The following is a 56,414-nucleotide window of genomic DNA, read 5'->3' as shown; positions in this document are numbered from 1 at the left end:
GTTACGGAGCCGCATCCGGAGATCGTCGCGCGCCAGAAGGCCGGGCTGCCGGAAATGGGCGTCCTGCGCGAGTCGGACTCCTCCTGGTACATGCGCGAGGAGAATGGCGGCCTGCTGCTCGGTCCCTACGAGGTCGGCGCGCCCTGCTGCTATGTGGACGGTCCGGCCAAGGACTGCGAATACGAGCTCTTCCAGGAAGACCTCGACCGCCTCGCCCCGCATATCGAGACGGCGATGGAGCGGGTGCCGGCCTTCGGCGAGGTCGGCGTCAAGGAGGTCTATAACGGCGCCATCTGCTATACGCCGGACGGCTCGCCGATGGTCGGGCCGGCCTGGGATTTGAAGAATTTCTGGATCAACGAGGGCCATTCCTTCGGCATCACGGCGGCCGGCGGCGCCGGCTGGCAGCTTGCCGAGTGGATCGCCGAGGGCGAGCCCTCCATCGACATGATGGGCGTCGACCCGCGCCGCTTCGGGCCCTATGCCTCGCGCGGCTACCTCCGGGCCAAGAACGAGGAGGCCTACGCCAACGTCTTCACCGTCCACTATCCGGACGAGGAGCGCCAGGCGGCGCGGCCCCTGAAGCGGGCGCCCTGCTATGACCGGATGAAGGCGCTCGGCGCCGTCTTCGGCTCCGTCTATGGCTGGGAGCGGCCGAACTGGTTCGCGCCTGCCGATCTCGAAGTGCCGGCGGGCGAGCTGGAGGTCGACGACGTCCTCACCAACCACAACCACGCGCCGGCCGACGAGACCGGCAAGGTCCGGGAGAAGTGGTCTTTCCGGCGCTCCAATTATTTCGAGCATGTGGGCAACGAGTGCCGGCACGTTTCGACAAAGGTCGGCCTCCTCGACATGTCGGCCTTCGCCAAGTTCGAGGTCTCCGGCCCGGGCGCGGAAGACTGGCTGGAAGGGCTCGTCGCCAACCGGGTGCCGAAAAAGGTCGGCCGGGTCAATCTCTGCCACATGCTGACGAAGAACGGTGGCGTGCGGTCCGAGTTCACCATCTACCGCCGGAGCCCGCGGGACTTCTATCTGGTCTCGGCCGGCGCCTTCGAGCGCCACGACTACGACTATCTGGAAAAAGCCCTTCCATCTGACGGAAGCGTCAGGCTGCAGAAGGTGACGACGCAGTATGGCGTTCTCGTGCTTGCCGGGCCGAAGTCGCGCGACGTGCTGCAAAAACTCACCGATCAGGACCTTTCCAACGCGGCCTTCCCCTGGCTGTCCGGCCGCTTCATCAATGTGGGTCCTGCCCAGGCCCATGCGCTCCGGGTCAACTTCGTCGGCGAGCTCGGTTGGGAGCTGCACCATCCGATCGAGATGCAGACCACCATCTTCGACCTCCTGATGGAGGCCGGCGCGGAATTCGGCATCAAGCCGTTCGGCATAAGGGCGATGGATTCCATGCGGCTGGAGAAATCCTACCGCCTCATCCCGCGGGAGCTCTCCATCGAATATGCGGCGCTGGAATCGGGCCTCGACCGGTTCGTGCGGCTCGACAAGAACGTCGACTTCATCGGCCGCGACGCGCTCGCCGCCTGGAAGGAGAAGGGCTTCAAGTGGCAGTTCGTGACGATGGAGGTCGACGGCATCACGGACGCGGACGCGCGCGGCTCCGAGCCGATTTATCAGAACGGCGAACTCGTCGGTCGGGCGACCTCCGGCGGCTACGGCTGGCGGGTCGGCAAGAGCCTGGCGCTCGCCATGGTGCCGCCGGCGCTGTCGGACGTCGGCACGGAGCTTGAGATCAAGATCCTCGGCGAGATGCACAAGGCGACGGTGATCCCGGAAAGCCCGTTCGATCCCGACAATGAGAGGCTGAGGGCGTGACGACGGAAGCGGCTGCGGGCGAAGACAAGATGACGCTTCAGGACCTTCTCGCCGACAAAGGCGTGCTCCTTGCCGACGGGGCGACGGGCACGAACTTCTTCGACATGGGGCTCGCATCCGGCGAAGCGCCGGAGGTCTGGAACCTGGAGCAGCCGGACAAGGTCCGCGCGCTGCACAGGGCCTTTGTCGAGGCCGGCGCCGACATCATCCTCACCAACACGTTTGGGGCCAACCGGCACCGGCTGAAGCTGCACGGGCTGGAAGGCCGGGTCGTGGAGCTGAACCGGGTCGCGGCACAGCTCGCCCGGGCCGAGGCGGACGCTGCTGGGCGTGCCGTGCTCGTCGGCGGCTCGATCGGCCCGACGGGCGAACTGCTGGTCCCGCTCGGTGCGCTCACCTATGAGGGCGCGGTCGAGGCGTTTTCCGAACAGATCGCCGGACTTGTGGACGGCGGTGTGGATATCCTGTGGATCGAGACCATGTCGGCGCCGGAGGAAATGAAGGCGGCTGCCGAGGCCGCGAGCCGCAGCGATCTGCCCTTCACGGTCACGGCGAGCTTCGATACCGCCGGCAAGACCATGATGGGCCTGTCGCCTTCCGGCCTTGCCGATCTCGCCGCCCACCTGCCGAAGGCGCCGGCCGGCTTCGGCGCCAATTGCGGCGTCGGCGCCTCGGACCTCCTCGTCGCCGTCCTCGGCATGACGCCGGAGGGGGCTGTGGACAACGCCGTCCCGGTGGTCATCGCCAAGGCCAATTGCGGCATCCCGAAGATCCAGGGTGATGCCGTCGTCTATACCGGCACGCCGGACCTGATGGCCGACTATGCGCGGCTCGCGATCGACTCCGGCGCGCGGATCATCGGCGGCTGCTGCGGCACCTCGCCGGAGCACCTGGCGGCAATGCGCTCGGCAATCGACGACCATGTGCGCGACAGACGCCCGAGCCAGGACGACATCGTCGCCCGCATCGGGCCGCTGGTGGCGCCGCCGACTGAGCCCGGCGCGGAGCGCGAGCGGGGCCGTCGGCGTCGCCGCTGAGGGCGTCACTGGGAACAGTTTTTGGGGCCGCCGCGGGCGTGCGGTCGTTCATTTAAGTTGCTCAAACGTGAATACCCGGCGCTGCCGCGACGGCACGGCGCAAAAATTTTTGCCCGCGGAGAAGGCAATGCCTCACAATGTCGCAAAAGCGTCGCAACGAGAATATGTCGGGCCGGAAAATGCCCGTACCGTTCGGGGATCGCGCACCTTGTCGCGGTGACGGGCAAACGCCAACCCTTAAGGGGAGACCGGCCATGAACGCGCATTTCACGCCCACCGGAACCGTCGTCGACGAGACGGTTGCTGCCGCCCCCGCCGTTCGGCCGGCCACCGAGACCTCCCGCGACGTCATCCGCCGCCTGGCTGAGAATTTCTCGCTGGAAATCGCGCCGGTCGCCGCCGCCAAGATCGCCTTCTTCAACGAGGTGCTGCCGGAAAAGAGCCCGGTCTTCGTGCCGGTGCTGCCGGGCACCGCGCTTGCCGACAATGTCGCCCTCGTCGCCCGGCTCGCCCAGGACGGCATGCGGCCGGTGCCGCATATCGCGGCGCGGCGGCTCTCCAGCTATGGCGAGCTCGACGATGCGCTCTCCCGCTTCCGCGAGACCGCGGGCGTTGAGGACGTGCTGGTGATCGCCGGCGATCCGGCCAAGGCCTCCGGGCCGTTCCGCTCCAGTCTCGACGTGCTTGAGAGCGGCCTTCTGGAGCGCCACGACATCTCCCGCGTCTTCGTTGCCGGCCATCCGGAGCCGAACCCGGACATTCCGGTCGCGACCGCCCGCGACTTCCTTCTGGAAAAGAACGTCTGGGCGCGCGAGACCGGCACCGTGGTCGAGGTCGTCACGCAGTTTTCCTTCTCGGCCAAGGCGATCGTTGCCTGGGAGCGCGAGATGCGCGCGGCCGGCAACGAACTGCCGATCCGGGTCGGCCTTGCCGGGCCGACGAAGCCCGCAACCCTCCTGAAGTTTGCCGCCCTTTGCGGCGTCAAGGCGTCTGCCGGGTTCGCCGCCAAGGCCGGCCTGAAGCTGACCAAGCTCGCCGGCGAGCGGGCCCCGGACGACGTCATCTCCGGCCTCGTTGCGGCGATGCTCAGCGACGCCGACAGCCGCATTGCCGGCATCCACCTCTTCACCTTCGGCGGCTTCGCCAAGGCGGCCCGCTGGATCACCGCCGTCGCCGACGACCGCTTCACGCCGAACGCGAAACTGACGGGCTTCTCGGTAGATAGTTAGTTTTGTCTCACGGCAGACCCACTTCGCTCACGAGGGATTTCTTTTCGCTCACGGCCGCGCGTTCGCATTCGCTCACTGGCCTCCGCGGGGGCGGCGCATGGGCACCGGCGGCCGTTCGGCCTTGCGAAGCCTGACGGCTTCGATTGCCTTCGCGTCACCCTCAGTCGTCATCCCGGGCGAAGCGAAGCGCAGACCCGGGACCCATTGCCCCTCTCAACGCCGTAGCCCGTGACGGGTCCTTTCCCGGCATCGATGCGCGTTCATGCCCGATCTCCTCGGCAATCGGCATACCGTGTTGACGGGGGCAATAGGCCCCGGGTCACGCCCGGGTGACGGGAGAGAGTTGCATTGGCGAAGCGGATAGAGCCGCTTGGTCGGTCGGGGCGTCGAAACCAAACCCGCAGGCGTCGTCGCGAGGAGGCCGGCAGGCCGACGCGGCGATTCAGGGCAGCCTGCTCGGAGCGTACGGCCCTGGATTGCCGCGCTCGCTTCGCTCGCTCGCAATGACGATCTTGGCTGATTTGAACGGCGATCAACCCCCAATCGACGGCAGGCGGAAGAGCGGGATGAGGCCCAGCGATGCCTGGCCGTTGCGGATCCGGATCGGCAGCACGTGGACGGTCTTTCCGTCCACCTCGGTCTTGCGGCCGAAGCCGGTGATGGCGCCCTCGATGCTTTCCAGCTTTGCCGGGTCGGCGGGAACGAGGCGCCGGAGGATCGCGGTCACGCGGCTGGCGTCGGTCACTTCCAGATCGAGCGTGCCCTCCGGCGCGCCGGCGGCGTTCAGGGTGAGATGCCCGTCGAGCGCCAGCCGGGCGGTCTCCGCCTCAAGATGGGCGCGGGTGATGTCGAGGGCCGGGCCGTCCGGCGAGGGCGCGGCAAGGGTGACGGGCCGGGAGGCATTTGCCATGACGTTTGCCGGCAGGCGCGCCTCAAGGCCGGCGCCGATGGGCGCGCCGAGCGGCACAGGGGATTCCACGAGGTCGGAGACCGAGAGCGCGACGTCGAGGGTGCCTGGCCGGTCCGGCGCCTCGCGCATATGGAACTGGGCGTTTGTCGCGGCGACGTCTTTCAGGCCGAGCGGACCGAAGCCGCTGACCCGCGGGTCCTCCAGCGCGACGGACAATTCCCGCGGGCCGTTGTCGCCGATGACCACGCTGGCATGGCCGAGGCTCCAGGCGATCGCGCCCGGCGCCCGCCCGCCCGCATCGATCTCGGCCGGCGCGTCGGTCTCCACGATGATGTGGCGGGGATTGTAGACAAGGGCGACGGCACGGGCGGCGGCGACCTTGAGAGCGAACCCGTCCGGCGTCTTCAGCCGCAGCGGCGCGCAGCGCACCTCGAGGCGGAACGGCCAGCCGCCGATCTCGCGCCCGCCGCAGGCAACGACCGTGCCGCCGCGCCGCAGATCGGCGAGCGTCCGGTCGATGACGGTTTCCGCGGTATCGGCGATGTACCACCACGCCGCGCTCCAGGCGGCGATGACGGCGATCACGCCGGCAACGGCAAGGACGAAGATCCTGGTGGAACGGCTGCGGCGGGGCGCTTCGGTCAAGGACTGCTCCGGGAAAGGGCGCCGGGGGGCGACGCCGGGTCGGTTCGGCGATTCGGATCGGTAAACCGCCATGCCGGCCCTTTTTTGGCATATCGCGGCACGCCTGTCCCGCCCGCCCTTTCCTTCGGCCGCACCCGCCTCTATGTCTTGCCGTCTGCGGCGCGGCGCAAGCGGGCGAACAGAATCGGGACGGATGCATGCAGGATTTCTGGGTTTTCGGCTATGGATCGCTGATGTGGCGGCCGGGGTTCGACCATGTCGAGGCGGCGCCGGCGCGGATCGCCGGCGTGCATCGCGCGCTCTGCGTCTATTCCCACGTCCACCGCGGCACGCCGGAACGCCCCGGCCTCGTGCTCGGCCTCGACCGCGGGGGCTCGTGCATCGGCATGGCGTTCCGCGTTGCGGCGGGCAAGCGCGACGAGACCCTCGCCTATCTGCGCGCCCGCGAACAGGTCACCATGGTCTACAAGGAAAGCATCCGGCGTGTGGTGCTGGAAGACGGCAGCGGCCGCGCGACCCGGGCGATCGCCTATGTGGTCGACCGCGACCACGAGCAATATGCCGGCGTCCTGCCGGAGGACGAGGTCATCGAGATCGTCCGCCACGGCAAGGGCCAGTCGGGGCCGAACGTGGAATATGTGGTCAACACGGCACGGCACCTGGAGGAGCTGTCCATCCGCGATCACCGCCTGACGGCGATCGCCGATGCGCTCGCCGGCTGAGCGCCGGAGGGGTGCAGAGCGTATCCTTCAATTCGGCAGCGCGGCGTGCAGGTCGTCGATGACGGCCTGGCGTGCGGCCCGCGTCGGCGACAGAAGATGGACATAGGCGCGCTTCGGCTGGCCGAGGCTTGCCGACTCGGCGAGGAATTCGGCGGCCGTGCCGATCCAGCTCGTCTCGCGGCTGTCGTCCGGATGGGTCGTCAGCACGACGGCCGTTTGAAAATCGCTTATGATCGCGACCGGCATGGTGGTGAACAGATAGCGTTTTCCGGACGCGCCGACCCAGTACTGATAGCGGTCGCTGTGGCCGAGAACGTCTGCGATGTGCGACGCCTCTGAACGCAGGCATTTGACAGGTGCTTCGGTCTCCATGGCATCATCTCCGTTGGCTGCATGCCGGACGGGAAACTTGCACTCATTGTCACGAAGAATCTCTATTGGATAACTGAATTACTTTCTTACTGCAAGTATTTTATTTATCTGTCGGATAGAGTCGGAATTGGATCTATTACTCCTATGTTTATTTTCGCGTCTTTAGAAAGACTGTATCCGGCGAGCCTTGAGAAGACCTGAATTTTCGCTCGCCTAACCTTTTTGGAGAAAACGATACTCTTCGGTCTCGTAAAGACGGGCCGCCATTCCCTCAATCGTCGGTGGGCGCACCGGTCATTTCTTGGAATTTTCGGCGATTTGCGCCAGCGGCGGCGGCGTTTCGCTCGCGGCGGCTTCCTCGATCAGTCGCGTGCTCGCCGCCTCGATCCCGGCCTTCAGCGTCCTGTGAAACTGCGATGCCGACAGGCCGGGCGGGATCGGCGGCAGGATCTCCACGATGATCGTCCCCGGATAGCGCAGGAACGTGCGCCGCGGCCAGTAAAGGCCGGAATTCAGGGCGATCGGCAGGCATTCGCAGCCGACATTTGCGTAGAGATGGGCGACGCCGAACTTGTAGGCGGGCGCGGCGCCGGCCGGCCGGCGGGTGCCTTCGGGAAAGATGATGACCTGCCGGCCTTCGTCGACGGCCTTCTTCGTGCGCTCCGTCAGCGCCGGCAGGACGGCCGAGCCGCGGCCGCGGTCGATCGGCAGCATCCGGAAGCGGGCCGCGTACCAGCCGAAGAACGGGATGTGCATGAGCTCGCGCTTCAGGATGAAGGTCGGGTCGTCGAACAGCGGGACGAGCGCGAAGGTCTCCCAGGCCGACTGGTGCTTCGAAGCGACGAGATAACCGCCCGTCTTGATGTGCTCGCGGCCGCGGATTTCGACGGTCACGCCGGCGATGTGGCGAAGCATCCAGAGATTGGCGATGCCCCAGAACCGGACCGCGTTCCAGCCCCAGCGCCGCGGCAGCACGAACACCGGCAGGATCAGGACCAGCGCCACGGAAACGAAGGCGTAGAACGCGATGTTGAAGAGCAGGGACCTGAGAACGAGCATGGCGACTTCCGGCCGGCCGGCAGCAAGGGGATCGGCGGCAAGACCCGCTGGTCGCTGACGCCGCCCCGGTTTCGGTCCGATGCTCTAGCGCATCTGCGCGCCGCGGGGAACCTTCGCGGCACCGCAGTTGTGTCCGTGCGTCAGGATCAGATGTCGCGCCGGTCGGCGCAGGTGTTGCAGCCGGCGATGCGGGCCGGGACGACCTCGTCGAGGTCCATGCTGAGGCGCAGCCGTGCGGCCACGTACTTGACGTATTCGTTGAGCAGCAGCTTGGCGGTGCCCCAGCGGGCATACCACTGCTCCAGCGGCAGGTTCTCGTGCACCACCGGATAGGGCTTCAGCTCCACATCGGCCGGCAGCGCGTTGCGCAGCTCGGCCATGGAGCGCGGCATGTGGTAGGCGCTGGTGACGACGATCAGCGAATGGAAGCCGTACTGGCGCACCCAGCGGCCGGTCTGTTCGGCGTTGCCGATGGTGTTCTCCGCCTTCTTGTCGAGGTCGACGCAGCAGGCAAAGAGGGCGGCCCGGCGCTTTGACTGGCGGGCGAGGCTGGCATGGGTGTTGTTCGGGTGGACGCCGGAGATGAGGAGGCGCTGCGCGCGTCCGTCTTCCAAGAGGGCAAGGGCGCCGTCGATGCGGTGGGCGCCGCCGGTGAGCACCACGATGGCATCGGCCTTGCCGACGACGACGGGGGCGGTGCGGGAGACGGAGGTGGCGAAATGCAGGAAGCCGCCGACGAAGAAAACCGCGCAGAAGACGGCAACGACCAGCGACAGGCGAATCGCCAGTGTCGTGAGCGACCGTCGGGAGGGGTCGCGCCGGTCCGCCGCAGCCGCGCCGCCGGCGTCGTCGAAGGAGTTTGTCCGGCGGTCGGGCGTCGCGCTCATAACGTCAACGTCCATGTGTTCAGCATTGCCTTAAATTGCGGCGATCGAACGGCGTCCACAAGACCAATTCGGGGTTTCTCCACTGCGACATCGGCGAGGCCCCTGCATTCTTGCGGCTTTTCGATCACTCCATGGCGCCAAGCGTGCGCCGCACCGCCAGCCGCGAGGTGAGCGCTGTGAGGATGGCGACGACGAAGACGACGCCGAGCGCTGCGACATAGCCGAGGGCGCCGATGCCGGTCTGGCCGAGCAGCGCCTCGAGCTGGTCGAAGGCGGCCGTGCCGGGTGCCTGGCGGCGGGCGAGGGTCACGGCGGCGAAGGTGACGATGGCCGCGGCGCCGCCGGCCGCCCCGCCCTTCAGGCCGAGGAGGAGGAAATGGCGCTGGAACTCGCCGGCGATGAAGCCGTCCTCGGCGCCGACGAGGTGGAGCACCTCGATGACGTCGCGGTTGCCGGCCATGGCGGCGCGGGTGGCGAAGACGACGCTGAGGACCATCGCCGTCAGCACGAGGCCGAGAATGACGAAGCCGCCGATGACCATGGTCTGGGCCATTGCCGTCAGTTGCCGCGTCCAGGCGGAATGGTCGTCGAGGCTGCCGCCGGGGACGCTGTCGGCGATTGCCTTCTTGAGGCCGGGGATGTCGGCGCCGACGGGATCGCCGAGTTCGACGCGCACGAGGCGCGGCACCGGCAGGGCGTCGAGGTCGAGCCCGGCGCCGAGCCAGGGCTCCAGGAGCGCCTTGGTCTCCTTGTCGGAGAGCGCGTGGGCCGTGGCGATGCCGGGGGTGCCTTCCGCGATCGCGATCGCCTTTTCGATCTGCGAGGTCATGTCGACGCCGTCGACCGGGCGGATCTGGACCGTGACCTCGCGGGCGATATCGCCCTGCCAGTCGCGTGAGGCGTCGTGCACGACGGTCACGGCGCCGATGGTGAGGCAGGCCAGGAAGCTCATGATGGCGATGACGATGGCGAGCGCGTTGCCGGCAACGGTCGCCGGCGGCACGATCGGGGCCGCATCGCGGAATTCCGGCGCCCGCTTCTTTTTCTTCACGCGCTCGCGCATGCCGCGCCGCCTGGGCGCGGGGCCGGTGCTCTTTTTCTCCGGCTCTGGCGTGGCCGCCTCTTCGCGGGCGCTGTCCTCGGCGTCAGTCATAGATATCCAGCCGTCCGTCATGGAGGACGATGCGGCGGGCATCGACCTGGTTCATCAGGTTGATGTCGTGGGTGGCGATGACCACCGACGTGCCGAGCTTGTTGAGCTCGGTGAAAAGGCGCAGCAGCCGGCGGGCGAGCGGCGGGTCGACATTGCCGGTCGGCTCGTCGGCAAGCAGGATCTCCGGCTGGGCGATGAGGGCGCGGGCAATCGCCGCGCGCTGCTTCTCGCCGCCCGAGAGCACCGGCGGCAGCACGTGCATGCGGTCGCCGAGCCCGACCCATTTCAAGAGTTCGACCACGTCGGAGCGGTATTTCGCCTCGTCGACGCCGGTGACCCGGAGCGGCAGGGCGACGTTCTCGTAGGTGGTCAGGTGCTCCAGGAGCCGGAAGTCCTGGAAGACGACGCCGATGCGGCGGCGCAGCGCCGGCAGGTCGCTCTTGGGGATGCGCGCGGTGTCGCGGCCGAACATGGTGATCAGGCCGCGGGTCGGGCGCAGCGCCAGGAACATCAGCCGGATCAGGCTGGTCTTGCCGGCGCCCGACGGCCCGGTCAGGAACTGCAGGGATTTCGGCGCGATATGGAAGGTGACGTCGCGCAGCACCTCCGCGCCCATCCCGTATCTGAGGCCGACATTTTCAAACCGGATCACGCAAATTGCTCCTCAACGCCCTGTCCCCGTCCGTCCCCGTCGTTTTTCAGCGATTTGGCCCAACTTGGTCGAGCCATGTTAACGCTTCATTAACGTTAACGTTTTCCTTTGTTTACTTGAGGAGCCGGAACGCGCCCGCGATTTCCGGGCGCGGTGTCCTGCGCCGACACCGGGTGCCGTGAGGCATGTTAAGATTCGTCTGATAGGCTGCGGTTTCAGGCCGGCGACGGCAAGGTGGTCCGCATATGAAAATTTCCTGTCCGACCTGTGCGACGTCATATTCGCTGCCCGACGAGGCCGTCGGCCCGGACGGACGCGACGTGCGCTGCAATCGCTGCGGCATGATCTGGCGCGTCGACCGGGAAGAGGCGGAGGCCATCGAGGTGGCCGTGCCGGAGGCCAAGGTCGCTGCGGCCGGAGGCCGCGCGATTCCGGCCGCCCGCACAGCGCCGCCGGTTCCCGCCCCCACCCAAGACGACGTTCCGGCAGGGGACGCGGAAGAACCGATGAACCAGGCGGATCTGGACGCCCTGTTCGACGGGCCGGGAGATGACGCTGACTCCGAGCCGATGGACCAGGCGGCGCTGGACGCGCTGTTCGACGAACCCGTGGCGCCCGACGCAGCGGGCGATGATTCGGCGGAGATGAACCAGGACGACCTCGATGCGCTGTTCGACGCACCGGCGCAGGCGGACGGTTCGGCGGAGATGGACCAGGCGGGTCTCGACGCCTTGTTCGACGGGCCGGGCGGGGCCGACGACGCAGCAGGCGAGGACGAGGAGGACGGCGAACTCGACATGGCCGCCCTGATGGCGACCATCGACGAGGCGTCCAAGGCCTCCGACGACGATCCGGGTGCCGGCGAGGATGCGGCGGACGGGGCGGACGGTGCGCCGTTTGCCGGCGTCTCGGTGCCGGCCGAGGCAAAGGGCGCCGGGGAAGAGCCGCCGCACGACATCGAATCGCTCGCCAAGCCGCGGCGCCGGCCGCGGCTGAAGCGGAGCCGGGAGATGGGGCGCCGGGCGAGCGCGGCGATGGCTGCCAAGGCGCTCACATTCGGCAAGTTCGGCGGCATCATTTCCTTCGTCATCGTCGTCTCGGTCATCGTCGCCCTCATCGTCAAGCGCGAGGACATCGTGCGCAAGGTGCCGGATCTCGGCGGGCTCTATGCCGCGATCGGGTTCGAGGTGAACCTGCGCGGCCTGGAATTCCGCGACATCCGCGTCTCGCGCGAGTTCGACAAGGGCACCACGATCCTCATCGTCGAGGGCGCGATCGAAAACGTCTCCTATGGCGAGCGCACGGTGCCGAAGATTCGCTTCGGCCTGCGCGGTCAGCGCGGCGAGGAAATCTACGCCTGGGCCATCGATCCGGACAAGACGGTCATCCAGGCCGGCGAGACGATCCCCTTCACCAGCCGGCTTACGGAGCCGCCATTGCAGACACAGAGCATGCAGGTCCGGTTCACCGACGTGCAGATCGGAAGGACCGCGCAGAGATGACGGAGCCGCAGATCGACGTCCTCTACAGCGAAGAGCAGCTCGCGGCGCGGATCGACGATCTCGCCCGCGAGATCGCCGGTACGGGGTTTGAGAACCTCCTCGTCGTGGCGGTGCTGAAGGGCTCGTTCATGTTCGCGGCCGATCTGTTGCGGGCCATGCACCGCATGGGCATGGCACCCGAGATCGAGTTCATGCAGCTCAGGAGCTACGGCGCCGGGACGACGTCGAGCGGCCGCATCGAGGTGCTTCGCGACATCGACACGGACGTTGCCGGCCGGGACATCCTGATCGTCGACGATATCCTGGAATCGGGGCGCACCCTTGCCTTCGCCCGCGACCGGCTCAAGGAGCGCGGGGCGCGGCGGGTGGCGGTCGTTGCCCTTCTGGACAAGCCCGGCAAGCGGGCGGTCGACATCGCCGCCGACTTCGTCGGCTTCGACTGCCCGGACCGGTTCATTTTCGGATTCGGCATCGACATGGGTCATGCCTATCGGCAACTGCCCTATATCGGGGCGCTTCGGGAGCCGCCTAATGCAGAGACGGCCGCTCCCGGAAAGGCCGGAGAAGGAGAACGGTGATGGCGCGTATTCTGTTGACGGAAGACGACGATGCGGTACGCGCCTTCGTGGCGCGTGCCCTTGAGATGGACGGACATACGGTGACCGTGACCTCCGACGGTGGCGAGGCGAGCGAGGTGCTCCTGGCCGAGGACGGCCGCTTCGACCTCCTCCTCTCCGACATCAAGATGCCGGTGATGGACGGCATCGCGCTGGCGCTCAACGTGGCGCGGGACTGGCCGAAGATGCCGATCCTCCTGATGACCGGCTTTGCCGACCAGCGCGAGCGGGCGCACGGGCTCGACCAACTGGTCGAGGACGTCATCTCCAAGCCGTTCTCGCTGGCCGAGATCCGCGCCGCCGTCGGCCGGGTGCTGGCCGGGTCGGCGCCGCAGATGGCCTCAGTTGCCGGGAATTAACCGCTCCAGATAGTCGAGCTCCAGGCGCGGCCGGTTCGGGTCCGACAGGCGCCGGCGCAGCTCTTCGAGAATCCTGCGCGCCTCCTGGACGTCGATCTCGCCGGGGATCTTGGTGCGGTCGTCGAAGCTCGGACCATCGGTCTGGCGCGGCCGGCCGAGCGGATCGTTGTTGGGATTGCGGCCCATGCGCGGCCCCTGGCCGCGGCCCTGGGACATCATCTGCTCGATCATCTGGTCGGCGCCTTCGCGCAGCGCGTTCAGCGCATTGCCCTGGCTGCCGACGGCATCGCCGGACTGGCCTTCGCCGAGCTGGCGCCCGGCATCGCCCATGAAGCCTTCCGCCTCGCCGAGCTGCTGGCCAGGCTGCATGCCGAGTTCCTGCAGCCGCTTCATCATTTCCTGAAGCTGGCGCTGCAGGTCGCCCTGGCCCTGCTGCAATTGTCCCTGCTGCTGCTGGCGCTCGCCGTTCTGGCCCTGCTGGCCGTCCTGCTGCTCGCCCTCACCCTGCTGCTCCTGGTTGAAGCGGTGGGTCTGTTCCATCAGCTCGCGCTGGCGGCGGATCATCTCGCCGAGCTGTTCCAGCATCTCGGCCATTTCGCGGCCGGCCTCGGTCTGCGGCGACTGCATCCGGCCGGTCTGCAGGTTTTCCATCATCTGCTGCATCTGGGACAGCAGTTGCCGGGCGCTGTCCCTTGAGCCGGACTTCGCCAGTTCCTCGATGCGGTCGAGCATGCGCTGCATGTCTTCCTGGCTGAGGGTGCGCGCGTTCGGGTCCATCGGCGCCATGGCCTGGGGGTTGCGCCTTGCCTGTTCGGCGAGCGCCTGGAAGAACTCGTTCATGGCCTGGCGCAGCTCTTCGGTGAGCTTGGCGATCTCCTCGTCCGAGGCGCCGTTCTCCAGCGCCTGCTCCAGCCGCTCCTTGGCCTCGCGCAGCTTGCGCATGGCGAGCGAGACCTCGCCGTCCTCGATGGAGAGCGCCAGCGTCCACATCAGGTCGACGACGTCGCGCAACGCGTCGTCGGTCTTTGCCGACACCAGCCGGCGGTAGGCGAGGCGCATGCCGAGGAACACCGAGGCGCTGTCGATGAAGCGCTCCGGGGCGATCATCAGCGCGTCGAGGGCGTCGACCACCTCGTCCTGCCTGTCGCGGTCGAGCGCCAGGATGCGGCGCTGCTCGACGATGGCGCGGGCGAGCGGCTTGCCGAAGGGACGCTCAGGCAGGGTGATACGGACCGGTTCGCTGGTGCCTGTCTGGCCGGCGACGTCGCGGGCGGTCAGCGTCATCAGGACTTCGCTGCCGGCCCAGGGATGGGCGGTGAGGTCGCGGATGGTCTCGCCGCCGACCTTGCGGCCGCCGCGCTGGGAGAGGACGAGCGGGAATTTCGGCGCCGGAATCAGCGGCTCGCGGGCGGCAGTATCCTCGGCCTTGTCGCCCACCGCCTGTGCGCCCTTTGCATCGACGTCAGGGGCGGGCGCGAAGGTCGCCTCGGCGCCGACCACGCCATAGTCGTCGGTGGCCTCGTAGGTCAGCTTCATCGCCCGCGAGACGGTCGTTTCCATGTCCTTGGTGAGCTTGATCTCGGGCCTGGCGTCGGGTTCGACGGCGAAGGTCCATGCGGCGCGCTCGGTCTCGCCGTCGCGCACGGTGATGGTGCCGTTTCTGGTCAGTTCGAACTGGAATTCGGCCGGCCTTGCCGGGGCATCGGACGCTGACGGTGCGGCCTCGTCGCCGGCAGGCGCAAGGTCGGTGGTCTCGCCGTCGGCGGTGAAGGAGACGGCGAAGTCGCCCTCGCCCTGGATGCGGGCGACGAAGCGGCTGGTGGCCGGCACGGCGATGGGCTTGTCGGGGTCGCGGGCCGGCGTCTCCTCGCGGGTGAGAAAAATCGGCACCCGGGAGGTGTAGGTCGGCGGATCGATCCAGGCGTCGAGCCGGTAGCCCGCGCCGGGCTCTTCGGCAGGCGGGGTGAAGGCGCCGGAAAGCCGGGCCGTGCGGTCGGTTCCGGCAACGCTGAAGCCGATGACGAAGAGGGCGGCGACGAGGACCCGGAGTGCATAGGGGTCGGTGCGGTAGAGCTTCGGCGCGGGCAGGCCGGCGGCGATCTTCTTCAGGCGCTCTGCGGCGCGCTTCTGGTGCAGCTCCCAGAGCGCGCGGCTCGCCGCGTCGCGCTTGCCGGAAGCGAGGTCGTCGGTGACGGCCGTGACCGGGCGGTGGAGGAGGCCGGAATGGCGTTCGACGCGGGACAGGCCGGCGGCCCGGTCCGGCCAACGCAATTGCGCAAGGCGCCAGAGCGTGAAGACGGCGGCGCCGGCAAAGACGCCGAGAAGGGCAAAGCGCAGCCAGTCGGGCACGACCAGCCAGAGCCCGAGCCAGGAAAGGGAGAGGAAGAGGGCAACGACGGCAAGGAGATGGGCAAGGCGCGGCCAGGCCTCTTCCCAGAACAGCGCCGCCCGGGCGCGCCAGACGGCGCCGGCGATGCGGTCCTCAAGGCCGGTGCCGAGGACCGTCCGCCAGAAGCCTTTGGAGGAGCCCTTGGCGTTGCGGTCCGCTGCGTCCCCGCGGTCCTGCCGGTCGTTTCGCACCTGTCGAGATCCTCCGTTGCGGCCGGTCAGCCGATCCCAGGAGAATCTAGCACAGATGATCGATCTGTCCCTTTTGTGGCGGGATTTTCGGAAAGACCCCGATCAAACAGACGTGATCCGCCCCGGGCGCCAGCGGCGGTTGTCTATTCGGCGAGCCAGTCCGGCACGCTGTCGAGCCCGATCAGCTCCTCATAGGTCTGGCGCGGGCGCACGACATGGAACCGGCCGCCCCTGACCAGCACTTCCGGCACCAGCAGGCGCGAATTGTAGGTCGTCGCCTGGACCGCGCCATAGGCGCCGGCCGACATGATCGCGACGAGATCGCCGGCGGCAAGCTCCGGCATCTCGCGGTCTCTGGCGAGGAAGTCGCCGGTCTCGCAGACCGGGCCGACGACGTCGACGGTCCGCTTCGGGCCGCCGGCGCTGGCCTCATCGACCGGGCGGATGCTGTGATAGGCCTCGTAGAGCGTCGGCCGGACGAGGTCGTTCATGGCCGCATCGACGATGTAGAAGGCCTTTGTGTCGCCGGGCTTCACATAGACGATGCGGGAGACGAGGATGCCGGCATTGCCGGCGATCAGCCGTCCCGGCTCGAAGACGATCTTGCAGGCGAGCCGCTCGACATGGGCGCGCACCACCTCGGCGTAGCGCTCCGGATGGGGCGGCGGCTCCATGCCGTCGTGATAGGGAATGCCGAGGCCGCCGCCGAGGTCGATGTGTTCAATGGTGTGGCCGTCGGCGCGCAGCGTCTCGATGAGGTCGCCGAGCCGCGAAAAGGCGGCCGCGAACGGCTCCAGCTCGGTGATCTGGGAGCCGATATGCATGTCGATGCCGATGGCGCGGATGCCGGGAAGGGTTGCCGCGCGGGCATAGATCTCGCGGGCGTGGGTCCAGGGAATGCCGAACTTGGTCTCGGCCTTGCCGGTGGCGATCTTGGCGTGGGTGCGGGCGTCCACATCCGGGTTGATGCGGAAGGAGACCGGCGCCTCGACGCCGCGGCTGGAGGCAATCTCAGACAGGAGCTCTAGCTCCGGCTCCGATTCCACGTTGAAGCAGTGGATGCCGGCATCGAGGGCAAAGGCGAGTTCGCCCGCGGTCTTGCCGACGCCGGAGAACATGATCTTCTCGGCCGGAATGCCGGCGGCGAGCGCGCGGCGCAATTCGCCCTCGGAGACGACGTCGGCGCCGGCGCCCTTGGCGGCAAGCGTTGCCAGCACGGCCTGGTTGGAATTGGCCTTCATGGCGTAGCACAGAAGGCACGACATGCCGGCAAAGGCATTCATGAAGACGTCGTAGTGGTGTTCCAGCGTTGCCGAGGAATAGCAGTAGAACGGCGTGCCGATCGCCTCGGCGATGGTGCCGATGGCGACGTCCTCGGCATGCAAGGTGCCGTTCTTATAGGCGAAATGGTGCACGGCGGCGGCTTTCTGGCGGGCTCTCCGGAGGTTCTTGGAGACCCGGCCCTAGAGAAGGGGGTCGAGGAAGAAGGGCCGGTCCGGGACTTCGCGGCCCTTTTCGTTCTTGACCATGGGCACGGCGGGATCGCGGCGCGAGGCGGCGTCGGCCGGCGGCTCCAGCGAGCCGCGGCGCCCGCAGCCGGCAAGCGACAGGGCGGCCGCCAGGGCAATGACGGCGGTCACGGCGGCGCGGCGGCGATGTCGGTTCACGTTGCGGTCATGGCGCGAGCGGGTCACGGGGTGGAGCTCCGGTTCTGTCGCGGCCGATCTTAGCGGATCGGCCCGGCGGCTCAATCGTCTTCCAGGTCTTCCTGGGAGAATTTCATGGCCTTCCTGTTGAGGAGGGCGAGCCACTCCTTGGCGGCCACACGCACGTTCTGCGGCGACGTGCCGCCGTAGCTGGTCTTGCTCTTGACCGAGTTCGCCGCCGACAGGACGTTGAAGATGTCGTCGGTGAAGCGGGCGTCGATGGCCTGCAGGTCCTCCAGCGTCATCTTGTCGAGCGACACCTTCTTTTCCGCCGCCGCGGCGACGACGCGGCCGGTGATGTGGTGCGCCTCGCGGAACGGCATGCCGGCCTCGCGGACCAGCCAGTCGGCAAGGTCGGTCGCGGTCGAATAGCCGGCATTGGCCGAGCGGCGCATGAACCGGTTTTCCGGCTCGAGATCGCGGATCATGCCGGCCATGGCGGCAAGGCTGAGGGACAGCGTCTCCATGGCGTCGAAGACCTGCTCCTTGTCCTCCTGCATGTCCTTGGAATAGGCGAGCGGCAGGCCCTTCATCACCGTCAGCAGCGAGACCAGGGCGCCGTTGATCCGGCCGGTCTTGGCGCGCACCAGCTCCGCGGCATCCGGATTGCGCTTCTGCGGCATGATCGACGAGCCGGTGGTGAACTTGTCGGAGAGCTTGATGAAGTTGAACTCCGAGGAGCACCAGATGACGATCTCCTCGGCCAGCCGCGACAGGTGGGTCGCCGCAACGGCGGCGGCGGCGAGCGATTCCAGCGCGAAATCGCGGTCCGAGACGGCATCCAGTGAGTTCGACATGGGCTTGTCGAAGCCGAGCGCCTTGGCGGTCATGTAGCGGTCGATGGGAAACGAGGTGCCGGCCAGCGCCGCGGCGCCGAGCGGGCACTGGTTGAGCCGCTTGCGCGCGTCGGCGAAGCGGCCGCGGTCGCGCGCCAGCATCTCCACATAGGCGAGCAGATGGTGGCCGAGGGTGATCGGCTGGGCCGTCTGCAGGTGGGTGTAGCCGGGCATTACCTGGTTGGCATGCTCCTGGGCCTTCTCCGTCAGCGCCAGCATCAGCTCGGCGATCTGGCCGTCGATGACGTCGATGGTGTCGCGCACCCAGAGCCGGAAGTCGGTGGCGACTTGATCGTTGCGGGAGCGTGCCGTATGCAGTCTGCCAGCGGCCGGGCCGATCAGCTCGGCGAGCCGCGCCTCGATGTTCATGTGGATGTCTTCGAGGCCCCGGGAGAACTGGAACTTCCCGTCCTCGATTTCTCGCAGGATCGTGTCTAGACCGTGAAGGATCTTCTGCGCATCTTCCGACCCGACGATTTCCTTGGCCTCGAGCATCAGGATATGGGCCATGGAGCCGGCGATATCCTGCATGTAGAGCTTCTTGTCAAAATCGATGGAGGCGTTGATCTCTTCCATGATCTCGTCGGGGCCCTCGGAAAACCGGCCTCCCCACATGCGATTGCTCATATCGATCCTTTCCGGAGATCTTTTGCGAGATGACGACCCATAAAGCAGGAGTTTCACGCCTTGTGAAGGTGGCGCTAGCGGCCGGTATGGTCGGCATCGTCGCGGGGCTGGCGGCGGTATACGGGATCGGGGGCATGTCTGGCAATGGCAACGCCAATCCGCAGTGCCAGGCGGCCGAGGCCATCGCCGGGCGGATAACCCCTTACCGCACGGGCGACGTCGCCGGTTTCATCCCGACGTCTCAGTCCCGCTTCCTTGCCGACCTCGCCTTTACCGACGCCGACGGCAAGGCGATGACCGTCGCCGATTTTGCCGGCAAGACGGTGCTGCTCAATCTCTGGGCGACCTGGTGTGCGCCCTGCCGCAAGGAGATGCCGACGCTCGATGCCCTGCAAGAGGCGATGGGCGGCGGCGATTTCGACGTGGTCGCGGTCAATATCGACCGGCGCAACCCGGAGCGGGCGCGGCAGTTCTACGAGCAGATCGGGGTCGAAAACCTCGCCTTCTACGCTGACCCGTCATCCCAGATCTTCGAGGAGCTGAAGAAGCGCGGCCGGGCCATCGGCATGCCGACGACGCTGCTGGTCGACAAGAAGGGCTGCGAGATCGGCGTCCTCCACGGCATCGCCGAATGGGATTCGCCCGACGCCAAGGCGCTGATCACCGCGGCGATGGACGAAACGAAGTAGGCGCTACGGCCGCGCTGCGGCTTTGCCGATGACCAACGATCCCGACATCCGCTTCGGACGCCTCAGCGAAGTGGCGCCCGAGGAGATCGCGGCGCATATGTCCGATCCCCGCGTCACCGCACATATGCCCCTCGATCCGGGCCGCTGGGACCGGGCTGCCGCAGAAGCCTTCGTTGCCATGAAGGAGGCCGCCTGGCGCCGCGACGGCCTCGGCCATTGGGCGATCTTTGCCGGCGAGCGCTACGCCGGCTGGGGCGGCTTCCAGAAGGAAGGCGCGGAGTGGGATTTCGGGCTCGTCCTGAGGCCGGAGCATTTCGGTCTCGGCATGCGGATCACCCGCCTCGCCCTCGCCTTTGCCCGGTCGGACCCGCGCATTCCGTTCGTCACCTTCCTGCTGTCGCCGTCGCGGAAAAACCTCGCGGGCCTTCGCCGTCTCGGCGCCTGGCGGGTCGGCGAAACGGCCTATGGGGATGCCCGGTTTCACAAGTATAAATTGGATACATGCGGGTCCTGAAAAGGCGGTGGCGTGGGGCCGTTCCGTCGGCAGGTCACCGTCTCCTTCAAGACCGACAATCCTAACGTATTGAAATAAATCGTCTTAAAACCGAGTGAATACACTGCATGCAAATTATTAAATGCATGCAATTGCCGGCGAAATCCAACCGCTGGCCCCATCCTCGGCGATTCGGAGCATCGGCGCACGGAATCTTAAGCCTTGCCTGCGACACTTTCGCATCTGGCCGGATTGCCGCCTCGGCGCCGTGCCTGACGATGGGGAGCGCTCCTTGCGGGCACTGCGGATCAAGACCGGCCTCAGCCTTTTGCCGCCGCGCCTGTCGCGCCGGGCAGAGCCCCTCCTTGCCCGCCTTGAGGACATCCTCACCGGCACCGACGAGCACGCCGGCGCCCAGCGCATGGCGGCCTTTGCCTTTGCCATCCGCATCGTCGGCGCCGTCATCGCCTATGGCTCGCAGATCGTGCTCGCCCGGTTTCTTGGCGGCTTCGAATACGGCATCTTCGTCGTCGTCTGGACCTGGGTGACGATCCTCGGCTCCATGGTCCATCTCGGCTTTGCCACCTCGGTCATCCGGCTGATCCCGGAGTACCAGGAAACGGGCCGGCTCGACGACCTGCGCGGGATCATCCTCGGCAGCCGCCTCGTCGGTCTCGTCGCGGCAACGGCCATTGCCGGCTTCGGCGCCCTCGGCGTCTTTCTCCTCGGCGACCTCGTTGCCAGCCACTATGTGCTGCCGATCTACCTTGCCCTCGTCTGCCTGCCGCTCTTCACTCTGACGGAGGTGCAGGAGGGCATCTGCCGGGCCTATTCCTGGACCGACCTGGCCCTTTCGCCGATCTATATCTGGCGCCCGCTCTTGATCCTTGCCGTCGTGCTGGCCATGGATGGCGCCGGCATCCCCCTCGATGCCGCCAATGTGTGCCTTGCCGCCATCGGCGCCACCTACGTCACGGCTGTCATCCAGTGGCTGCGGCTCGATCGGCGGCTTGCGGGCGTGGTTGCCGCCGGCGCGCGGCGCTTTGCGCTCGGCGACTGGCTCAGGATCTCCCTGCCGATCCTCCTCGTCGACGGCTTCTTCGTGCTCCTGACCGGCACCGACATCGTCATCCTTGGCCAGTTCCGCTCGCCCGAGGAGGTTGCCGTCTATTTCGCGGCCACCAAGACCCTCGCCCTCGTCCATTTCGTCTATTACGCGGTCCGCGCCGGCGCGGCCCACCGCTATTCGAAATTCTTCCATTCCGGCGACCATGACGGCCTTGCGAGCTTCGTCGCCGATTCGGTCAAGTGGACGTTCTGGCCGTCGCTCGCCTTCGCGCTCCTGCTGGTCGCCTTCGGCGAGTTCGTGCTGTCGCTGTTCGGCGCCGGTTTTGCCGCGGGCTATCCCGCTCTCGTCATCCTCACCGCCGGGGTGGTCGCCCGCGCCGCCCTTGGGCCGGTGGAATCGCTTCTCACTATGGCCGGCCACCAGAACGCCGCGGCCGTCATCTATGCCGGCACCTTCGCCGCCAATCTGATGCTCTGCCTGATCCTCATCCCGCCCTTCGGCGCGCAAGGCGCGGCGGCGGCCATGAGCCTGGCGCTCATCGGCGAGTCGCTGGCGCTCTATTCCGTCACCAGGCGCAAGCTCGGCCTCAACGTTTTTGTCTTTGCCCGGCCGAAGCCGGCTCCGGCTGCGGAGTAGGCCAATGGATTGCATTCCTGACAGGCCGATCCTTGGCGACTCCGCACCCGGTCCACAGCCTTTTGCCTGCGAGACGGTGCCGGTCGCGGCCGCCGCCGCGGACCGCGCCGCTTGGCACGAGCTTGCCGACCGGGCGGCGGAGCCTAATCCGTTCTTCCGGCCGGAGTTCCTGCTGCCGGCGATTGCGGCGCTTCAGCCGAAGGGGATCGCCGTGCGCCGGGTGTGGGATCGCACCGGACGGCTGCTCGGGCTCGCCCCGGTCGTTCGCGGCTCGCTCGGCTTCGGCGTTTTCGGTGCGTCCTCGTCCGTCTGGACGCATCCCTACGCGCCGCTCGGCACGCCGCTCATCGACCGGGACGCGGTGGATGCCGCCGTTGCGGCCCTGCTCGCGCCCGGCTCCGGCGGCGCCCTTGCCTTTCCGGAGCTCAGCCTCGACGGGCCCGTCGGCACGGCGCTGCGGCGCCATGCGCCGGTGCTGGGGGCGGTGCCCGTTTCCCTCAATGTCCACCGGCGCGCGCTTCTGGAAAGCCCGCTGTCCGCCGAGGCCTACCGCCAGACGGTGCTGTCGCCCTGCCGGCGGCGCAACGAGCGGCGGTTCCTGCGCCGGCTCGCCCGCCATGGCGTCGTCACCTTCACGACGGCCACGGAGCCCGGTGCCGTCGCCTCTGCCTTTGCGGACTTCCTTCGGCTCGAAGCGGCCGGCTGGAAGGGGGACAGGGGCACGGCACTCGCCTGCGATGCCAGGATCACGACGTTCGCGCAGGAGGCGATCGCGGGACTTGCCGAAATCGGCGGCGTCAGGATCGACGCCTACCGGATCGACGGTCGGCCCGTCGGCATCGTCGTCTCGCTGGTCGACGGCGGCGACGTCTTCACCTGGAAGATGGCGCACGACATGGCGTTCGCGGCTCAATCGCCCGGCTTCCTGGCGCTCCTCGGCCTGACCGAGGCAGTCCTTGATGACGTTTACGTCAACCGCATCGATTCCCTCGCCGATGCCGGCCATCCCATTGTCGACCACATCTGGCACGAGCGGCGCACCATCGGTACGCTGCTGGTCCCGGCGGGAGCCTCGCGCACGCGGTTCCGGCTGGCGGCGGCTGAAGCGGACGCCTACCAGCGCTCACGGACGCTCGCCAAGCGGCTGGCGGGGACGGTGCGGGACCGGTTGAAGCGGGGGTAGGGTTTCGGACAGGCGTTTGAGTTCGCCGAACCGCAGTGGCTTCTGGATTGCTCCGCTCCGCTCGCAATGACGATTTTCGTAATAATCCCAACGTCATTGCGAGGGTCCAAAGGACGGGGAGCGGCGCGTGACGCGAGCCTGGGAAGGCCGACGCGGCAATCCAGCGCGGCTTATCGGCTGCCCTCATTCGCCGCCGCTTCCTTCCGTGCCTCTTCGCGAAACGTCCGGCGGATGACCTTGCCGGTGGTGGTGAGCGGCATTTCGGTCACGAAGGCGACCTCGCGGGGATATTCGTGGGCGGAGAGCCGGGTGCGGACGTGGTCGCGGATGGCGTCGGCGAGTTCCTCGCTCGGTGTCTCGCCCGGCGCCAGCACCACGTAGGCCTTGACGATTTCCGTGCGCACCGGATCGGGCTTGCCGACGGCGGCAGCGAGTTTGACGGCCGGGTGGCTGATCAGGCAGTCCTCGATCTCGCCAGGGCCGATGCGGTAGCCGGACGAGGTGATGACGTCGTCGTCGCGGCCGACGAAATGGACGTAGCCGTCCTCGTCCATGATCCCCTGGTCGCCGGTCAGCATCCAGTCGCCGACGAATTTCTCCTCCGTCGCTTGCGGATTGTTCCAGTAGGTGAGGAACATTACCGGGTCGGGTCGGGCGACGGCTATCTGGCCGAGGGTGCCGCGGGGCGCCGCCTCGCCGGTGGCGTTGATGACGGCGACGTCGTGGCCCGGCACCGGCTTGCCGATGGCGCCGATCCTGGTTACGCCGATGGCGGCGCAGGAGGAAAGCACAAGGTTGCACTCGGTCTGGCCGTAGAACTCGTTGATGGTCAGGCCGAGGACCTCCCGGCCCCACTCATAGACCTCGCGGCCGAGGGATTCGCCGCCGGAGCCGATGGTCCTGAGGTCAAGGTCGTGGCGGGCGTTGGGATCGTCGACGGCGCGCAGCAGCTTCAGGGCCGTCGGCGGGATGAAGGCGTTCTTGACCCGGTGCTCGGCCATCAGCCGGAATGCCCGTTCCGGGTCGAAACCCTCAAAGGCGTGGCACAGCACCGGGACGCCGAAATGCAACGCCGGCAACAGGACGTTGAGGAGCCCGCCGGCCCAGGCCCAGTCGGCCGGCGTCCAGAGCCGGTCGCCGGCCCGGGGCAGAAACTCGTGCGGCATCTCCACGCCCGGCAGATGGCCGAGGAGGACGCGGTGGCCGTGCAGCGCGCCCTTCGGCGGCCCCGTGGTGCCGGAGGTGTAGATCATCATCGCCGGATCGTCGGGGCCGGTGTCGGCGACGTCGGCGATGTCGTTTGCCTTTTCCAGGAGGTCGGCAAGGCCGACGACGGGGATGCGCCCGGCGCTTGCCGGTCCGTCTACGGAGATGACAAGGGTGAGGTTTTCCAACTCGTCGGCGAGCGCGGCGATCTTTTCGACGCCCGAAGCATCGGTCACCAGCGCCTTGGCGCCGGAATCGCCGAGCCGGTAGCGCAGCGCGTCGACGCCGAATAGGGCGGCGAGCGGCACGGCGACGGCCGCGCGCTTGTAGATGGCGAAATGGGCGATCGCCGTCTCCGGCATCTGCGGCAACAGGATGCCGACCCGGTCGCCGCGGCCGATGCCGTGGGCGGCGAGCGCGTTGGCGAGCCTGTTGGAGCTTTCCGCCAGATACCGGAACGAGACGTCGGTGACGCTGTCGTCGTGGGCGACGTGGATGATCGCCGTGCGGTCCGGATCGCGCACGGCCCAGCGGTCGCAGGCGTCAAGGGCGATGTTGTAGCGCTCCGGCACCTGCCAGCGGAACGCGGCCCTTAAGGCGTCATAGTCGGTTGCCTGCGGCAGCATGGGTTTTACCTAGTGTTTGAAATGGTATTCTGCGGCTTACCATCTTATTGGAGTAGCCACGTTGGTCATTCTAAACGATTGAGCCCATATAGAATCAAAGTGGGTTTCGGGTCATGTCGAGATCCCATTGGAGAGGCAGATTCCATGTTGTCCGATGAATTTCTTGCTGAATTGCCGGATGATCCAGCTCAAGCATTCATTTTATTGGAAAAAGAGTTTCGTAATGAGTTAATTTTACAAAATAGAAGTGTGAACCTTGTTGATAGAAGGCTTAAAAACTATTATATAACTTCTATTATGACATCTTTGAATACCCTAGAGCTTAAAGGGTCTTTGCGCTATATTAATCCCGATTCCAATATTGAATACCACATACAAAATTTCGACGATTTTCTATCATCTGTAGGTGCATTATTGCTTCATCTGAAAATTAAGAGGCGAGGAAATAAAAAATATTCTGTACAAATTGATATCGAAACAAGATCTGAAATCATAAATTATGTATCGAAAATTAAGACGTTAATTCGTGATTCAAAAATTGAAGAAAACAAGAAAGATGCGATTTTTAAGAAAATACATAACCTTGAGATTGAGATTGAAAGAGTACGAACTCGATATGAGGTCGTCGCTGATTTCATGCTAGCGACCGCATCACTGGGAGGTGAAATCGGTGAAAAGCTCGAACCGCTTAGGAAATGGGTCGACTCGATAGCGCGCCTAATCGGAAATGCCAAAAAAGAAGAGCAAAAACAACTGACTTCGCCCGACGAGATCAAACAAATTGAACCGCCAAAGGAATGTTAGATCAAGTCTGACAGATCGAGATCTTCCTACGAGGCATCAATCCGCGGGCTCGGCGACGATGAGGCTCCAGAACACCCGGTATTTGTTGCCCGGCACGTAGGCGGTTGCAACACCCATTCTGGTTGCGGTCGGATGGCGCAGCACCGCGTCGTGCTGTTTCGACGAGCGCCAGCCGGAAAACGCCTCGGCGATCGTGCGGTAGCCGGCGGAGACGTTCTCCGCCGCGGCCTTGTGGGCGTAGCCGGCGTCGTCGAGGCGCTTGTCGATCTTGCGGTCCGCCGTCAGGGCGATGCGGACGTCGGCCTTTTCGGCCATCGCCTCGGCCTGCTCTTTCGCCAGCCGGTTCAGCACGGGATCGGCGGTGAGCGGCCTCAGGCCGTTGCGGGCGCGGTAGGAGTTGACGACCTCGTAGATGACGACGTCGTTGCCGAGGTCGACGCCGGGCCGGTCGAGCTCGCGGTACATTGGCGAGACCGTCTCCGGCCCCGTGCAGGCGCCAAGGCCGAGCGCGGCGGCGATGAAGGCTGCCGCAAGGCGGCGCCGCGTCAGCGCCGGAAAAAGCCGTTCAGGCATAAATCGTGTCCCTGTTCCTTTTGCCCCGCCGACGGTCCTACCACGGCCATGGTTAATCATCTCCATCCGCATCGTTCGGATCGATGTCGGCATAGCTCGGCCGGTCGTCGCGCGGGGGCTCCGCCGTCTTCGGCCTGGCGCGTCCGGCCTTGCGCTTGTCCATCAGTTTTTCCAGCCGGTCCATATCGCGCAGGTTGATGTCGCGCTGCGGGAACGGAATCTCGACGCCGGCTTCGGCGAAGCGTCGGTAGATCTTGAAGCGCAGGTCGCTGGCGGTGCCGAGCAGGTAGCCGACGTCGGAGACGTAGCAGCGCAGCTCGAAATTCAGCGAGCTGTCGCCGAAATCCATGAAGAACACGCTCGGCGCCGGATAGGCGAGGATCATCTTCTCGTCGCGGGCGCATTCCATCAGGATCTCGCGCACCTCGTCGGGATCGCTGCCATAGGCGACGCCGACGGGCACGATGATGCGGCCGGTGACGTCGTTGTGCATCCAGTTCTTGACGACACCGGAGATGAGATCGGAGTTCGGCACGATGACGGCGGCGCGGTCGAAGGTCTCGATCTCCGTGGCGCGCACGTTGATGCGCTTGACGAAGCCCTGTTCGGAGCCGACGACGATCCAGTCGCCGACCTTGATCGGCCGTTCGGCCAGAAGGATCAGGCCGGAGACGAAGTTGTTGACGATCGACTGCAGGCCGAAGCCGATGCCGACGGAGAGCGCGCCGGCGACGATGGCGATGTTCTGTAAATCGAGGCCGATATAGGAAAAGGCGATCATGCCGGCGATGATGACGCCGACATAGCCGACCGCGGTCTTGATCGAGGTCTTCAGGCCGATGTCGAGGCTGGTGCTCGGCAGCAGGCGGTTCTCCATCCAGCTCTGGATCGAGCGGGTGAAGGCGTAGCCGACAAGGAAGATGCCGAGCGCGATCAGGACGGCGGACAGCGAGAACGTGACGTCGCCGACCTTGATGCCGAAGAACAACGCCTCCAGGGAGCCGAGCAGCTTGGTCGACTGGACGCCCCAGGGCGTCAGGATCAGGACCGCGGCAAGGCCCATCAGGATGATCCGGAAGAGGCCGGACAGGATGACGCCGACCTGTTCGCTGCGGGCCTGGGAGACGAGACTGTCGCCGGCTTCGATGCGGGCCGCCGCCGCGTTCCTCAGTCCCGTCGTCAGGGTCTCGTCGACGAAGATCAGGAGCAGGTGCAGGAGCGACAGCACGGTGACCGTCCAGATGATCTGGATGGCGACGAACCAGCCGAAGGCGATGAAGCCGAGCACGGTGCCGACGAGGCCGGCGATCGAGGCGAGCGTGACCAGCGGGATGAACCAGGACCAGAACCGCCCCGGGCTCGCCTGCTCGTCGGCGCCGGAGGCAATGCGCCCGCGGGCGACGATCCTGACGCTGGACAGGATCAGCAGGTGGTAGACGACGGCGAAGCTGCCATGGACGAGCAGCGTCAGCGAGATCGGTGCAAAGAGATTGCGGGCGATGCCGTCGAGCAGCACGTTGGCCGCCAGCATCAGGGCGATGGAAAAGATCAGGATGATCAGCCGGTCGACGGCGCCGTCGGTCAGCGGCACCATGCGCCAGTTCGGTCGGCCGGGCGCCAGGATGGCGCGGGTCAGGCCGTGGGTGGCGGACAGGGTCAGGACGGTGAAGATGATCGTCCACGAGAAGTTGTCGATCCGGTCCGGCGAGGCGCCGATCACCTCGATGATGCCGAAAAAGACGCCGACGCCGAGCAGCGGCAGCATCATGTTGACCAGCATGACGACCAGCGCCGCCCACACCTTTTTCAGGAGCGGCGGCTCCTCGGTCAGCGCCATGCGTTTCGACTTGCGCAGCAGCAGGCGGTGGAAGAAGGCGACCAGCGCCAGGATAAGGCCGCCCATGGCGATCAGCACGATACCGGCGATCTCGCCGATCTGCGCCTTCAGGAGCCCCCACCAGTCGACCGCCAGGAGCGCGAGGCTGCCGAGCGCCGCCGGCAGGTCGTTGAAGGCGTTGAGCCAGAGCGTCGGGTCGGCAATGCTGCGCTCGCGCTCGAACAGGCGGCGGGCAAAGAGGGTCCGCTTGCGGTCGTTGACGGCGGCGACCAGTTCCTCGGCGCGCAGTGTCGCGACGCCGATCTGCTTGACGAGGCCTTCGAGCTGGGCGCGTTCCTTCTCCAGCTCGGTCCGGGTGTCCTTGACCTCCTTGGACTCGACCGTTTCGTCCTCGGCCGGGGCAAGCTGCTGGATGCGGGCATTGAGGGCATCGACCGCCGGGCTGATCGACTTCTGGGTCTGCAGGGTGTCGAGCCGGAGCACCTCCAGATTGCCCTGCAACTCGTTGAGGTCCCGGTTGGTCAGGCCCTCGCGCTGCAGCGCGGCCGTCATCTGGTTGAGGTTGCGTTCCCAGGCTTCCAGCTTCTTGCGGACCTCGGCCATCGGAATGGCGAGGGGCGTGGTGGTGCGCAGCTCGGCCTCGGCCTCGCCTTCGGCGGCGTCGGCCGGCGCGGCCTCGGGCGGGTTCGCCGATGCGTTTTCCGGGGCGTTCTCAGCGTCGGGCGCGTCGGCACCCCGGCTGTTGCCGGAGGGGGGCGGCGTGCCTTGTGATGCCGGGCCGGCATCGGCCGGGCCACTCTTCGCGCTGTCCCCGTTGCCGCCGTTCCGGTCTTCGCGGTGGTCGATCGGCATGTCGAGGGGGCGCGCCCTCGGCTGCACCACGGCGTCGGCCGGAGGCGGCGTGTCGCGTGTTGCCTTGTCCGGCGCCGATTGATCCGGCGTCTGCGACGCGGCGGGGGCGGCCTTGCTTTCTACCGGAACCGTCGCGGCATCGCCGGATTGCTGCGCATGGACGGGAGCTGCCGCCAGGACAAGGCCTGCGGCAAGGGCGGCGGCCAGCGCGATCGCCCTGGCGGCACGGCCGCGGCCGGTCGGCGGTGCGGTGTCGGTGGCGTCGGTCCCCGGATGTGTCACGCGTTCTCCCGCGGGTCGTCATGGCGAAAGGCACCGCCCCGCAACGGCGGGACGGCGAGCCCATCTTCTATCGGCGTTCGGGGAAAGAGGGAAGGGAAACCGGCGCGCTGATACACGCCGGATCGTGCGGGCGGGGCCCGCCCGCTGCCGGCGGGAATGGCGCCGGGCGTCGCGTCGACCGCAACGCCCGGTACTATCTTGCCGCCTTACGACTCGCAGGCTTCCAGCACGTCCTCGTAGGTGCGCAGGCCCGTCTTCGGCGCGTTGACCAGCACCGCCATGTTGCCGGGGGCGTGCTGGTTCTTCCACATCTTGGTGTGGGCCTTGGGGATCTGCTCCCAGGGGAAGACCTCGGACATGTAGGGATCGAGCCGGCGCTCGATCATCAGCTTGTTGGCCGCGGCGGCCTGTTTCAGGTGGGCGAAGTGGGAGCCCTGCAGGCGCTTCTGGTGCATCCACATGTAGCGCACGTCGAAGGTGCAGTTGAAGCCGGAGGTGCCGGCGCAGATCACCACCATGCCGCCCTTCTTGCAGACGAAGGTGGAGACCGGGAAGGTCGCCTCGCCGGGGTGCTCGAAGACGATATCGACGTTGTTGCCCTTGCCGGTGATGTCCCAGATCGCCTTGCCGAACTTGCGCACTTCCTTGAACCATTCGGCGTATTCGGGCGAGTTGACCGTCGGCAACTGGCCCCAGCAGGAGAAGTCCTTGCGGTTGATCACGCCCTTGGCGCCGAGCTGCATGACGAAGTCACGCTTGTCCTCGTCGGAAATGACGCCGATGGCGTTGCCGCCGGCGGTGTTGATGAGCTGGATGGCGTAGGAGCCGAGGCCGCCCGAGGCGCCCCAGACGAGGACGTTCTGGCCGGGCTTCAGTTCGTGCGGATGGTGGCCGAACAGCATCCGGTAGGCGGTCGCCAGCGTCAGCGTGTAGCAGGCCGATTCCTCCCAGGTCAGGTGCTGCGGGCGCGGCATGAGCTGCTGGGCCTGGACGCGGGTGAACTGGGAGAAGGATCCGTCGGGCGTCTCGTAGCCCCAGATGCGCTGGCTCGGCGAGAACATCGGGTCGCCGCCATTGCATTCCTCGTCGTCGCCATTGTCCTGGTTGCAGTGGATGACGACCTCGTCGCCGACCTTCCAGCGCGTGACCTTGTCGCCGACGGCCCAGACGATGCCGGAGGCATCGGAGCCGGCAATGTGGTACGGCGCCTTGTGGCCGTCGAAGGGCGATACCGGCACGCCGAGCCCGGCCCAGATGCCGTTGTAGTTGACGCCGGCGGCCATCACCAGGACCAGCACGTCGTGGCTGTCGATCTCCCAGGTCGGCACGACCTCGAGCTGCATGGCCTCTTCGGGCGGGCCGTGGCGCTCGCGCCGGATCACCCAGCCATACATGTTCTTCGGCACATGTCCGAGCGGCGGAATCTCGCCCAGTTCGTAGAGGTCTTTCTTTTCTCGCCTGGTCGCCGCCTCGGGAATATTGGTCTCCGCAATGGAGGGCATGGGTCGTCTCCCCTGGTTGTTCTTGTTGCCGGCCCGGGTTGTGCAACGCAGCATATCGCGTGGCCGGCGCGTTTCAAGCGCTCTTCTTTGCAACCGCGCGTCGCAGCCGCCGGAAAGCCTTCCGGAGTGCCGGCGGCGCGGCCGGTTGCGGCCATCATTCCCGCGGCGTTCCGGCTTTTCAATTTGACTATTCTCCAATGGGCGGCTTTGCCGCCGGCTGTCCGTTTTGGCACTTTCTTAAAGTCTTGCTGTCAGCATCTGCGGGTGTCCGAACCCCGCGTTGAAGGCGCAGCGCCCCCGTGCTCGACAGCTTTTCGTCCGGCGACTACATCACCCTCGTCATCCTGTTGTTCGTCGCATCCGTGGCGATCGGCTGGATTACCGACAGCATTCTGGGCGGCCTCGGCTTCGGCATGATCGGCAATGCGGTGCTGGCGTTTGCCGGGGCGTCGGCGGCGATCTTCCTGCTCGACAAGGCGATCGTCCGGCACTGGCTGCCGATCCGGATCAACGCGGAGTCCATCCCGCTGTGGATCGGTACGGCGAGCGCCGGCGCGCTGGCGATGATCCTCCTGCCGCTGGTCCTGCGCCGCGTCATCCGGTCCTGACTGCCGCGCCCGATCCGGCCTTCGCTGTTCTCCGACAAATTGTCAAATGACGTGCTGCACTGCACGCTCTATCCCTCTATGATCCGTGTTTGACGGGCCTTTGACCGAAAAACACCAAAGAACAAGCACCAAAGACCAAGACGGGTGGACGCGATGAGTGAGGCAACCGGCGAACGTGACCGGCCCTGGATTTTTAGGACCTATGCAGGCCATTCCACGGCCGAGGATTCCAACAGGCTCTACCGGAGCAACCTGGCGAAGGGTCAGACGGGCCTGTCCATCGCCTTCGACCTGCCGACGCAGACCGGCTACGACCCGGACCATGCGCTGGCCAGGGGCGAGGTCGGCAAGGTCGGCGTGCCGGTCGCCCATCTCGGCGACATGCGGACCCTGTTCCAGGATATTCCGCTGGAGCGCATGAACACCTCCATGACGATCAATGCGACGGCGCCGTGGCTGCTGGCGCTCTATGCGGCGGTCGCCGACGAGCAGGGCGCCGACCGCAGCCTTCTTGCCGGCACCACCCAGAACGACATCGTCAAGGAGTATCTCTCCCGCGGCACCTACGTGTTCCCGCCGCAACCCTCCATGCGGGTGACGACGGACGTGATCGCCTGGACCTATCGGGAAATGCCGAAATGGAACCCGATGAACGTCTGCTCCTACCACCTGCAGGAGGCCGGGGCGACGCCGGTGCAGGAGCTCGCCTTTGCGCTGTCGACCGCGATCGCGGTGCTGGACACGGTGAAGGCGACGGGCGCCATTCCGGAAGAGGATTTCCCCAAGGCCGTCGGGCGTATCTCGTTCTTCGTCAATGCCGGCATGCGGTTCATCACCGAGATGTGCAAGATGCGGGCGTTCGTCGATCTGTGGGACGAGATCTGCCGCGAGCGCTACGGCATTGAGGACGAGAAATACCGGCGCTTCCGCTACGGCGTCCAGGTCAACTCGCTCGGCCTTACCGAGCAGCAGCCGGAAAACAACGTCTACCGCATCCTCGTGGAAATGCTCGCCGTCGTGCTGTCGAAGAAGGCGCGGGCGCGCGCCGTGCAGCTTCCGGCCTGGAACGAGGCGCTCGGCCTGCCGCGGCCCTGGGACCAGCAATGGTCGCTGAGGATGCAGCAGATCATGGCCTATGAGACCGACCTTCTGGAATATGCCGACATCTTCGACGGCAGCCGGGAGATCGAGGCGCGGGTCGAATCCTTGAAGGAGGAGGCGCGGGCCGAGCTGGAGCGCATCGACCAGATGGGCGGCGCGGTCGCGGCCATCGAGACCAGCTACATGAAGCGCCAGCTCGTGGAATCGAACACCGCGCGGCTCGCGGCCATCGAGGCCGGGGACTCCATCGTTGTCGGCGTCAACAAGTGGACGGAAACGGAGCCCTCGCCGCTGACCACCGGCGAAGGCTCGGTGCTGACGGTCGCCGAGGCGGTCGAGCGCGACGCGGTCGCACGGTTGGAATCCTGGCGCCGGGAGCGCGACACCGACAAGGTGGTGGAGGCGCTCGCCGAACTGGCGTCGGCGGCGCGGGAAGGCCGCAACGTCATGGAGGCGTCCATCGCCTGCGCCAAGGTCGGGGTCACCACCGGCGAATGGGGCGAAACCCTGCGTGAGGTGTTCGGCGAATACCGGGCGCCGACCGGCGTCGGCCAGGGCGCGCGCAGCGACGGCGCCAATCTTGCCGATGTGCGCAAGGCGGTCGACGCGGTTTCCGACAAGCTCGGCCGGCGGCTGAAGTTCCTGGTCGGCAAGCCGGGCCTCGACGGCCATTCCAACGGTGCCGAACAGATCGCGGTCCGGGCCCGCGACTGCGGCATGGAAGTAGTCTATGAGGGCATCCGGCTGACCCCGGCGGAGATCGTCAATGCGGCGCTTGAGGAAAGCGTCCACGTGGTCGGTCTGTCGATCCTCTCCGGCTCGCATCTCGCTCTGGTGCGCGACGTCATGGAGCGGATGCGCAAGAACGGCCTCGACGACGTGCCGGTCGTGGTCGGCGGCATCATTCCGCCAGAGGACGCCGCGTCCCTGAAGGCGATGGGGGTTGCCAACGTCTATACGCCGAAGGACTTCCAGCTCACCGACATCATGGCCGACGTGGTGCGGATCGTCGACGGGGAGACCGAGCGGGCGGCGTGAGGTTTCGGGCGGTGGTCAGGCCGACTGCCGCTTGAGTTCCGGATTGGCGGCCTCGATCGCCTCATGGGCATCGAAGCTGTCGAGGAACGGCAGCACATCGCCGGCCGGCATCGGCCTAGAGAAATAGTAGCCCTGGACCTTGTTGCAGCCGAGCTGGCGCAGCACCCGGAGCTGGTCGGCCGTCTCCACGCCCTCGGCGATGGCCTTCAGGCCCATGTCATTGCACAGCATCAGGAGCGACTTGACGATCTTGAAGCTGCTGCCGGAGCTTTCGATCTCGGCGACGAAGCTGCGGTCGACCTTGATCTTGTTGAACGGCAGGCGGTGGATGTAGCTGAGGCTGGAATAGCCGGTGCCGAAATCGTCCAGCGCGACGTTGGCGCCGAGATTGCGCAGCATGTTGAGGGCGGTCTTGGCCTGCTCGAAATCCTGCACGATCGCCGTTTCGGTGATCTCGAAATCGATCCGTTCCGGGTCGGCGCCGCTTTCGTTGATGATGCCGAGAAGGCGCAGGATGCTCTCCGAATTGGCGATGTCGTGGGCCGACAGGTTGACCGAGACATAGACGTCTTCCGGCCAGTCCTTCAGGGCGGTCAGGGATTTGCGCAACAGGATCCGGGAAATGGCGCTGATCTGGCCGGTGCGCTCCGCCAGCGGGATGAAGCTCATCGGGCTGATCTCGCCGAGCTGCGGATTGGCCCAGCGGCCGAGCGCCTCGAAGCCGACGATGCGGCGGCCGCGCAGTTCCACGATCGGCTGGAAGACCGTGTACATCTCGTCTTCCAGGTTGGACGACACCAGGGCGCGCTCGATGGCGTGCTTGCGGGTCAGGGCCTGTTCCTGGGCGCCGGAAAAGACGACGACGCCCGAGCCCTTGTTCCGCTTGGCCTCGTAAAGGGCGTAGTCGGCGCGCTCGTAGAGCAGTTGCGGGTCGGTGGCGGCCAGCGGGTAGATGGCGCAGCCGACCGAGGCGGAGATGCTGGTATAGCCGGTCGGAAGGGCGATCGGCCTGGCGACGGCCCCGCAGATGCGGTCGCCGAACGCGACGATGGCGTCGACCTTGCGCGTGTTGCGCATGATGAAGCCGAATTCGTCGCCGCCGAGGCGGAAGATCTCGACGCCGTCGCGGCTGAACTCCCGGAGCCGCGTGCCGACCTCGACCAGCACGTGGTCGCCGACGGCATGGCCGTGCAGGTCGTTGATCGGCTTGAAGCTGTCGAGGTCGAGGATGCCGATGGCGAAGCGCTCGCCGCCGCAGGTCTCCACGATCTGGTCGAAGCGCTCAAAGAAGCTGCGCCGGTTGCCGAGGTCGGTGAGGCTGTCGAGCCGGGCAAGGCTGAGATTGCGATTTGAGAGCCGCTGCACCGCGGCGGTCCGCTTTTCCAGCTCGCGCTGCTGCAGCAGCAGCGCCTGGCGGGACACGGTGAGCTGGGCGAAGTCGTTGTAGTTGCTCTGCAGCACCGACAGCATGGCGACGGAGACGATGGCGATGTTGATCGCCGTGGCGATGAAGGTCGGCTCGCCGGTCAGCACCATGAAGACGAGAAGCGGCACGTTGACGACGAGGGCGACGGACAGCGCGGCCGACCTCAGATGCATCAGCGAGAAGATACAGGCGATGACCGTGATCGCCACGAAGAAGGTCACCTGGCCCTGGTGATAGGCATCGCCATAGCCGTGCAGCACCAGTGCCCAGGCCGTGAAGAAGCCGGCGAGCGGGATCGTCAGCAGGTTGGTCCGCCGCAATGCCTGCAGCGCCTGGTCGGCCGTCACCTCCGCCTTTCGCATCGACAGCCAGGCAAAGACCCTGGTCAACACGACACCGCTGAGGAGGACCGGAACGACGATCGTCAGAAATGGCGGGGCGATGTTGAGATGGGTAACCGCGACCACGGCCGTGTTGGCGACAAGGACGATGTAGAACAGCGGAATATGCCGCGACAGCGACCGATGCTGTGCAAGGGTCAGGTCAGGATTGTTCCGGGGGACGCAGAAGTAATGGTTAAAGACTTCTTTCGCCCTGCTGAAAACGGCTTTGAAGGCCATTGCCAAGCGCTCATCATCCGCAATGCATTACACGATCGGATATAAGTTATGCGGCGGCTCTTTATTTTTCGTGAATGTTCCACTTCTTGGAAAGATAGAAGTCGAGCGGGGCCGCAAGCCGGCCGGCGAGGAGACGCGCGCCGCCGGATCGCGCGGCGGAGAGCGAGGCCTTCGGCCGATCTCAGTTGAACCGGTCGAAGACGTCCTCGATGGTTCGCGGGCGGTCGTCGTCGCGCTTGCGCTTGGCCTTGTTGTTCTTGGCCTTGTTGCCGGCGTTTTTCTTTTGCCCCCGGGCCTTGCGGTTGTTTGCCTTACGGTTCTTGGCCTTGCCGTTATTGGCGTTTTTCGAGCCGCCGCCGAGACCGAGGGCGTCGAGCGCCTTGTTGACGGCCTTGCCCTTCTCGCCGCCGCCGACGAGGTCGGAGATGGCCTCGCCGCCGCCCTTGCCGCCGATCAGCGCATCGACGGCACCCGCCGCACCACCGTCCTCGAAAAGCCCGCCGCCGAGGCCCTTCAGCTTCTCGTAGGCGCCCTTGGGGTCGTTCAGGATGCCGGAGATGTCCGGATAGATGCGCGGATTGTCCCACGGGCCCTTGATGATGATCGGCACGCCGAGGCCGGCAAGGCGCTCCTTGTCGCCGTCGGCCTTGGCGTTCTTTCCCTTCTTGCCCTGCTGCCGGGCCTTCTGGCCTTCGAGGCTGGCGACGACCTTGGCATCGACTTTCCAGTCGAGGGTTTTCTTCGGCATGTCGACGGTGCCGCCGCCGCCGGCGCGGACCAGCGGGCCGGCAAGCCGGAAGCCGGTGCTCTTGGCGATGCCGTTCTTGATGTCAAAGTCGGCCCTCAGCACGCTGAAGGCGGTCTTGTCGCCGCCGCCGCCCTTCCAGCCGAGCAGGGTGTCGACGGAGAGGGCCTTCACCGTCTTGGCGACGTCGAAGCCCCGGATCGCACCGTCGCGGAAGTCGAAATCGGCCTTGCCGGCGAGCGCTTTGACGAAATCGCGCTGGCTGCGGCCGCTGGTCTTCAGGTCGAGGGCGAGATGGGCGGTGCCCTCGATGCGGTCGAAATCGGCGGCATCGTTGAGGAACGGGCGGGCGGCCATGTCCTTCAGCTTGAAGGAGGCTTCGACGCCGGCGGTGCTGCCGGAGCCGTCGAGGAGGAGGCGCCCCTCGCCGGTGCCGCGGTAGAGCCGCATGCGGGTCAGCTTGGCCTCGAGACGGCCGGCATCAAGCACGACGTCGATCTTGGTGCCGTTGATGCGGAGCTTGTCCCACTCGATCGCCTTGGCGCTGAGGTCGAGGTCGGCATCGGCCGCCTGGAGGCCGGAAAGGTCGATGGGCTCGTCGCTCCAGCCGCCGCCGCGGTTGCCGCCCCCGCCGCCGCCCCCGCCGCCGCCCTTGCCGTCGCCGGCGAGATAGGGGTCGAGCTTCAGGGTGGCGAGCGCCAGCTTTGCCGTCAGTTTCGGCCGCGCGCCGCCGAGGGTGAGCTTTCCGGAGCCGTTGCCGGTGGTGCCGTCGAGCGCGATCTTTGCCTTGTCGAAGCTGACAGTGTCGCCGCCATAGCCGAGCCGGCCGGAGAAGCTGAACGTCTTCAGGCCCTTGCCCGGCGGCAGCGGATTGCCGAGCCAACCGGCGAGATCGCGCAGGTTTTGGGTCTCGATGGTGACCGTGCCGTCGGCCTTGCCGGAGGTCGACGCCTTGCCGTTGAAGCCGACCGCGAGGCGGTTGGAGGTGATATTGAAGCGCACGGAACTGGGCGCGCCGGAGGCGAGCGCTGCGGGGTCGGCGGTGGCATCGAGCCGGAACCGGTCGCCGCGCCAGGAAAGGGCGCCGGTGGCGGTGACGGGTTTTCCGAGGCCGGCGATGGCGACGTCGATGTCGGCGTTCTCGATCCGGTTGGCGCTCTTGTCGCCGCCGAAGGCGGAGGCGAGGCCAAGGCCGCGGACCGCGCCGCTGCGGAGCGCTGCGGTGCCGGAAAGCTGAAGGCCGGCGGTGAGCGCGGGCACCGTGTTGCCCCTGGCGGCAAAGGCGAGGTCGGTCTCAAGCGTGCCGTCGACGGGGTCGTTGCGGCCGGCAAGCTGCAGCAGATCGGGCACCGAAAGGCCGGCTGATTTGAGCGTGCCGGCAAAGGCCGGCGCCTTGCCGCTGCCGTCGGCGGCAAGGGTGAGGGCCGCGGTGCCGCCGAGGAGGCGGGTCTGGGCGATGTCGAGGTCGAGCTTGCCATTTGCCAGCTTCACGCTGCCGGCGATGTCGGCGACCGTGACGTCGCCGCCGGTGAGCGAGCCGATCCTGAGGGTGAGGTCCGCATCGGCCTGATTGAGCGGTGCCAGGTCGATCGCGCCGGTGTCGCCTCCTCCTCCCGCGCCTTTCGTATCGTTTCCGCCGCCGCTTGCCTTGAAGCGGTCGAGGTCGATGCGGTCGAGGGCAAGGGCGCCGGAGATTGTTGGGCGTGGCCCGCCGAGCGCAGCTTCGAGCGATCCGGTCAGCGTCGTCTCGTCGAGCGTGGCGGTGAGATCGGAAAGGCTTGCCGCATCGGGTCCGTAGGCGACGCCCGTTGCGAGCGAGAATTCGCCGAGCGCCGGCATGTCGGGGGCGGGGACCTTGAAGGCTGCAAGGGTCTCGGAAAGGTCATCCGCCTCCGCCTCGACGCGGCCCCTGAAGGTCGGGGCCGGTTCCAGCGCCAGGCTGCCGTCGATTGTCAGATTGGCATCGGCCGCGGCGAGGGTGCCGGTGACGCCGCTCTCGCCGCCTTCGGCGAGCGCCTTGGGGTTGCCGGCGGACAGGTCGAGTTCCACCGGAATGCCGTTCCAGGTGAGCGAGCCCTCAAGGGTCGCCGCATCGTTGACGGAGGGCATGCTGGCGGTGACGTTGAGTTCGGCGAGCGTCTGCTTCACGCCGGTGCGGCGGTCGTGCCAGACGGCAAGGCCGTCGCGGATCTCGATGGCGCCAAAGCGCAGGCGGTCGAGGGAAAAGCCGCCGCCGCCCGCTTCGCCGCCGCCCGCTTCGCCGTTGTCCGCCGGCGCGGTTTCCGCCGGGGCATCGCCGGCGATCTCCTCGAGCGCCCGGCGCGGCGCCCAGCTCTGGCGGCCGGAGGGGTCGACCTCCAGAAAGACGTTCGGCTGGACGAGGGTGATGCCGGTGACGTCGACGACGCCGCCAATGAGCGAGACCAGCGACAGGCCGAAGCGGATCTCGCGCACGGTCAGGAATTCAATGCCGTCGGCACCGGCGGCGCCGGAGAGGCCGACATCGGTCGCCTCCAGCTTCAGGAAGGGCAGCGCCGAGACCGAGATATCGCCGTCGATCCTGAGCCGCCAGCCGGTCGCGGATTCGATCTGGCCGATGATCTGGTCCTTCACCGTCGCCTTCGGCACCGCCATCGGCACCGCAACGGCAATGACGACGAGGACGGCGATCACCACCCCCAGACCGATCAGCCACTTGCGCACGACGCCCTCCCCTTTTCGAATCAGCCCCGAGTTTAGCGGGTTCGCCGGCGCGGGGAATCCTCGCCGGTCCCTGTCAGGGCCATAGCGTCCTTTTGCGGCACAACGAAAGCAGGCCGAACGTCGTCGTCCGGCCGCGCGGGCGGCCGGTCGAGGACGTTCTTCCGGGAAAGGCTTATCGGGAGGGACGATGCCGCGCCGGCAGTCAGAGCGGCATCGTTTCGACTTCGAGGTGGAGCCGCTCGATCAGGTTGATCAGCTTGGCGGAACTCTTGGCTGGGCTTGCGACATTGTCGATCATCAGCATGCGCGGCGCCGGCGGCAGGGTGTAGTCGGCGCGGTCGAGGCGGCTGGCGATCTCTTCCGGGGTCTCGCGGCCGCGGGCCTTCAGCCGCTCCGCCAGCACCTCGCGCGGCGCCGTCACCAGGACGACCACGGCGCGCGAATAGTTGCGGATGACGTCGGCGACGGCCATGCGCGAGATATTGGCGACGACGATGGCGCCGCTCTTGATCGCCGCATCGACGTCGCTCGGCACGATGTAGCCGAGCCCGTGGGCGCGCCAGGTCAGCGCGGCGTCCTTTTCCTCAACGATCCGGCCGTAGTCGGCCTCGGTGATGGAGATGTGGTCTTCGTTCACGTCCTCCGGCGGCCTCGTCACCATGCGGCGCGGGAACACGATCCCGTCGCGGCCGGAAAACCAGTCGCGGGCGCGGTAGATCAGGGTGTCCTTGCCCGAGCCGGACGGGCCGACGACCGCCACGAAGGCGCCGGGGCCGAGCGGCGGGTCGTAGTGCTTGAGGGCACCGAAGTGGGCCGGCGTCGCGCCGGCGGTGCCAAAGTCTTCTTCATCCGTGCGCATCTTCATGCTCTTCCCGTAGCGCCGAGGAGACCATGCCGCGAAATGCGGCCAGCGCCGGCGTCGTCATCTTCGGATCTTTGCCGGTGTCGTCCCAGTGGCGCAGTTTCACCGCAGCCTGCCAATGCGGGTTGCGGCGGAAATCAGAAATTTCCTCCGTGCCGAGCGGACCTCCCTGGACACTCAATGATGTGACCGATGCCGGTGATAGCGAATCAAAGTAGGCTGGGTCCACCGAGCAAAGATAGCGCTTGGCGGTAACATGTAAACGTATGGGTTCAGTCACATCTTCGGGAAACCAGTCCGCAAGGTGTCGCGCGGCAATCTCTTCGTGCTGCAGATCCGTGCCGCGCTCCGCCGCGTCCTCGTCGTCGGTGAGGATGTGGCCGTAGTCGTGGAGGAGGGCCGCGGTGACGAGCGTTGCCGGCGCGCCGGCGCTATGCGCCAGCACGGCGCATTGCAGGGCGTGCTGGAGCTGGGTCACCGCCTCGCCGCCATAGCTGTTGCTGGCGCGGGCTTCCAGATTGGCGAAGATCTCCTCCACGATGCTCATGCCACGCGCTGTCCCTTCAGCCAGACGCCCTTGACCACCGGCACAGCGCCGGGCGTGGCGCGGACCCGGACGAGGTCGGCGCGAAGGCCGGGGCGGATGGCGCCGCGGTCGGTCAGCCCCGCGGCCGCGGCCGGGGTCTCCGTCACGGTGCGGATCGCCGTCGGCAGGTCGATGGCCTCGACACGCTCGGGCAGCATGAAGGCGGCGAACAGCAGGCTGAACGGCACGTAGTCGGACGACATGATGTCGAGGACGCCGAGGCCGGCAAGCTCGGCCGCCGAGACGTTGCCGGAATGGGAGCCGCCGCGAACGAGGTTCGGCGCGCCCATCAGCACCCTGAGGCCGGCGCCGTGGGAGGCCTTGGCCGCTTCCACGGTGGTGGGGAATTCGGCGATCGCCACGTCGTCGGCGATCGCCTCGTCGACATGGGCGGGCGTTGCGTCGTCGTGGGAGGCGATGACGATGTTGGATTCGTGGCAGAGGCGGACGATTTCGGCCCGGTTGGGCGCGGCGCACTGGGCGTGCTGGCGCCGCCGCTCGGCGATGAACTCTTCCAGCTCCGCCTCGGTCATGCCGGACTTTCCGAGATAGTATTCCCGGAACTTGTCGAGGTGGACGAACTGCCGCTGGCCGGGCGTGTGGTCCATGATCGAGACGAGGCTGGCGACGCCCTCGGTGATGAACGGCCTTGCCGCATCGACGACGTCGACGGCGGAAATTTCGCAGCGCAGGTGGATGAAGTGGTCGGCCCGGAGCCGGTCCTCGCGGCTGGCGCTGGCAATCGCATCGGTCAGCGTACGGGTCTCGTGGCCGAGGTCCTTTGAGTCCGCATCGGCGCCGGCGCGTACCGCATCGAAGACGGTGGTGATGCCGCAGCCGGCGATCTGGGCGTCGTGGGCCTGGACGGCGGCGACCGGGTCCCAGCGCACGCCGGGGCGCGGCGCGTAGTGGCCTTCCAGATGGTCGGTGTGCAGTTCGACGAGGCCCGGGATCAGATAGTCCCCGCCAAAATCCTCGCCGGCGGCATTGGTGGTCGTCTCGACCGCCGCGATCTCGCCGCCCTGGACGACGACGGCGCCTTCGACGACGGCGTCGGGCAAAACGATGCGGGCGTTCTTCAGAACGAGGTCGGTGTCGGTCATTTCTTAAATTCCGGATCAGGTGGCGGAACCGCCGTAGGGCGATCAGGCGTCGACGTCGGTCGCGGCCTGAAGGGGGCTGAGGCGCTCCGCCAGGAAGGGTGTTGCGGGCGCACTCTCAACGCAGAGCGCGACCGTAGAAAGCGAAATGGGCTTCTCGATGACCGGGGCGAAAAAGTTTCGCGCCGCGGCGGCGAGGGTTTCCGCCTCGACGGCGTCGTCGAGCTTGCCGGTGAGGGTCATGTGGAATCGGAATTCCTCGAAAACGTAAGGGTATCCCCAGCGCTGAAGCAAGTCGCGCTGGCGTTCCGTCAGGGATTCCGGCCGGCGCTTTGCGATTTCTTCCTCGCTCGGCGGGGCGCGCAAATCGTCGAAGGCCTCCACGGCCGCGGCCGCGAGGCGCTCCAGCTCCTTTGACGGCGTTGCCGGGACCAGCGCCAGAAAGCCGCCGATGCGGGCGACGACGAGGCCGGTGAGCGGCACCGGCGCGTGGGTTTTCGCAAAGGCCTCGAAGCGGGCGGCAAGTTCGGCCGGCGCGACGCCGGCCTTCAGGCGGAAGGGCGGTTTCAGGGTGGCGTGGAAGCCGTAGCGGCGCGGGTCACGGGTGACGACTTCCAGCCGCTCCGGGTCGATGTCGCCGGCAAGCGCCTGCTGCATTGTGTGGCCGGTGAAGAGGTCGCGGCCGAGCCAGCGCGCGCCGAGGCCGGCCAGCAGGTCGTCCCGGTCCGGCGTGTAGTAGATCGCGTATCGCATGGCCGCTCCAATTCTCTCGCGCCGATCCCGTTCGGTGGCGCGAATCAGCGGGCTCAGATGACGAGCCTGCGCAATTGTTGCGACAGTATATCGACGATCGAGACGGTGACGATGACGATGATGATGATGGCCGCCGTTTCCGCGTAATAGAAGCCGCGGATGGATTCGAACAGCACCTGGCCGATGCCGCCGGCGCCGACGATGCCCAGCACGGTCGCCTGGCGCACATTGGTCTCGAAGCGATAGAGCGAGAACGAGATCCAGAGCGGCAGCACTTGCGGCACGACGCCGAAGACGATCTCCTGCAGCTTGGTGGCGCCGGTGGCGCGGATGCCCTCTACCGGCCGCGGGTCGATCGATTCCACCGCTTCGGAAAACAGCTTGGCGATGATGCCCATGTTGTGGACGAAGAGCGCCATGACGCCGGCGAAGGGGCCGAGGCCGACGGCGACGACGAAAAGGACGGCAAAGACCAGCTCGTTGATGGCGCGGGCGGCGTCCATCAGCCGGCGCACCGGCTGGACGATCCAGACCGGCGCGATGTTGTTCGACGACAGGATGGCGAAGGGAATGCCGAAGATGACGGCGAGCACCGTGCCCCAGACCGCGATCTGGACGGTGAGGATCATCTCGCTGACATAGAGCTCCCATTCGTGGAAGTTGGGATTGAGGAAGCCCTTGGCGTATTGCCCCATATTGGCGGCGTCGGTGTAGAGGTTGACGGCGCGGTAGACCTCGGCGGGATAGAAGCTCCAGGCCAGCGCGCCGAGGACCAGCGCCCACATGCCCCAGCGATAGAGCCGGCGCGAGAGCTCTTCCTTCGGAACGGTGATCGGCTCAAGGGGTGCGCCGGGTCGGCCCGGTCGGATGGTCGTGTCGGTCATGGGGAGTACCGTCGGCAAGGGGGCGTCCGTGGCAGGTGGAGGAGTGCGGACCGGAAACGGGAACGGCGCCGGGACGGGCCCGGCGCCGCAGGATCCTTGGGGGAGATCCTTACATCTGCGGCACTTCGGCCATCAGGTCTTCCCACTTCTTCTTCTCGGCGGCGAGCTCGGTGAGCTTGGCCTTCTTCTCATCGGCCGACAGCTTGTCGTCGTTCTCGATTTTGGCCATGTCCTTGGAGACGGCGAGGACGCGGATCGGGTAGAGCTGGGCGTCGGAGGACGGCTTGAACGGCGCCCATTCCAGGCCGGCGAGGACCTTGCGGGCCTTGGCGACCTCTTCCGGGGTGCCGATGCGGCCATAGCTCATGATGAACTTGTAGACCTTGTCCTTGACCGGCTCGTCGAGGTCCTTGCGCCAGACCAGCGGATCGGACGGGATCAGCGGCGACTGCCAGATCACCTTGATGTTGGCGCGGGCTTCCGGATTGGTGGTCTCCAGGCGACGCAGGTTTTCGGTGTTGTTGGTGGCGGCGTCGACCTGCTTGTTGGCAACGGCGAGAGCGTTGGTCTCATGGTTGGCGTTGCGCACGGTCTTGAAGCACTTCTTCGGATCGATGCCGTTCTTGGCAAAGATGAAGGTCGTCGGGACCAGGAAGCCGGAGGTGGAGTTCGGATCGCCGATGCCGAAGTTCAGCGAGCCGTCGCACTTCAGGATGTCTTCCAGCTTGTTGAACGGGGCATCCTTGTTGACGAGGATCAGCGACCAGTAGCCCGGGTTGCCGTCGCCGTCGACGGTCTGGGCGAAGACCTCGCCGCCGGAGCGGTCGACCGCTTCCATGGCCGACTTGTTGCCGAACCAGGCAACGTCCACCTTGTCGAAGCGCATGCCTTCGATGACGCCGGCATAGTCGGAGGCGAAGAACGGATTCACCTTCATGCCGACGGCGTCTTCCATGGCCTCCAGGAAGGGCACCCAGGTGGACTTCAGGTTCTGGGTGGATTCGGTGGAGATGATGCCGAAGTTGAGTTCCTTGGTCTCGGCGGCGGCCGAGCCGACGAGGGTCGCGGAAAGGGCGAGCGCCGCAATTCCCTTGACGACAGCGTTCATGAGAAGCCTCCTGTTGGGGTTGATGTCCGTCGTTTCGTGACGGTTACGCACCGGCAAATGCCGGGACCAGGGACACCGATTCCTCATCGGCATCGTCCGTGGTCGTAACCGGAGCGTCGGGGAGCACGAGTTCCTCGCTGGCCTCGCCATAGATCTCGCGCAGAAAGTCGTTTGTGAGCGCCGTGGAGGCGCCGTCGAAGGCGACCTCGCCGTCCCTGAGGGCCACCGTGCGCTGGCAGAAATGGCGCGCATATTCGACCTGGTGCAGGGAGACGATGACGGTCATGCCGTCGGCCCGGTTGATGGAGGAAAGGGTCTCCATGACGCGCTTGGCCGAGGCCGGATCGAGGGAGGCGATCGGCTCGTCGGCGAGCATGACGCTGGCGCCCTGGACGAGGCCGCGGGCAATCGCCGCGCGCTGCTGCTGGCCGCCGGAAAGGGTCGAGGCGCGTTGCAGGGCGGTCTCGGGGATGCCGACCCGGTGGAGGGCACGCATGGCGGTGAGCTTTTCCGACCGGGTGAAGAGGCCGAGCGTGCCGCGCCAGGCCGGCATGTTGCCGAGCAGCCCGACCAGCACGTTGCTCATCACCGAGAGCCGGTTGACGAGGTTGAACTGCTGGAAGATGACGCCGATCTCGCGGCGGATCGCCTTGGCGTTGCGGGTCAGCCGGCCGTTGTCCTGCACCAGGTGCTCGCCGACGGTGATGGCGCCGCTGTCGCCGTCGCCGCGTTCCAGGCCGGCAATGTGGCGGATCAGGGTCGACTTGCCGGAGCCGGAGGCGCCGATCAGCGCCACCATTTCGCCGGAGGAGATGTCGAGGGAAACGTTCTTGAGGGCCGGTTTGCGGCGAAAGGTCTTGGACAGGTTTTCGACCGAAATGGCAGTCACGAAGGGCCCCTCACAAATCTTGTTCGGGGATTGCCTAGCGAAACTCGATGACACGCCAATTGAGTTTTTGTGACGTTTCGGCGACAGGCTGCCACCGGAAAAAATTTACAAATTAAATCAAACTGTTCTTTGGTTAATTAGCTGTCATATTTTTCCAGGAAGGCGTCGATGGAAAGATGCCGGAAATCATCCAGTGCGTCGGCGAGCCGGTCGTGGTCCCAGTCCCACCAGGCAAGGGCCATGAGGCGGTCGGCGACCGGCTTGGAAAACCGTTCGCCGATCGGCTTTGCGGGCACACCGCCGACGATGGCGTAAGGCGGAACGTCCCTGGTGACGACGGCGCCGGAGCCGATCACCGCGCCGTCGCCTATGGTCACCTTTGAGAGCACCGTCGCGCCATGGCCGATCCACACGTCGTTGCCGACGGTGACGGCGCGGCTGCGGCGCCAGTCGTAGATCTCGGCGTCGACGTCCTTGTCCGGCCAGTATTCGTTGGACCGGTAGGTGAAGTGGTGCTGGGCGGCGCGCCAGGTCGGGTGGTTCGGCGCGTTGAGGCGCACGAAGGAGGCGATGGAGCAGAACTTGCCGACATCGGCGTAAAGGACGTCGCCGTCGGCCATGATGTAGCTGTAGTCGCCGAAGCTGGAATGGGTGATCTTGGTGCGCGCGCCGATCTCCGTATAGCGGCCGATCGTGGCGTCGGTGAGTTCGGCGTCGGGGGCGATCAGCGGGGCGACGGACAGGCGGGTCGGGGCGACGTGCTCGTTCATGCTGCTTTCTCCGCGGCAAAGGTTTCCATGTCGATCACCCGGTCGGCGATCCGCTCCCGCACATCGGCATCGTGGAAGATGCCGAGGAGGGCGGCCCCCGAGGCCTTCTTTTCCTTCACCAGGTCGACGACGACCGTGCGGTTGGCGGCGTCGAGCGAGGCGGTCGGCTCGTCGAGCAACAGGATAGGGAAATCGGCGATAAAGCCGCGGGCGATGTTCACCCGCTGCTGCTCGCCGCCGGAAAAGGTCGCCGGCGGTAGGCCCCAGAGTTTTTGGGGCACGTTGAGCCGGGCGAGCATTTTTTCGGCCCGGGAGATGGCGTCGTCGCGGTCCACGCCGCGCTCGATCAACGGCTCGGCGACGATGTCGCGGGCCGAGACCCGTGGGATGGCGCGCAGGAACTGGCTGACATAGCCGATGGTTTCCTTCCTGAGGGCGAGGATCTCGCGGGGGCTCGCGGTCGCCACATTGACGATGCGGTCGCCGTCGGTGATCAGGATCTGGCCCTCCTCGCAGCGGTAGTTGCCGTAGATCATCTTCAGCACCGAGCTCTTGCCGATGCCGGAGCGCCCGCCGAGCACCACGCATTCGCCGGCGGCAACCGCCAGTTCCACCTCGGCGACGACCGGCAGCACTGCGCCGCCCTGGAGGTGCATGACGAAGTTCTTGGAAACGCCGTTGAGGCAGAGGCGGGTCGGCATGGGTCAGACCTGCAGGATCGAGGAGACGAGGAGTTGGGTGTAGGGCGCGCGCGGGTCGTCGAGCACCTGGTCGGTGAGGCCGGTCTCGATCACGCTACCGCCGCGCATGACGATCATGCGGTGGGAGAGCAGCCGGGCGACGGCGAGGTCGTGGGTGACGACGACGACGGCAAGGCCGAACTCGGCGACGAGCTGGCGGAGGAGATCGAGGAGACGGGCCTGGACCGAGACGTCGAGACCGCCGGTCGGCTCGTCCATGAAGACGAGGCGCGGGCTGGTGACGAGGTTGCGGGCGATCTGCAGGCGCTGGCGCATGCCGCCGGAAAAGCCGCGCGGGTCGTCGTCGATGCGGCCGGTGTCGATCTCCACCTTGTCGAGCCAGCTTTCCGCTTCGCCGCGAATGGCGCCGTAGTTGCGGGCGCCGACGGCCATCAGCCGCTCGCCGACATTGGCGCCGGCCGAGACGGTCATCCTGAGGCCATCGGCCGGGTTCTGGTGAACAAAACCCCAGTCGGTGCGCATCAGGAGGCGCCGTTCGGCCTCGCCGAGCTGATAGAGGTCGCGCATGGCGCCGTCGCGCATGCGGTATTCGACGACGCCGGAGGTCGGCACCAGCCGGGTGGAAAGGCAGTTCAGCAGCGTCGTCTTGCCGGAGCCCGACTCGCCGACGACGGCGAGCACTTCGCCGGGCCAGAGCTCGAAGGACACGTCCGTGCAGCCGATGCGCGTCCCGTAATAGCGGGTGACGCCGGAGGCGCGCAGGAGCGGCGCGCCGTCGTCGAATTCGGGAAGGGTCATGGCCGCTCTCCTTCGCCCGCGCTTTCCGCCTTGGTCGGGTCGCCGGCAAGCCGGCCCCTGTGACCGGCGGCGCGGCGCTCCTCGCAATGGTTTGTGTCGGAGCAGGCGAACATCCGCCCGCCCTTGTCGTCGAGCACGACCTCGTCGAGGAAGACGCCCTCGGCGCCGCAGAGCGCGCAGGGCTCCTCGAATGTCTGGACGGCGAACGGATGGTCCTCGAAGTCGAGGCTCGTCACCTCAGTGTAGGGCGGGACGGCATAGATGCGCTTTTCGCGGCCGGCGCCGAAGAGCTGCAGGGCCGGCGAACGGTCCATCTTCGGATTGTCGAATTTCGGCGTCGGCGAGGGGTCCATGACGTAGCGGCCGGAGACCTTCACCGGATAGGCGTAGGTGGTGGCGATGTGGCCGTGGCGCGCGATGTCCTCGTAGAGCTTGACGTGCATGAGGCCGTATTCTTCCAGCGCATGCATCTTGCGGGTTTCCGTCTCGCGCGGCTCCAGGTAGCGCATCGGTTCGGGGATCGGCACCTGGTAGACGAGCACCTGGGTCTCCGACAGCGGCGTTTCCGGGATGCGGTGGCGGGTCTGGATGACGCTCGCTTTCTCCGTTGCCGTGGTCGTCGCGACGCCCGCCGTCTTTTCGAAGAAGCCGCGGATGGCGACGGCGTTGGTCGTGTCGTCGGAGCCCTGGTCGATGACTTTCAGGACGTCGTCCGGGCCGAGGATCGAGGCGGTCACCTGCACGCCGCCGGTGCCCCAGCCATAGGGCATCGGCATCTCGCGGCTGGCGAAGGGCACCTGGTAGCCGGGAATGGCAATGGCCTTCAGGATCGCCCGGCGGATCATCCGCTTGGTCTGCTCGTCGAGATAGGCGAAGTTGTAGGACCAGGTCTCGGACTGCTCCGTGGTCATTCGGCGGCCTCCTCGGTGCGCGTCTCGTCGGCGACGCTGGCCGCCTTTTCCGCCCGTTCGGCGATCTCCCGGCGCATGCGGCGGATCAGTTCCAGTTCGGCCTGGAAGTCGACGTAATGGGGCAGCTTCAGGTGTTCGGTGAAGCCGGTCGCCTGGACGTTGTCGGAATGGGAGAGGACGAATTCCTGGTCCTGGGCCGGCGCGGTCAGTTCCTCGCCGAACTCCTCGAAGCGCAGCGCTCTGTCGACCAGCGCCATCGCCATCGACTTCCGCTCCGCATGGCCGAAGGCAAGGCCGTAGCCGCGGGAGAACTGCGGCGGCACCTTGGCGGAACCGGTGAACTGGGTGATCATCTGGCATTCGGTGACGGTGAGGCGGCCGAGGGTGACCGCAAAGCCGAGTTCTTCCACGTAAAGCTCTACCTCGACCTCGCCCATGCGGATCTCGCCGGCAAAGGGGTGGGTGCGGGCATAGCCGCGCTGGGTGGAATAGCCGAGCGCCAGCAAAAACCCCTCGTCGCCGCGGGCGAGCGCCTGCAGGCGGACGTCGCGGCCGGCCGGAAAGTCGATGGGCTCGCGGGTGAGGTCGCCGACCTCGCCGTCGCCGTCCTCGTCGACCTCCAGGAGGCCTTCGGCATTGAGAAGGTCGGTGACGCGCGGGGCGGCATCGCCGCGCGGTTCCGCGCTGACGGGTTCGGGCGTCTCGCCCTCCGCGGCGAGCGCGAAATCGATCAGGCGGTGGGTGTAGTCGAAGGTGGGGCCGAGAAGCTGGCCGCCGGGCAGATCCTTGAAGGTCGCCGAAATGCGCCGGCGGATGTGCATGGCACCGGTATCGAGCGGCTCGGAATGGCCGAAGCGAGGCAGGGTGGTTCTGAACGCGCGGACAAGAAAAATCGCCTCGATGAGGTCGCCTCTGGCCTGCTTAATGGCGAGCGCCGCCAGCTCCTTGTCGTAGAGCGAGCCTTCCGCCATCACCCGGTCGACGGCGAGCGCAAGCTGCTCGACGATCTGCTCCACCGTCATCGCCGGCACCGACCGGTCCCCGCGCCGCTTGTCGGCGAGAAGGCGATGGGCGTTGGCGATGGCCTTTTCGCCGCCTTTGACCGCGACATACATGGGCTCAGTCTCCTTCGGCGATGCGGGTGGAGCGGGGCAGCGCGGCGATCCTTCCGGGCGCTGCGAACAGGACATCGATGCCGCGCGGGAAGAGATCGGCGTTGCGCCGCGCTTCGAGCCAGAAGGCCTCGGGCAGCGGTGCCGGCAGGAGGTTTGTGCTGCCGTCGATGCCGGGGCCGGACAGCGTTGGGCCGGCGCTTGGGTCGAGGCTTTCCACCTGCAGGATCAGGGTCGTGGAGCGGTCCGGATAGTCGAGGGTGCCTTGGGCGAACGCTCCGAGCGGCGGCAGGCGCATCGGGTCGGCGATTGCGGCGAAGGTCGCCTCGCCGGGATCGTCCGTCAGCACCGTTCCTGTATGGAAGCGCAGCCAGTCGGCGACGGCGGTGGTTTTTGCCAGCGTCTCGCCGAGCCAGAGCGTCGTCTCGAAATCGGCAAGGGTGAGGAGGACGGCAGCGGCGACCGGCGACAGCGGCGCGGGCGGCGCAAGTGCCGTTTCAAGCTCATAGACCCGACCCGGATGGGCCATGGCGTCCATCACGGTGCGGAACGCCTTCTGGGCGTCGAAGACGGGATCGGCAAAGCCCGCGGCGATTGCGGCAACGGCCATCAGTCCTCTCCCCGCACCATCGTGAAGAAGTCGACGCGCGTCGCTTCGGTCTCGGCCGTGTTTTTTTGATCCGTTTCGGCGAGCGCTTCGGCGATGGGCTGAAGGATTGCGGTCTCGACCGCCTCGCGGTGGTCCGGGCGCTGCCAGAGGGCGTCGCAGAGGGCCGCGAGCCGCGCCTTTTCCTTGTCGCGGCCCATGATGTAGGCGGTGCCGACTGTATCGGGGTGAAGCGTCACGGCGCAGCGGGTGACGGCGACCTCGCCCAAGTTGAATGGCGCGCCGCCGCCGCCGGTGCGGCCGCGGACCATGACGAGGCCGATCTCCGGTGCGCGCAGGATCTGCCAGTCCGGCAACTCGCCGACCCCGGCAAGACCGGCTTCGAGCGCGTCGCGCTCCGCGGCGGCAAAGAGGCCCATGGCGCGCTTTCGCGCCGCCGTTTGCGGATCGAGGGTCTGGTGTTCTCTCATCCTGACGACCGCTCCCTGTCGGTTCGCATTTTCAAGTGACCGGGGACCGGCCGCCAACGGGCGGCGCTACTGGGGCTGTCCTCAAAACGGCCGCGCGGCACCTGGTGGGCCGCCGGCCGACAACAGCGCCGCGCTCGACCGCAGGGCCGGCGCTATACCTTCGCCGGCAGTCGTCCCGGCAAACAGCCGCGGGCTCCGATCAAACGCTGGCCCCGTTGCGCCCGCTCGAACCATCGGCGCCTTTGCCGTCCGTCTTCGCCGCAACGTCCTTCCGATCTTCTCAGCTCATCCCTAACTCGGTCGGCCACCTGTTGTCTAGTTGTATAGACAAATATTCTACGGTTCCTTATAACGCGACAAGCGTGACACAGGCGTGACATGTGGTTGACGATGGCGGGGGATCGGGGTCATGGGGCCGTCCATTGCGGTCGTTTCGCGCCGCTGCAACGGGCCGCCGCCGACGGCGGCAGAACGGGAGAAGACTGTGAGCGAGACGCTTGGCCGGATGGACCGCGGCGCCGGGGTGGCGCTGTGGCGACAGATCGCGGAGCGCCTGCGCGCCGACATTGCGGCCGGCGTCTATCCGCACAATGCGCGCCTGCCGAGCGAGGCCGAGCTTGCCGCCCGTTTCCGGGTCAACCGGCACACGGTGCGCCGGGCGATCGGGGCATTGTCGGAGGAAAATATCCTCAGGGCCGACCGCGGTCGCGGCACCTTCGTTGCCGCGCGTCCCATCGACTATCCGATCGGCCGGCGGACGCGGTTTTCCGAGATCGTCTCGCGCCAGAATCGCCAGCCGGGCGGCCGGCTCGTCACCTCAAGCGAGGAAGGCGCGGACATCCTCGTTGCCGAAAAGCTCGGGATAGCGCCGGGATCGCGGGTCATCCGGCTGGAGACGCTGAGCGCCGTCGACGGCGTGCCGCTGACGCGGGCAACGAGCTGGTTTCCGGCCGAGCGGTTTGCCGGCCTTGTTGCCGCCTATGCCGAGACCGGCTCGATCACCAAGGCGCTGGCCCGGCACGGCGTTGCCGACTACACGCGCCTGGAGACGCGCATTTCGGCGCGCATCGCCGGTGCGGACGACGCGGAGCACCTGTCCCTGCCGCCGGGCGCGGTGGTTGTGGTGTCGGAAGCCGTCAACGTCGATGCGGAGGGGACCCCCATCCAGTTCGCCCGCTCGCGGTTTGCCGGCGACCGGGTGCAGATCGTGGTCGAGAGCTAAAGCATGTTGCGTTTTTCCTGAAACACGCAACATGCCTTAATTCGTCGTTTTCACGCGGGTTCTCGTCCAAGAAATCTATCAACTTTTTGGGAAAGCGCGTTGAGGCCGCGACCTTGCGGGCGCAGCGCGTGGCCCGCGAGTCTTTCCAGGCGTGCCCCAACGCTTGCGGCAAAGCGCCCCGTTGTTTGGATACACATAATATGAAACACCATTTAACAGCGCTTTATTTGTCTGTAATCAAGGGCTTGGGTATTTTTGACGCAAAGGGAAAAGGACAGGAGTGGTCCGGTGCGCGGCATGACGATCCAGGAAGCCCATCAGTTTTTCGACGCTCTCGATACCGTCGAAATGGTGAGAACGCAGGCCGCAGCCCAGACCGCCAGGGCGTTCGAGCTCTGTCTCAAGTCGCGTCGCCTTCGCGAAGAAGCGGCCGCGCTCGCGCAGCGGTCCGGCCAACGGGCGTAGGCCGGTCGGGCGCTTGCCCGCCGCATCCGGCATTCCTGGCCCGATCGAGCAATCACGTTCCTCTAAGTTTTCCATCGCAACTGCCGGGATTCTGCAAAGCCGACCCGGCGCTCGCGTGAAACCGGCAATCGAAGCCAACGGCTTCGCAAGGCCGAACGGCCGCCGGCCGGTCAGGCCGCCCCCGCGGAGCCGCGAGCGAAGCGAGCTGGCGTGAGCGAAAAATCGAGCCCAACGGGTTCGCAAGGCCGAACGGCCGCCGGCGGGTCAGGCCGCCCCGCGGAGCCGCGAGCGAAGCGAGTTGGCGTGAGCGAAAAATCGAGCCCAACGGGCTCGCAAGGCCGAACGGCCGCCGGCCGGTCAGGCCGCCCCCCGCGGAGTCGCGAGCGAAGCGAGCTGGCGTGAGCGAAAAACCGAAGCCAACGGCTTCGCAAGGCCGAACGGCCGCCGGCGCTTATGCGCCGCGCCATCGCAGGCTAGCGAGCGACAGCGAGCGCTCAGCCGTGAGATAAAATCAAATGGTGCCCCCGGGGAGACTCGAACTCCCACTCCATTTCTGGAAACAGATTTTGAGTCTGCCGCGTCTACCGGTTCCGCCACAGGGGCCAGGGCCGAATTGAGGCCGAGTGCGCGCGGATCATAGCCACAATGGGCCGCCGGTCAATAACAGCCGTCGGGCGGATCGTTCCGATGCATGGTGCGGGCGATCCGGCACGGGCGGCGTGGCGTCCGGGTCTTGTTTCTGCGTGTGGCATCGCTGAAAACCCGATCCCGATCTTTCCGCCTCGACAACCGGTTCCCCGGTCTATATGGGAGCGCGCATGCTTCGACGCCTCTACGACTGGACGCTTTCCCTTGCCGCCGGCCCGCAGGCGCCGCGCGGGCTTGCCGTCGTCTCCTTCGTGGAGAGTTCCGTCTTTCCGATCCCGCCGGACGTGCTCCTCATCCCGATGGTGCTGGCCGAGCGCAGGAAGGCCTGGTGGTTCGCGACGATCTGCACCATCGCCTCGGTGCTCGGCGGTCTCCTCGGCTATCTCATCGGCGCCGTGCTGTTCGAAGAGGTGGCGCGGCCGATCCTCGACCTTTACGGCTATGCCGACAAGTTCGACGCCTTCAGCGCCCGCTACAATTCCTGGGGCCCCTGGATCGTCTTCATCGCCGGGGTAACGCCCTTTCCGTTCAAGGTGATCACCATCGCCTCGGGCGCCACGGGGCTCAATCTCGCCGTCTTCGTCCTTGCCAGCGTGGTGGCCCGCGGGCTTCGGTTCTTCATCGTCGCCGGGCTCCTCTACTGGCTCGGCCCGCCGATCCGCGCCTTCATCGAGCGCCGCCTCGGCCTTGTTTTCACCGTTTTCGTCGTCTTGCTGGTCGGCGGCTTCGTGCTTGCCAAATATGCCGTTTGAGGTTTCTTAACGCCAAGACCTCTGGCGGCTGCTAAGGCATGGCGCGTTGTAGCTGAAGCATATGACATGCTTTAGTCCGTTGTTTTAGCGCGATTTCTTGTCCAGAAAGTCTGCCAGCTTTTTGGGGAAGCGCTTCAAGAGACCCTCCACATTCGCGCGCGGGAGTATCCTGACCTTGTTCCTGACCCGACCAACCGGCGGCCTGCAAACCCTTGTCGCGGCCGGCGCCCTCATCGCTTCCATTGGCTCCATCGCCTTCGTCTGGGGCTACCAGATCCTCACGGGGAACCTGCCCTGCGAGCTCTGCCTGCTGCAGCGCATCCCCTACTATCTCGGCATTCCCGTCGCCGCTGTCGCACTTGCCGTTGCCGCAAAGCGCGGGCCGGCGCCGATCAGCCGCGGGCTGCTGGTGATCTTCGGCCTGGCCATGCTCGTCGGCATGGTCATTGCCGCCTACCACGCCGGCGTCGAATGGCATTTCTGGGCCGGGCCGGATGCCTGCACCGGTCCGGTGGACGGGCCCGCGGTCCAGGCGAGCGATCTCCTGGCAAAGCTCAGCGCGCCGAACACGACGCCGGTGATCCGCTGCGACGAGCCCTATTTCCGCATCTTCGGCCTCTCCTTTGCCGGGCTGAACGTGCTCGCCTCCATCTTCCTGGCCGCCTTTGCCTTCTTCGGCGCTGCCGGAAGGGGCCGCACGTTGTGACCGACAAGCGCCGGGAAGCGGAGGAGGCGCGCAAGCGCGAGGCCGACGAGGCCTTGAGGCGGGTGGAGCGGGACTCCGAGACCATCGGCACGTCCAGCTACACCCGCGTCGCCCGCCAGGCGAGCGACCACTTTTCCGGCAAGGACGCCGACCCGGACGACCGCATCGAGGTCTGGGGCCGGCGCATCGGGCGCATCGCCGGGCTGATTTTCTTCATTGGACTCGTTCTTTACCTCGTAACGACCTATGTGTTGCCGAGGTGAACGCGCTTATCTGACGGAGTCCTCTTCCCATGGGTCGTGACGGCCGGTTTCACGTCAATCGCTGGGCCAGGTGGCCGGCGCCGGGCCTCGACGACTTCGAGGCCCTGGCGCGCGAGGCGTTCGACGCGCTGCCGGAGGAGTTCCGCAGGCTCTGCGAGGGCGTGGAGATCCGGGTCAAGGATTTTCCCGAAGAGGAGGTCATCGAGACGATGGACCTCGTCTCCGGCTACGACCTCCTCGGCCTCTTTGAAGGCATCGGCCTTGCCCAGACCGGCGGCGCCACCTGGACCGGCCAGGCGCCAAACCGCATCTCGCTCTACCGCCGGCCGATCCTTGACTACTGGGTCGGCGGCGAAGACACCCTCGACGAGATCATCGCCCATGTGCTGATCCACGAGATCGGCCACCATTTCGGCCTGTCCGACGACGACATGGAACGCATCGAGGCGCGCGCCGACTGAGCGGAAACGCCTGGAAATCCGGGCGTTCGGGCGCCTCGCGACAGCCTTCTCAACGGCCCGTCAATCTCCTTGAACCCCCGATGAATGCGCCTCTCAGGGCCGGTTAAGCCGCGCTTTGCGACAACGGGGACGACGCGGAGGACATCGCCTCCGTGCTGATCGTCCACTCCAAGCGTTGTTCAAAAGGAGAGACCGCCATGACCTTCAAGACCACCCTTGCCGCCGCCGCCTTTGCCCTGTCGCTGGTCGGCCTTGGCGCCACCGCAGGCACCGCCGCCGCCGGTCCGCAGGCCGACGTGGTCGTGCGCATCGGCACGCCTGGCGTCGTCGCCACCGTTCCGGCCTATCGGCCGGCCCGGCACGTTCATAAAGGCCGCCACTACCGCAAGGCGCCGCGCTATCGCCGGGTCCCGGCGCGCTATCGCCGTCCGGCGCGGGTGCACCGCCACCGCAGCTGCAGCCCGGTCTATGCCAAGCGGAGCGTCTTCGTGCGCGGCTATGGCTGGCAGCGCGCCCGGGTCCGGGTCGGCCGCACCTGCAAGACCATCTGGCGCTGATGCCCGGCGCCGCCGCAATCCGATCGGGAGCGGGCCGGTTCGCCGGCCCGTTTTCCTGAGCGGATCATGGATTTTCGGAGCTTTGCCGGGGACAGGAATTCCGGGACTTGCGCGGCAGCTTTTCGCAGTCCAACAATGGGTCAGCCATATTCGGTGCTGATTCCCGGGAGGTCGCCATGCCCAGACTGTTCACCGGTCTCGAAGTTCCCCCCGAAATCGGCATGCTGTTGTCGACCATGCGCGGCGGCCTTCGCGGTGCGCGCTGGATCGACCCGGAAAACTACCACATCACCCTGCGCTTCATCGGCGACGTAGACGAGCACACGGCCGACGAGATCGCCAATGCCCTCGACCGGGTCAATCGCCCGCCGATGCCGGTGACGCTGGAGGCGCTTGGCTCCTTCGGCTCCAAGAAGCCCCATTCGATCTATGTGCGGGTGGCGCCCGACCCGGAGATCATGGAACTGCAGGCCGAGCATGAGCGGATCATGCAGCGCATCGGCCTTGTCGCCGAGGGCCGCAAATTCACGCCGCACGTCACCATCGCCCGCTGCAAGGGCGCGGCCGCCGCCGACGTCGCCCACTGGCTGTCGCTGCGCGGCGTCTTCCACACCACCGTCTTCACCGCCCGCCGCTTCGTGTTGTTTTCCGCCAGGGCCTCGAAGGGCGGCGGTCCCTATCTCGTGGAAGAAGCCTACGAGCTCAACCGCTTCGCGGCTTGATGCTTTCGTTCAAACGCCACGAAGGCTTTATGGCTGGTCTTGGTCGGGCATGATCCGAAAAACCGGTTCCCACTTTTTCGGATCATGCCTGGGCGCCGGCGCCCACGACGCGGATGTTTCCGCGTCGTTTCCTTTGTTGAGGCAAGTCAGGAAACCTGACTTGCCGGCGCGCTTGCGAAGCCCGGCGCTGTTAGCGCGCCAGGCTTGGGATTTCCGGACGAGACGCCTGGTCTCGCGCGCCTGCCACGCATACGGCCGTCATTGCTGTGCAAGTTCACGAATTCGGTGATGGGTTTTCGGTTTTCTTTTGATCGGCGAAGGCCTTTGGGGGGATGTTTCCGATCGCCTGGT

Annotated in this window: 52 protein-coding genes and 1 tRNA gene (1 of these 53 running past the window's edge); 21 read left to right on the top strand and 32 right to left on the bottom strand. The window is 66.6% G+C overall.

Annotated features, from left to right (window positions below; all coding sequences use genetic code 11):
- From M2319_RS14575 to M2319_RS14565, 3 genes are all read left to right on the top strand, one after another.
- Positions 1-1,830, top strand: the 3' portion of a protein-coding gene (locus tag M2319_RS14575; protein WP_264602196.1) for a GcvT family protein. Its footprint begins 684 nt before the window's first position; only the last 1,830 of its 2,514 coding nucleotides appear in the window; its start codon lies beyond the left edge, outside the window; the stop codon is at positions 1,828-1,830.
- Positions 1,831-1,859: 29 nt separating this feature from the next.
- Positions 1,860-2,867 carry a betaine--homocysteine S-methyltransferase gene (gene bmt / locus M2319_RS14570; RefSeq protein ID WP_264602348.1) on the top strand — a complete coding sequence of 336 codons (1,008 nt, stop codon included), beginning with the start codon at positions 1,860-1,862 and terminating at the stop codon, positions 2,865-2,867.
- Positions 2,868-3,121: 254 nt separating this feature from the next.
- Positions 3,122-4,096 (top strand): methylenetetrahydrofolate reductase, encoded by a 975-nt coding sequence (locus M2319_RS14565; protein WP_264602195.1) that lies wholly within the window; start codon positions 3,122-3,124, stop codon positions 4,094-4,096.
- A gap of 532 nt (positions 4,097-4,628) precedes the next feature.
- Here the strand turns inward: M2319_RS14565 and M2319_RS14560 are convergent.
- Positions 4,629-5,651 (bottom strand): DUF2125 domain-containing protein, encoded by a 1,023-nt coding sequence (locus M2319_RS14560; RefSeq protein WP_264602194.1) that lies wholly within the window; start codon positions 5,649-5,651, stop codon positions 4,629-4,631.
- A gap of 197 nt (positions 5,652-5,848) precedes the next feature.
- Between M2319_RS14560 and M2319_RS14555 the strand changes: the two genes are divergently transcribed.
- Positions 5,849-6,373 carry a gamma-glutamylcyclotransferase gene (locus M2319_RS14555; protein WP_264602193.1) on the top strand — a complete coding sequence of 175 codons (525 nt, stop codon included), beginning with the start codon at positions 5,849-5,851 and terminating at the stop codon, positions 6,371-6,373.
- A 27-nt stretch (positions 6,374-6,400) separates the two neighbouring features.
- Here the strand turns inward: M2319_RS14555 and M2319_RS14550 are convergent, their stop codons facing one another.
- The 5 genes from M2319_RS14550 to ftsE all read right to left on the bottom strand — a co-directional run bounded on the left by M2319_RS14550 (position 6,401) and on the right by ftsE (position 10,496).
- On the bottom strand, positions 6,401-6,745 hold the full coding sequence (locus tag M2319_RS14550; RefSeq protein ID WP_264602192.1) for a hypothetical protein: 345 nt from the start codon (positions 6,743-6,745) through the stop codon (positions 6,401-6,403).
- 294 nt (positions 6,746-7,039) lie between these two features.
- Positions 7,040-7,804: a lysophospholipid acyltransferase family protein gene (locus M2319_RS14545; RefSeq protein WP_264602191.1), complete on the bottom strand. Its 765-nt coding sequence runs from the start codon at positions 7,802-7,804 to the stop codon at positions 7,040-7,042.
- A 146-nt stretch (positions 7,805-7,950) separates the two neighbouring features.
- Positions 7,951-8,706, bottom strand: a complete 756-nt coding sequence (locus M2319_RS14540; protein ID WP_264602190.1) for a YdcF family protein — start codon at positions 8,704-8,706, stop codon at positions 7,951-7,953.
- Between the two features lie 109 nt (positions 8,707-8,815).
- The gene (locus tag M2319_RS14535) at positions 8,816-9,844 is read right to left on the bottom strand and encodes a cell division protein FtsX (protein WP_264602189.1); all 1,029 of its coding nucleotides are present in this window, start codon (positions 9,842-9,844) and stop codon (positions 8,816-8,818) included.
- Entirely contained in the window at positions 9,837-10,496 is a 660-nt protein-coding gene (ftsE, locus tag M2319_RS14530; protein WP_111436314.1) for a cell division ATP-binding protein FtsE, read from the bottom strand. The genes M2319_RS14535 and ftsE overlap by 8 nt, the downstream gene beginning before the upstream one ends.
- Positions 10,497-10,741: 245 nt before the next feature.
- On the opposite strand from ftsE, the gene M2319_RS14525 reads away from it, so the two are divergent.
- Genes M2319_RS14525 through M2319_RS14515 form a run of 3 tightly spaced genes read left to right on the top strand, consistent with a single transcriptional unit; the run spans position 10,742 to position 12,974 of the window.
- Positions 10,742-11,998, top strand: a complete 1,257-nt coding sequence (locus M2319_RS14525) for a zinc-ribbon domain-containing protein (protein ID WP_264602188.1) — start codon at positions 10,742-10,744, stop codon at positions 11,996-11,998.
- Positions 11,995-12,576 carry a hypoxanthine phosphoribosyltransferase gene (gene hpt, locus M2319_RS14520; RefSeq protein WP_264602187.1) on the top strand — a complete coding sequence of 194 codons (582 nt, stop codon included), beginning with the start codon at positions 11,995-11,997 and terminating at the stop codon, positions 12,574-12,576. Before M2319_RS14525 ends, hpt begins: the two co-directional genes overlap by 4 nt.
- Positions 12,576-12,974, top strand: coding sequence for a response regulator (locus M2319_RS14515; RefSeq protein ID WP_111436319.1), 399 nt, complete (start codon positions 12,576-12,578; stop codon positions 12,972-12,974). Before hpt ends, M2319_RS14515 begins: the two co-directional genes overlap by 1 nt.
- On the opposite strand, the gene M2319_RS14510 is transcribed toward M2319_RS14515, so the two are convergent.
- The 4 genes from M2319_RS14510 to argH form a co-directional block, all read right to left on the bottom strand.
- Positions 12,957-15,554: a TIGR02302 family protein gene (locus M2319_RS14510; protein WP_264602186.1), complete on the bottom strand. Its 2,598-nt coding sequence runs from the start codon at positions 15,552-15,554 to the stop codon at positions 12,957-12,959. The genes M2319_RS14515 and M2319_RS14510 overlap by 18 nt on opposite strands.
- A gap of 143 nt (positions 15,555-15,697) precedes the next feature.
- Positions 15,698-16,969, bottom strand: a complete 1,272-nt coding sequence (gene lysA / locus M2319_RS14505) for a diaminopimelate decarboxylase (RefSeq protein WP_264602185.1) — start codon at positions 16,967-16,969, stop codon at positions 15,698-15,700.
- Positions 16,970-17,017: 48 nt separating this feature from the next.
- Positions 17,018-17,221 carry an LPS translocon maturation chaperone LptM gene (lptM, locus tag M2319_RS14500; protein ID WP_264602184.1) on the bottom strand — a complete coding sequence of 68 codons (204 nt, stop codon included), beginning with the start codon at positions 17,219-17,221 and terminating at the stop codon, positions 17,018-17,020.
- A gap of 80 nt (positions 17,222-17,301) precedes the next feature.
- Positions 17,302-18,723 (bottom strand): argininosuccinate lyase, encoded by a 1,422-nt coding sequence (argH, locus tag M2319_RS14495; RefSeq protein WP_264602183.1) that lies wholly within the window; start codon positions 18,721-18,723, stop codon positions 17,302-17,304.
- A gap of 29 nt (positions 18,724-18,752) precedes the next feature.
- Between argH and tlpA the strand changes: the two genes are divergently transcribed.
- The 4 genes from tlpA (at position 18,753) to M2319_RS14475 (ending at position 22,793) form a co-directional block, all read left to right on the top strand.
- A complete protein-coding gene (gene tlpA, locus M2319_RS14490; protein WP_406682140.1) occupies positions 18,753-19,412 on the top strand; it encodes a thiol:disulfide interchange protein TlpA in 660 nt (219 codons plus the stop codon).
- 28 nt (positions 19,413-19,440) lie between these two features.
- Entirely contained in the window at positions 19,441-19,926 is a 486-nt protein-coding gene (locus M2319_RS14485) for a GNAT family N-acetyltransferase (RefSeq protein ID WP_264602181.1), read from the top strand.
- A 271-nt stretch (positions 19,927-20,197) separates the two neighbouring features.
- Entirely contained in the window at positions 20,198-21,610 is a 1,413-nt protein-coding gene (locus M2319_RS14480; RefSeq protein WP_264602180.1) for a lipopolysaccharide biosynthesis protein, read from the top strand.
- A 4-nt stretch (positions 21,611-21,614) separates the two neighbouring features.
- Positions 21,615-22,793 carry a GNAT family N-acetyltransferase gene (locus M2319_RS14475; RefSeq protein WP_264602179.1) on the top strand — a complete coding sequence of 393 codons (1,179 nt, stop codon included), beginning with the start codon at positions 21,615-21,617 and terminating at the stop codon, positions 22,791-22,793.
- Positions 22,794-22,963: 170 nt separating this feature from the next.
- On the opposite strand, the gene M2319_RS14470 is transcribed toward M2319_RS14475, so the two are convergent.
- The gene (locus M2319_RS14470; RefSeq protein ID WP_264602178.1) at positions 22,964-24,625 is read right to left on the bottom strand and encodes an acyl-CoA synthetase; all 1,662 of its coding nucleotides are present in this window, start codon (positions 24,623-24,625) and stop codon (positions 22,964-22,966) included.
- Between the two features lie 144 nt (positions 24,626-24,769).
- On the opposite strand from M2319_RS14470, the gene M2319_RS14465 reads away from it, so the two are divergent.
- Complete coding sequence (locus tag M2319_RS14465; protein ID WP_264602177.1) at positions 24,770-25,429, top strand: hypothetical protein; 660 nt, start codon at positions 24,770-24,772, stop codon at positions 25,427-25,429.
- Between the two features lie 36 nt (positions 25,430-25,465).
- Here M2319_RS14465 and M2319_RS14460 read toward each other — a convergent pair whose 3' ends face one another.
- The 3 genes from M2319_RS14460 to ccrA form a co-directional block, all read right to left on the bottom strand.
- Positions 25,466-26,002: a CAP domain-containing protein gene (locus M2319_RS14460; RefSeq protein WP_264602176.1), complete on the bottom strand. Its 537-nt coding sequence runs from the start codon at positions 26,000-26,002 to the stop codon at positions 25,466-25,468.
- A gap of 52 nt (positions 26,003-26,054) precedes the next feature.
- Positions 26,055-28,973: a DUF3772 domain-containing protein gene (locus M2319_RS14455; protein ID WP_264602175.1), complete on the bottom strand. Its 2,919-nt coding sequence runs from the start codon at positions 28,971-28,973 to the stop codon at positions 26,055-26,057.
- 206 nt (positions 28,974-29,179) lie between these two features.
- Complete coding sequence (gene ccrA, locus M2319_RS14450) at positions 29,180-30,475, bottom strand: crotonyl-CoA carboxylase/reductase (protein WP_264602174.1); 1,296 nt, start codon at positions 30,473-30,475, stop codon at positions 29,180-29,182.
- Positions 30,476-30,774: 299 nt separating this feature from the next.
- Here ccrA and M2319_RS14445 point away from each other — a divergent pair, with 299 nt between their 5' ends.
- On the top strand, positions 30,775-31,083 hold the full coding sequence (locus tag M2319_RS14445) for a hypothetical protein (protein ID WP_264602173.1): 309 nt from the start codon (positions 30,775-30,777) through the stop codon (positions 31,081-31,083).
- Between the two features lie 153 nt (positions 31,084-31,236).
- Positions 31,237-33,222: a protein meaA gene (locus M2319_RS14440; RefSeq protein WP_264602172.1), complete on the top strand. Its 1,986-nt coding sequence runs from the start codon at positions 31,237-31,239 to the stop codon at positions 33,220-33,222.
- A gap of 15 nt (positions 33,223-33,237) precedes the next feature.
- Here the strand turns inward: M2319_RS14440 and M2319_RS14435 are convergent, their stop codons facing one another.
- The 16 genes from M2319_RS14435 to phnG all read right to left on the bottom strand — a co-directional run bounded on the left by M2319_RS14435 (position 33,238) and on the right by phnG (position 50,267).
- Positions 33,238-35,268 carry a putative bifunctional diguanylate cyclase/phosphodiesterase gene (locus M2319_RS14435; protein ID WP_264602171.1) on the bottom strand — a complete coding sequence of 677 codons (2,031 nt, stop codon included), beginning with the start codon at positions 35,266-35,268 and terminating at the stop codon, positions 33,238-33,240.
- Positions 35,269-35,449: 181 nt separating this feature from the next.
- Positions 35,450-38,716, bottom strand: coding sequence for an AsmA family protein (locus M2319_RS14430; protein WP_264602170.1), 3,267 nt, complete (start codon positions 38,714-38,716; stop codon positions 35,450-35,452).
- Positions 38,717-38,918: 202 nt separating this feature from the next.
- Entirely contained in the window at positions 38,919-39,575 is a 657-nt protein-coding gene (phnN, locus tag M2319_RS14425) for a phosphonate metabolism protein/1,5-bisphosphokinase (PRPP-forming) PhnN (RefSeq protein ID WP_264602169.1), read from the bottom strand.
- Positions 39,562-40,125, bottom strand: a complete 564-nt coding sequence (locus M2319_RS14420) for a phosphonate degradation HD-domain oxygenase (RefSeq protein WP_264602168.1) — start codon at positions 40,123-40,125, stop codon at positions 39,562-39,564. Before M2319_RS14420 ends, phnN begins: the two co-directional genes overlap by 14 nt.
- Positions 40,122-41,267 (bottom strand): alpha-D-ribose 1-methylphosphonate 5-triphosphate diphosphatase, encoded by a 1,146-nt coding sequence (locus M2319_RS14415; RefSeq protein ID WP_264602167.1) that lies wholly within the window; start codon positions 41,265-41,267, stop codon positions 40,122-40,124. The genes M2319_RS14420 and M2319_RS14415 overlap by 4 nt, the downstream gene beginning before the upstream one ends.
- A 42-nt stretch (positions 41,268-41,309) precedes the next feature.
- A complete protein-coding gene (locus tag M2319_RS14410; protein ID WP_264602166.1) occupies positions 41,310-42,017 on the bottom strand; it encodes a DUF1045 domain-containing protein in 708 nt (235 codons plus the stop codon).
- Between the two features lie 53 nt (positions 42,018-42,070).
- Positions 42,071-42,901, bottom strand: a complete 831-nt coding sequence (gene phnE, locus M2319_RS14405) for a phosphonate ABC transporter, permease protein PhnE (protein WP_264602165.1) — start codon at positions 42,899-42,901, stop codon at positions 42,071-42,073.
- Between the two features lie 109 nt (positions 42,902-43,010).
- Positions 43,011-44,009, bottom strand: coding sequence for a phosphonate ABC transporter substrate-binding protein (gene phnD, locus M2319_RS14400; protein WP_264602164.1), 999 nt, complete (start codon positions 44,007-44,009; stop codon positions 43,011-43,013).
- A gap of 43 nt (positions 44,010-44,052) precedes the next feature.
- A complete protein-coding gene (gene phnC, locus M2319_RS14395; protein ID WP_264602163.1) occupies positions 44,053-44,898 on the bottom strand; it encodes a phosphonate ABC transporter ATP-binding protein in 846 nt (281 codons plus the stop codon).
- A gap of 137 nt (positions 44,899-45,035) precedes the next feature.
- On the bottom strand, positions 45,036-45,668 hold the full coding sequence (locus M2319_RS14390) for an LbetaH domain-containing protein (protein WP_264602162.1): 633 nt from the start codon (positions 45,666-45,668) through the stop codon (positions 45,036-45,038).
- The gene (phnL, locus tag M2319_RS14385) at positions 45,665-46,369 is read right to left on the bottom strand and encodes a phosphonate C-P lyase system protein PhnL (protein ID WP_264602161.1); all 705 of its coding nucleotides are present in this window, start codon (positions 46,367-46,369) and stop codon (positions 45,665-45,667) included. Before phnL ends, M2319_RS14390 begins: the two co-directional genes overlap by 4 nt.
- Before the next feature lie 3 nt (positions 46,370-46,372).
- Positions 46,373-47,167 (bottom strand): phosphonate C-P lyase system protein PhnK, encoded by a 795-nt coding sequence (phnK, locus tag M2319_RS14380; RefSeq protein WP_264602160.1) that lies wholly within the window; start codon positions 47,165-47,167, stop codon positions 46,373-46,375.
- Positions 47,164-48,078, bottom strand: coding sequence for an alpha-D-ribose 1-methylphosphonate 5-phosphate C-P-lyase PhnJ (locus tag M2319_RS14375; RefSeq protein ID WP_264602159.1), 915 nt, complete (start codon positions 48,076-48,078; stop codon positions 47,164-47,166). Before M2319_RS14375 ends, phnK begins: the two co-directional genes overlap by 4 nt.
- The gene (locus M2319_RS14370) at positions 48,075-49,193 is read right to left on the bottom strand and encodes a carbon-phosphorus lyase complex subunit PhnI (RefSeq protein WP_264602158.1); all 1,119 of its coding nucleotides are present in this window, start codon (positions 49,191-49,193) and stop codon (positions 48,075-48,077) included. Before M2319_RS14370 ends, M2319_RS14375 begins: the two co-directional genes overlap by 4 nt.
- A 4-nt stretch (positions 49,194-49,197) precedes the next feature.
- Positions 49,198-49,800, bottom strand: coding sequence for a phosphonate C-P lyase system protein PhnH (gene phnH / locus M2319_RS14365; RefSeq protein ID WP_264602157.1), 603 nt, complete (start codon positions 49,798-49,800; stop codon positions 49,198-49,200).
- Positions 49,800-50,267, bottom strand: a complete 468-nt coding sequence (phnG, locus tag M2319_RS14360; RefSeq protein WP_264602156.1) for a phosphonate C-P lyase system protein PhnG — start codon at positions 50,265-50,267, stop codon at positions 49,800-49,802. Before phnG ends, phnH begins: the two co-directional genes overlap by 1 nt.
- Positions 50,268-50,751: 484 nt before the next feature.
- Between phnG and phnF the strand changes: the two genes are divergently transcribed.
- Entirely contained in the window at positions 50,752-51,489 is a 738-nt protein-coding gene (gene phnF, locus M2319_RS14355) for a phosphonate metabolism transcriptional regulator PhnF (protein ID WP_264602155.1), read from the top strand.
- Positions 51,490-51,726: 237 nt separating this feature from the next.
- Here phnF and M2319_RS14350 read toward each other — a convergent pair whose 3' ends face one another.
- Complete coding sequence (locus M2319_RS14350) at positions 51,727-52,029, bottom strand: hypothetical protein (RefSeq protein WP_264602154.1); 303 nt, start codon at positions 52,027-52,029, stop codon at positions 51,727-51,729.
- A gap of 441 nt (positions 52,030-52,470) precedes the next feature.
- Positions 52,471-52,557 (bottom strand) — tRNA-Leu (locus M2319_RS14345).
- Between the two features lie 215 nt (positions 52,558-52,772).
- On the opposite strand from M2319_RS14345, the gene M2319_RS14340 reads away from it, so the two are divergent.
- From M2319_RS14340 to thpR, 6 genes are all read left to right on the top strand, one after another.
- The gene (locus M2319_RS14340; RefSeq protein ID WP_264602153.1) at positions 52,773-53,354 is read left to right on the top strand and encodes a YqaA family protein; all 582 of its coding nucleotides are present in this window, start codon (positions 52,773-52,775) and stop codon (positions 53,352-53,354) included.
- A 175-nt stretch (positions 53,355-53,529) separates the two neighbouring features.
- Positions 53,530-54,060, top strand: coding sequence for a disulfide bond formation protein B (locus tag M2319_RS14335; RefSeq protein WP_264602152.1), 531 nt, complete (start codon positions 53,530-53,532; stop codon positions 54,058-54,060).
- Positions 54,057-54,323, top strand: coding sequence for a hypothetical protein (locus M2319_RS14330; protein ID WP_264602151.1), 267 nt, complete (start codon positions 54,057-54,059; stop codon positions 54,321-54,323). Before M2319_RS14335 ends, M2319_RS14330 begins: the two co-directional genes overlap by 4 nt.
- Before the next feature lie 29 nt (positions 54,324-54,352).
- Entirely contained in the window at positions 54,353-54,784 is a 432-nt protein-coding gene (locus M2319_RS14325) for a metallopeptidase family protein (RefSeq protein ID WP_264602150.1), read from the top strand.
- A 197-nt stretch (positions 54,785-54,981) separates the two neighbouring features.
- Positions 54,982-55,341 (top strand): hypothetical protein, encoded by a 360-nt coding sequence (locus tag M2319_RS14320; protein ID WP_264602149.1) that lies wholly within the window; start codon positions 54,982-54,984, stop codon positions 55,339-55,341.
- 176 nt (positions 55,342-55,517) lie between these two features.
- A complete protein-coding gene (gene thpR / locus M2319_RS14315) occupies positions 55,518-56,063 on the top strand; it encodes an RNA 2',3'-cyclic phosphodiesterase (RefSeq protein WP_264602148.1) in 546 nt (181 codons plus the stop codon).
- Positions 56,064-56,414 lie beyond the last annotated feature (351 nt).

Origin of the sequence: Rhodobium gokarnense (genome assembly GCF_025961475.1) — a bacterium.
Taxonomy (GTDB): Bacteria; Pseudomonadota; Alphaproteobacteria; order Rhizobiales; family Rhodobiaceae; genus Rhodobium; species Rhodobium gokarnense.
Note: the sequence above shows the minus strand (reverse complement) of the source record. Positions and strands in the feature narration are given on the sequence as shown.

What these genes read in the sequence shown, in the direction of transcription:
- phnG (WP_264602156.1), bottom strand. Translation starts at nt 50,267, where the DNA reads ATGAGAGAACACCAGACCCTCGATCCGCAAACGGCGGCGCGAAAGCGC.
- M2319_RS14460 (WP_264602176.1), bottom strand. Translation starts at nt 26,002, where the DNA reads ATGCCTGAACGGCTTTTTCCGGCGCTGACGCGGCGCCGCCTTGCGGCA.
- M2319_RS14515 (WP_111436319.1), top strand. Translation starts at nt 12,576, where the DNA reads ATGGCGCGTATTCTGTTGACGGAAGACGACGATGCGGTACGCGCCTTC.
- phnH (WP_264602157.1), bottom strand. Translation starts at nt 49,800, where the DNA reads ATGGCCGTTGCCGCAATCGCCGCGGGCTTTGCCGATCCCGTCTTCGAC.
- M2319_RS14525 (WP_264602188.1), top strand. Translation starts at nt 10,742, where the DNA reads ATGAAAATTTCCTGTCCGACCTGTGCGACGTCATATTCGCTGCCCGAC.
- M2319_RS14555 (WP_264602193.1), top strand. Translation starts at nt 5,849, where the DNA reads ATGCAGGATTTCTGGGTTTTCGGCTATGGATCGCTGATGTGGCGGCCG.
- phnK (WP_264602160.1), bottom strand. Translation starts at nt 47,167, where the DNA reads ATGACCCTTCCCGAATTCGACGACGGCGCGCCGCTCCTGCGCGCCTCC.
- M2319_RS14550 (WP_264602192.1), bottom strand. Translation starts at nt 6,745, where the DNA reads ATGGAGACCGAAGCACCTGTCAAATGCCTGCGTTCAGAGGCGTCGCAC.
- M2319_RS14415 (WP_264602167.1), bottom strand. Translation starts at nt 41,267, where the DNA reads ATGACCGACACCGACCTCGTTCTGAAGAACGCCCGCATCGTTTTGCCC.
- M2319_RS14535 (WP_264602189.1), bottom strand. Translation starts at nt 9,844, where the DNA reads ATGACTGACGCCGAGGACAGCGCCCGCGAAGAGGCGGCCACGCCAGAG.
- bmt (WP_264602348.1), top strand. Translation starts at nt 1,860, where the DNA reads ATGACGCTTCAGGACCTTCTCGCCGACAAAGGCGTGCTCCTTGCCGAC.
- M2319_RS14440 (WP_264602172.1), top strand. Translation starts at nt 31,237, where the DNA reads ATGAGTGAGGCAACCGGCGAACGTGACCGGCCCTGGATTTTTAGGACC.
- M2319_RS14565 (WP_264602195.1), top strand. Translation starts at nt 3,122, where the DNA reads ATGAACGCGCATTTCACGCCCACCGGAACCGTCGTCGACGAGACGGTT.
- ccrA (WP_264602174.1), bottom strand. Translation starts at nt 30,475, where the DNA reads ATGCCCTCCATTGCGGAGACCAATATTCCCGAGGCGGCGACCAGGCGA.
- M2319_RS14325 (WP_264602150.1), top strand. Translation starts at nt 54,353, where the DNA reads ATGGGTCGTGACGGCCGGTTTCACGTCAATCGCTGGGCCAGGTGGCCG.
- M2319_RS14350 (WP_264602154.1), bottom strand. Translation starts at nt 52,029, where the DNA reads ATGGAAAACTTAGAGGAACGTGATTGCTCGATCGGGCCAGGAATGCCG.
- argH (WP_264602183.1), bottom strand. Translation starts at nt 18,723, where the DNA reads ATGAGCAATCGCATGTGGGGAGGCCGGTTTTCCGAGGGCCCCGACGAG.
- phnN (WP_264602169.1), bottom strand. Translation starts at nt 39,575, where the DNA reads ATGCGCACGGATGAAGAAGACTTTGGCACCGCCGGCGCGACGCCGGCC.
- phnE (WP_264602165.1), bottom strand. Translation starts at nt 42,901, where the DNA reads ATGACCGACACGACCATCCGACCGGGCCGACCCGGCGCACCCCTTGAG.
- thpR (WP_264602148.1), top strand. Translation starts at nt 55,518, where the DNA reads ATGCCCAGACTGTTCACCGGTCTCGAAGTTCCCCCCGAAATCGGCATG.
- M2319_RS14470 (WP_264602178.1), bottom strand. Translation starts at nt 24,625, where the DNA reads ATGCTGCCGCAGGCAACCGACTATGACGCCTTAAGGGCCGCGTTCCGC.
- M2319_RS14375 (WP_264602159.1), bottom strand. Translation starts at nt 48,078, where the DNA reads ATGACCACGGAGCAGTCCGAGACCTGGTCCTACAACTTCGCCTATCTC.
- M2319_RS14390 (WP_264602162.1), bottom strand. Translation starts at nt 45,668, where the DNA reads ATGAACGAGCACGTCGCCCCGACCCGCCTGTCCGTCGCCCCGCTGATC.
- hpt (WP_264602187.1), top strand. Translation starts at nt 11,995, where the DNA reads ATGACGGAGCCGCAGATCGACGTCCTCTACAGCGAAGAGCAGCTCGCG.
- M2319_RS14465 (WP_264602177.1), top strand. Translation starts at nt 24,770, where the DNA reads ATGTTGTCCGATGAATTTCTTGCTGAATTGCCGGATGATCCAGCTCAA.
- tlpA (WP_406682140.1), top strand. Translation starts at nt 18,753, where the DNA reads ATGACGACCCATAAAGCAGGAGTTTCACGCCTTGTGAAGGTGGCGCTA.
- M2319_RS14475 (WP_264602179.1), top strand. Translation starts at nt 21,615, where the DNA reads ATGGATTGCATTCCTGACAGGCCGATCCTTGGCGACTCCGCACCCGGT.
- phnD (WP_264602164.1), bottom strand. Translation starts at nt 44,009, where the DNA reads ATGAACGCTGTCGTCAAGGGAATTGCGGCGCTCGCCCTTTCCGCGACC.
- M2319_RS14410 (WP_264602166.1), bottom strand. Translation starts at nt 42,017, where the DNA reads ATGCGATACGCGATCTACTACACGCCGGACCGGGACGACCTGCTGGCC.
- phnL (WP_264602161.1), bottom strand. Translation starts at nt 46,369, where the DNA reads ATGCCGACCCGCCTCTGCCTCAACGGCGTTTCCAAGAACTTCGTCATG.
- M2319_RS14320 (WP_264602149.1), top strand. Translation starts at nt 54,982, where the DNA reads ATGACCTTCAAGACCACCCTTGCCGCCGCCGCCTTTGCCCTGTCGCTG.
- M2319_RS14485 (WP_264602181.1), top strand. Translation starts at nt 19,441, where the DNA reads ATGACCAACGATCCCGACATCCGCTTCGGACGCCTCAGCGAAGTGGCG.
- M2319_RS14420 (WP_264602168.1), bottom strand. Translation starts at nt 40,125, where the DNA reads ATGAGCATCGTGGAGGAGATCTTCGCCAATCTGGAAGCCCGCGCCAGC.
- M2319_RS14370 (WP_264602158.1), bottom strand. Translation starts at nt 49,193, where the DNA reads ATGTATGTCGCGGTCAAAGGCGGCGAAAAGGCCATCGCCAACGCCCAT.
- M2319_RS14545 (WP_264602191.1), bottom strand. Translation starts at nt 7,804, where the DNA reads ATGCTCGTTCTCAGGTCCCTGCTCTTCAACATCGCGTTCTACGCCTTC.
- M2319_RS14340 (WP_264602153.1), top strand. Translation starts at nt 52,773, where the DNA reads ATGCTTCGACGCCTCTACGACTGGACGCTTTCCCTTGCCGCCGGCCCG.
- M2319_RS14540 (WP_264602190.1), bottom strand. Translation starts at nt 8,706, where the DNA reads ATGGACGTTGACGTTATGAGCGCGACGCCCGACCGCCGGACAAACTCC.
- M2319_RS14435 (WP_264602171.1), bottom strand. Translation starts at nt 35,268, where the DNA reads ATGGCCTTCAAAGCCGTTTTCAGCAGGGCGAAAGAAGTCTTTAACCAT.